At 32.7% G+C, this 57671-nt stretch carries 37 protein-coding genes and 2 pseudogenes (1 of these 39 running past the window's edge); 9 read left to right on the top strand and 30 right to left on the bottom strand.

Going from position 1 to position 57671, the window contains the following annotated elements; translation table 11 throughout:
* The 3 genes from ACFVRR_RS17540 to ACFVRR_RS17530 all read right to left on the bottom strand — a co-directional run.
* Nucleotides 1-301, bottom strand: the beginning of a protein-coding gene (locus ACFVRR_RS17540; protein WP_387331200.1) for a helix-turn-helix domain-containing protein. It extends 899 nt beyond the left edge of the window; only the first 301 of its 1200 coding nucleotides appear in the window; it begins with the start codon at nucleotides 299-301; the stop codon falls past the left edge of the window.
* A 208-nt stretch (nucleotides 302-509) separates the two neighbouring features.
* On the bottom strand, nucleotides 510-965 hold the full coding sequence (locus tag ACFVRR_RS17535; RefSeq protein ID WP_387331198.1) for an NUDIX hydrolase: 456 nt from the start codon (nucleotides 963-965) through the stop codon (nucleotides 510-512).
* Between the two features lie 322 nt (nucleotides 966-1287).
* Entirely contained in the window at nucleotides 1288-2328 is a 1041-nt protein-coding gene (locus ACFVRR_RS17530) for a helix-turn-helix domain-containing protein (protein WP_387331196.1), read from the bottom strand.
* A gap of 398 nt (nucleotides 2329-2726) precedes the next feature.
* On the opposite strand from ACFVRR_RS17530, the gene ACFVRR_RS17525 reads away from it, so the two are divergent.
* Nucleotides 2727-3893, top strand: coding sequence for a tyrosine-type recombinase/integrase (locus tag ACFVRR_RS17525; RefSeq protein WP_387331194.1), 1167 nt, complete (start codon nucleotides 2727-2729; stop codon nucleotides 3891-3893).
* Nucleotides 3894-4250: 357 nt separating this feature from the next.
* Here ACFVRR_RS17525 and ACFVRR_RS17520 read toward each other — a convergent pair whose 3' ends face one another.
* The 6 genes and pseudogenes from ACFVRR_RS17520 to ACFVRR_RS17495 form a co-directional block, all read right to left on the bottom strand.
* Nucleotides 4251-4562, bottom strand: coding sequence for a dockerin type I domain-containing protein (locus tag ACFVRR_RS17520; RefSeq protein WP_387331192.1), 312 nt, complete (start codon nucleotides 4560-4562; stop codon nucleotides 4251-4253).
* A 159-nt stretch (nucleotides 4563-4721) separates the two neighbouring features.
* Complete coding sequence (locus tag ACFVRR_RS17515; RefSeq protein ID WP_387331190.1) at nucleotides 4722-6113, bottom strand: DUF1254 domain-containing protein; 1392 nt, start codon at nucleotides 6111-6113, stop codon at nucleotides 4722-4724.
* A gap of 212 nt (nucleotides 6114-6325) precedes the next feature.
* Nucleotides 6326-7138: a glucose 1-dehydrogenase gene (locus ACFVRR_RS17510; RefSeq protein WP_387331188.1), complete on the bottom strand. Its 813-nt coding sequence runs from the start codon at nucleotides 7136-7138 to the stop codon at nucleotides 6326-6328.
* Between the two features lie 29 nt (nucleotides 7139-7167).
* The gene (locus ACFVRR_RS17505; RefSeq protein ID WP_387331186.1) at nucleotides 7168-8052 is read right to left on the bottom strand and encodes an acetoacetate decarboxylase family protein; all 885 of its coding nucleotides are present in this window, start codon (nucleotides 8050-8052) and stop codon (nucleotides 7168-7170) included.
* A gap of 100 nt (nucleotides 8053-8152) precedes the next feature.
* Nucleotides 8153-9553, bottom strand: coding sequence for an aldehyde dehydrogenase (locus ACFVRR_RS17500; RefSeq protein WP_387331184.1), 1401 nt, complete (start codon nucleotides 9551-9553; stop codon nucleotides 8153-8155).
* Nucleotides 9538-10312, bottom strand: a pseudogene (locus tag ACFVRR_RS17495) (SDR family oxidoreductase). Before ACFVRR_RS17495 ends, ACFVRR_RS17500 begins: the two are co-directional and overlap by 16 nt.
* Nucleotides 10313-10654: 342 nt before the next feature.
* Here ACFVRR_RS17495 and ACFVRR_RS17490 point away from each other — a divergent pair.
* Nucleotides 10655-11566 carry a LysR family transcriptional regulator gene (locus ACFVRR_RS17490; protein ID WP_387331182.1) on the top strand — a complete coding sequence of 304 codons (912 nt, stop codon included), beginning with the start codon at nucleotides 10655-10657 and terminating at the stop codon, nucleotides 11564-11566.
* Between the two features lie 211 nt (nucleotides 11567-11777).
* Here the strand turns inward: ACFVRR_RS17490 and ACFVRR_RS17485 are convergent, their stop codons facing one another.
* The 6 genes from ACFVRR_RS17485 to ACFVRR_RS17460 all read right to left on the bottom strand — a co-directional run bounded on the left by ACFVRR_RS17485 (nucleotide 11778) and on the right by ACFVRR_RS17460 (nucleotide 25750).
* Complete coding sequence (locus ACFVRR_RS17485) at nucleotides 11778-13226, bottom strand: spore germination protein (protein ID WP_387331180.1); 1449 nt, start codon at nucleotides 13224-13226, stop codon at nucleotides 11778-11780.
* A 245-nt stretch (nucleotides 13227-13471) separates the two neighbouring features.
* Nucleotides 13472-13747: a nucleotidyltransferase domain-containing protein gene (locus tag ACFVRR_RS17480; RefSeq protein WP_387331284.1), complete on the bottom strand. Its 276-nt coding sequence runs from the start codon at nucleotides 13745-13747 to the stop codon at nucleotides 13472-13474.
* Between the two features lie 468 nt (nucleotides 13748-14215).
* The gene (locus ACFVRR_RS17475) at nucleotides 14216-15112 is read right to left on the bottom strand and encodes a LysR family transcriptional regulator (protein ID WP_387331178.1); all 897 of its coding nucleotides are present in this window, start codon (nucleotides 15110-15112) and stop codon (nucleotides 14216-14218) included.
* 271 nt (nucleotides 15113-15383) lie between these two features.
* Nucleotides 15384-19547 carry a S8 family serine peptidase gene (locus ACFVRR_RS17470; RefSeq protein ID WP_387331176.1) on the bottom strand — a complete coding sequence of 1388 codons (4164 nt, stop codon included), beginning with the start codon at nucleotides 19545-19547 and terminating at the stop codon, nucleotides 15384-15386.
* Between the two features lie 465 nt (nucleotides 19548-20012).
* A complete protein-coding gene (locus tag ACFVRR_RS17465) occupies nucleotides 20013-21269 on the bottom strand; it encodes a helix-turn-helix domain-containing protein (protein ID WP_387331174.1) in 1257 nt (418 codons plus the stop codon).
* A gap of 248 nt (nucleotides 21270-21517) precedes the next feature.
* Nucleotides 21518-25750 (bottom strand): S8 family serine peptidase, encoded by a 4233-nt coding sequence (locus ACFVRR_RS17460; protein WP_387331172.1) that lies wholly within the window; start codon nucleotides 25748-25750, stop codon nucleotides 21518-21520.
* A 718-nt stretch (nucleotides 25751-26468) separates the two neighbouring features.
* Here ACFVRR_RS17460 and ACFVRR_RS17455 point away from each other — a divergent pair.
* Nucleotides 26469-28340 carry a hypothetical protein gene (locus ACFVRR_RS17455; protein ID WP_387331170.1) on the top strand — a complete coding sequence of 624 codons (1872 nt, stop codon included), beginning with the start codon at nucleotides 26469-26471 and terminating at the stop codon, nucleotides 28338-28340.
* 176 nt (nucleotides 28341-28516) lie between these two features.
* On the opposite strand, the gene ACFVRR_RS17450 is transcribed toward ACFVRR_RS17455, so the two are convergent.
* The 5 genes from ACFVRR_RS17450 to ACFVRR_RS17430 form a co-directional block, all read right to left on the bottom strand.
* Nucleotides 28517-29314 (bottom strand): alpha/beta hydrolase family protein, encoded by a 798-nt coding sequence (locus ACFVRR_RS17450; protein WP_387331168.1) that lies wholly within the window; start codon nucleotides 29312-29314, stop codon nucleotides 28517-28519.
* Between the two features lie 239 nt (nucleotides 29315-29553).
* Nucleotides 29554-33681, bottom strand: a complete 4128-nt coding sequence (locus ACFVRR_RS17445) for a S8 family serine peptidase (protein ID WP_387331166.1) — start codon at nucleotides 33679-33681, stop codon at nucleotides 29554-29556.
* A gap of 876 nt (nucleotides 33682-34557) precedes the next feature.
* Nucleotides 34558-34866, bottom strand: coding sequence for a hypothetical protein (locus tag ACFVRR_RS17440; RefSeq protein ID WP_387331164.1), 309 nt, complete (start codon nucleotides 34864-34866; stop codon nucleotides 34558-34560).
* Nucleotides 34867-35282: 416 nt separating this feature from the next.
* Entirely contained in the window at nucleotides 35283-35546 is a 264-nt protein-coding gene (locus ACFVRR_RS17435) for a DUF4190 domain-containing protein (RefSeq protein ID WP_387331162.1), read from the bottom strand.
* A gap of 179 nt (nucleotides 35547-35725) precedes the next feature.
* Nucleotides 35726-36001 carry a hypothetical protein gene (locus tag ACFVRR_RS17430; protein WP_387331160.1) on the bottom strand — a complete coding sequence of 92 codons (276 nt, stop codon included), beginning with the start codon at nucleotides 35999-36001 and terminating at the stop codon, nucleotides 35726-35728.
* 417 nt (nucleotides 36002-36418) lie between these two features.
* On the opposite strand from ACFVRR_RS17430, the gene ACFVRR_RS17425 reads away from it, so the two are divergent.
* Nucleotides 36419-36694, top strand: coding sequence for a YolD-like family protein (locus ACFVRR_RS17425; protein ID WP_483867347.1), 276 nt, complete (start codon nucleotides 36419-36421; stop codon nucleotides 36692-36694).
* 997 nt (nucleotides 36695-37691) lie between these two features.
* Here ACFVRR_RS17425 and ACFVRR_RS17420 read toward each other — a convergent pair.
* The 3 genes and pseudogenes from ACFVRR_RS17420 to ACFVRR_RS17410 all read right to left on the bottom strand — a co-directional run bounded on the left by ACFVRR_RS17420 (nucleotide 37692) and on the right by ACFVRR_RS17410 (nucleotide 40911).
* On the bottom strand, nucleotides 37692-38189 hold the full coding sequence (locus ACFVRR_RS17420) for a hypothetical protein (RefSeq protein WP_387331154.1): 498 nt from the start codon (nucleotides 38187-38189) through the stop codon (nucleotides 37692-37694).
* Between the two features lie 109 nt (nucleotides 38190-38298).
* Nucleotides 38299-38571: pseudogene (locus ACFVRR_RS17415) on the bottom strand (FtsK/SpoIIIE domain-containing protein); the annotation flags it as partial.
* A 141-nt stretch (nucleotides 38572-38712) separates the two neighbouring features.
* The gene (locus ACFVRR_RS17410; protein WP_387331151.1) at nucleotides 38713-40911 is read right to left on the bottom strand and encodes an MMPL family transporter; all 2199 of its coding nucleotides are present in this window, start codon (nucleotides 40909-40911) and stop codon (nucleotides 38713-38715) included.
* 1709 nt (nucleotides 40912-42620) lie between these two features.
* On the opposite strand from ACFVRR_RS17410, the gene ACFVRR_RS17405 reads away from it, so the two are divergent.
* From ACFVRR_RS17405 to ACFVRR_RS17390, 4 genes are all read left to right on the top strand, one after another.
* Nucleotides 42621-43415: a ParA family protein gene (locus ACFVRR_RS17405; protein WP_387331148.1), complete on the top strand. Its 795-nt coding sequence runs from the start codon at nucleotides 42621-42623 to the stop codon at nucleotides 43413-43415.
* Nucleotides 43387-43845: a ribbon-helix-helix domain-containing protein gene (locus tag ACFVRR_RS17400; protein ID WP_387331145.1), complete on the top strand. Its 459-nt coding sequence runs from the start codon at nucleotides 43387-43389 to the stop codon at nucleotides 43843-43845. Before ACFVRR_RS17405 ends, ACFVRR_RS17400 begins: the two co-directional genes overlap by 29 nt.
* Nucleotides 43846-44157: 312 nt before the next feature.
* A complete protein-coding gene (locus tag ACFVRR_RS17395) occupies nucleotides 44158-45300 on the top strand; it encodes a ParM/StbA family protein (protein WP_387331142.1) in 1143 nt (380 codons plus the stop codon).
* 3 nt (nucleotides 45301-45303) lie between these two features.
* A complete protein-coding gene (locus ACFVRR_RS17390) occupies nucleotides 45304-45699 on the top strand; it encodes a hypothetical protein (protein WP_387331139.1) in 396 nt (131 codons plus the stop codon).
* A gap of 583 nt (nucleotides 45700-46282) precedes the next feature.
* Here ACFVRR_RS17390 and xerS read toward each other — a convergent pair.
* The 6 genes from xerS to ACFVRR_RS17360 all read right to left on the bottom strand — a co-directional run bounded on the left by xerS (nucleotide 46283) and on the right by ACFVRR_RS17360 (nucleotide 54455).
* Nucleotides 46283-47419, bottom strand: a complete 1137-nt coding sequence (gene xerS / locus ACFVRR_RS17385) for a tyrosine recombinase XerS (RefSeq protein ID WP_387331136.1) — start codon at nucleotides 47417-47419, stop codon at nucleotides 46283-46285.
* Between the two features lie 81 nt (nucleotides 47420-47500).
* A complete protein-coding gene (gene hepT, locus ACFVRR_RS17380) occupies nucleotides 47501-47917 on the bottom strand; it encodes a type VII toxin-antitoxin system HepT family RNase toxin (protein WP_387331133.1) in 417 nt (138 codons plus the stop codon).
* Nucleotides 47910-48314: a type VII toxin-antitoxin system MntA family adenylyltransferase antitoxin gene (gene mntA, locus ACFVRR_RS17375; RefSeq protein ID WP_387331130.1), complete on the bottom strand. Its 405-nt coding sequence runs from the start codon at nucleotides 48312-48314 to the stop codon at nucleotides 47910-47912. Before mntA ends, hepT begins: the two co-directional genes overlap by 8 nt.
* A 335-nt stretch (nucleotides 48315-48649) precedes the next feature.
* Nucleotides 48650-49546: a LysR family transcriptional regulator gene (locus ACFVRR_RS17370; RefSeq protein WP_387331127.1), complete on the bottom strand. Its 897-nt coding sequence runs from the start codon at nucleotides 49544-49546 to the stop codon at nucleotides 48650-48652.
* Between the two features lie 289 nt (nucleotides 49547-49835).
* Nucleotides 49836-53996 carry a S8 family serine peptidase gene (locus tag ACFVRR_RS17365; protein ID WP_387331124.1) on the bottom strand — a complete coding sequence of 1387 codons (4161 nt, stop codon included), beginning with the start codon at nucleotides 53994-53996 and terminating at the stop codon, nucleotides 49836-49838.
* 75 nt (nucleotides 53997-54071) lie between these two features.
* Nucleotides 54072-54455 (bottom strand): S8 family serine peptidase, encoded by a 384-nt coding sequence (locus ACFVRR_RS17360; RefSeq protein WP_387331282.1) that lies wholly within the window; start codon nucleotides 54453-54455, stop codon nucleotides 54072-54074.
* Nucleotides 54456-56190: 1735 nt separating this feature from the next.
* On the opposite strand from ACFVRR_RS17360, the gene ACFVRR_RS17355 reads away from it, so the two are divergent.
* Nucleotides 56191-56700, top strand: coding sequence for a DUF3189 family protein (locus ACFVRR_RS17355; protein WP_387331121.1), 510 nt, complete (start codon nucleotides 56191-56193; stop codon nucleotides 56698-56700).
* Between the two features lie 253 nt (nucleotides 56701-56953).
* On the opposite strand, the gene ACFVRR_RS17350 is transcribed toward ACFVRR_RS17355, so the two are convergent.
* Nucleotides 56954-57671, bottom strand: a 718-nt coding sequence (locus ACFVRR_RS17350; protein WP_387331118.1) for a hypothetical protein, incomplete at its 5' end; no start/stop codon positions are given.

The raw sequence follows: 57671 nt of genomic DNA, 5'->3' as shown, positions 1-57671 counted from the left end.
CGAGATTTTTTAAACTATTATTCAATTTGTTGCCATCAATATGGTTGATTACTTTCCCAACAGGATTCAGTCCTCCAGCAATGGCAACCAATTGGTGCTTAAACACTGATATTACCTCTCCATTATCTAATGATAAACGAGTTCGTTCATATCCCTTAGGTGTGACAGTAAATTTTCTAATACGACCTGATTTCTTATGTGATACTTCACCTGTCTCCGTATTGACATGATATTTTTCAAGTAACTTAAGGATTTTTTGATAGCGTTCTTTCGTCAAATATCTGCTAGGTTTTGAATCCATTAAAGCTCCCCCCTTATCAACTAGAAACGCTTTTCCTTTAGTATATCAAAGCTGTTTAACCTATTAAGAAATAATATAAGTGTCCTAAGTAAACTATTAAACACGCGAGACATTGGTAATTGCAAAAAAGTTCTTAAACAAACCTGCCATTTAGTGACATAAAAAAACCGACTATACAGCCGATCTTGTTGTTCAACTAAAGCATCAGTTAGTTGAATAAGGAATCCTTAAATGATTTTATGATTGGAAGTTCAGGTGGACTAATTTCAGATGGTAATTCATTAAAACTAAAAAAGCGTAAATCTTGCACTTCGCTTTCTTCTTTTTCTAATACACCTGAGTATTCAGTACATATATAAGTAGCAATTACATTATATACTTCGTCTCCGTGAGGATATTTATAATAAAATTCTTTTCCAGAAAAAATGTTAAAAAACTCAAGCTTTAATGCTGTTAAACCAGTCTCTTCCTTCAATTCTCTTTTAGCTGTTTCTTCTAAATTTTCTCCTAGCTCTAATGAACCAGCAGGTAATCCCCAAGTATTATTATCTTTTCTTAATTGTAATAAAACTCGCTTTTGTGAATCTAGCAGTATAACATTTGCGCCAACCATTAATAGTGGACGACTACCTACAACTTTTCTTAAATCCATAATATATCCCATTGTTTTTCTCCCCATAAACGATGTTAATGTCTAATATAACTGTAACAAATGATTCCATCTTATTCCACTAAACTGCCATTTAGTTGAACAAGATTATGTTCATAATTCTTAAGTTAAGCTCCTATATCCAAAAGAAAATTGGAGCTTAAAAAGCTCCAATTATTAACATATGATACTATTCTATATAGAGTAGACAGAGTAAAACTACTATCAGATTTACGTTTTACTTGCCATTCAATCAGTGGATTTTTCCCAACTTCAAAATCAAACAAGGTTAATTTGATCAACTCCTTCCATTCATTTTTACATCACTTTCTTCCTATTATATATGTACGTCATTTTGTTCCATTTCTTTTAGTTGATTCAGCAATTTTTCTTTAATGTAATCTTCGATAGATAAATCCAATCCATTGGCCAGATCACGTATTTGTTCTTTGATACTTTTTGGAACATTAATCGTAATGCTCTCATTATCCGTTCCAATATGCAAACCATTATACCTAAGTTGAACAATACCTTCTTTTAATATTCTTTCTAAAATTAAAATTGTTTCATAATATGTATCTATCAATTCTTTATCCATTTGAACAAATATCGGTTTAATTTTGAGGATTATTTTATATGAATCTCTTTCAACGTTGAAGTTTTCCGCCCCTATATAATTATAGATAAAATCAAAAACGCGATATTCTTTACTATTTATACTGTTAGGAATTAATAATTCAAATTTAGCAAAGTCCTTTTTAGTAATTCTTTTGAAAGTATTAACCTTGTAAATGGGTTCATATCCGCTATCTTTAATGGCTGCTCCTATTATTTCTTTCCCATGAGCCGTTAATAATGTAGGGATATTATTTTCTACTTTTATTATTCGACCATAATCATTCGTGGTTTCATTTCTAAATGATTGGTACAAATAAAATTCTTTATCTCTTGTAAAAAAAGATTTTCGTTTCGATTTGCTTCTATTAACGTAATCAGATTCTTGTAAACTAGTTAATGCTTCTTTAGGGACAAAATATGTAGGTTTACCTTTAAAGTCAAATTTCGATGCGTCTAATGAGCCATCTTTGATATATTTTTGTAATGTGGTTACATGCAAACCGACGATTTTAGAAACCTCAGAAAGTGTATACCCTTCAGGTCGTTTAAATTCTTTTGCAAATTCTTCAATTACCACTCGATCAAACAGCAATGTTCCGTCTATACGCCAGTTATCTTCATACTTTGCTTTTAATTTCCCCTCCCTAACATAATAGTAAATCATGCTATGTGAAGGTTCATCTCCCCACACGTCAGTAAGGTATTTAATCACTTGTTTTGTAGTTAACACTACTTCATTTTCAAGTTGTTGTTCTATCAAGTTTTCTCCCTCTTTCGAAATTTAATATAATATTTAGTTTTGTCTATTTAATTGATAATTTTATTTACATTAACCAACTATATTCCTCTATTGAACATGGAAAAAATTAGAATTATCTATATTATACTCAAGATTCGTTTTTATGTATATCGGTAGTTAATCTTTAAAGATTAAGTTAAAATACAAAACCTTTAATGCGTATATAATGTAAAAGAATGGACTATTTTATTACGTTTTTATAAATATGCATATATATTAATCAACTTAACTTTAAGCTTCAACTCATGATACATTTCTTCAAAGTTTAAATATAGAAAATAATATTTAAATAGTTTAAAATAGTAACATATAATTTGATTTCTATTATTTGGTAAAGTATTGAAAGGAAGTGCCGGTCATTGGAATTTCAAAGTTTATTTCCAATTAATAAAAATTACGATGTAATAGAAAAAATAAATGAATATCCACTTTCACTAACAAATGAGCAAATTCAAATGTTAGATCGTACACAAGAATTCATAGAAAAGTATAAGGTTGAAATCCATGAGGCATTTTCTGATATTGATATGATTTACCGTTTTGCATACCAGAAGAAGGAAATTGGAGATTTATATGAAAATGATAATGCTAGCGGTAGTAAAAACCATCAAACTCGAAAAACATACATAAGAGAACTCTTATCGTTTTATAACCATTTGGTTGAAAACAAGGGAATATTATTAGAAGATACATTTCGAACCGAGAGTCCAAGCATCTTGAGAATTATTGAGCCAAGACATCTATTAAATTACCAAAAATGGTTAATATCTGCTCCATTGGGTCGAAATGGACAACCTTACAAAAAAACAACGATTGCAAAAAAGTCAGTGGTTCTTAAAGGATTTTTGAAGTATTTATATGAACAAAAATATATAGAACACCCTCTTCACTACTCACTCGTTTCGGCTAATGTAACTCTAAATGATTTACCGAATCGAGATATAACATATGAGGAAGTAAAGCAAATTTTAGACTTTTACAAGACTGCTCCTTTGCATTACACGATTTTAATAACCCTAGCTACAAGTGGATTACGTGCTGCAGAGCTTGCGACTGCAAAATGGAAGGATCTTTCAAAGGATCATAGTGGATACTGGTTAAAAATCATGGGAAAAGGTCGAAAAGAACGTGAGGTATATATACTGGAGTATGTATTTGATGCAATTGTACAATTAAGAAAAAGAAAAGGATTAGAAACGGAGTTAAATACGTTGGATGATTCGTATTTAATATTAACTAGTAAAATGAAGCCGTATAGTCCAAATCATCTATCTAAGTTTGTATCGGAAATGATCAGTCGAACAAAGCTGCCATTTTTACATCATCACACACGTAATGGTAAGATAAGTGCACATTTTTTTCGTCATTGGTATGCGATTCATTCTCGGGAAAATGGAGCTGATATCTATTCAATTTCAACAAGCTTAGGACATGAAAGTATCAAAACAACTCAAATTTACCTGGCTAAACACGAAAAACGGGATACAAATGTAGGATTGTTATGGAAGAATAAATCCACATTCTAGGTTTGATAATAACTTTTATATATAATAGAAGAAACTAAAAAGTCATAGAGTTATTTATAGTCTATGGAAATAGTGAAGAAAGATTATCGGACAAGATAATCCCCCTTCACTTTGCTAATTAAATGTATCAGCAAGAATGTCATTTAAAGATAATTGACTTGTACTAGAGTTGCTATTTAACTCTCAATCACTTTAGACCAAAAGCCTTAATAACCTCTTGAAAGACATTTTCTTAAGGCTACTATTTGTGGTATTTCTGAATTCCTAACATACTATTACTATCTGAAAATGTTTTACCTTTATCTCACTTAACTGATTTTGGTGCATAACAGATACTCTTCACTTAAATGTATATCTTTATTTTAATCCTAATTGACTTAATACATCCTCTAACGTAACACCTTTATAAGTTGTTTTTGGTTTGGGTGCATCTGAGACTGTTGGATTTTGTAATCTAAAGTTTTTGACAATATAATCCATGTCCTTCTTATCAACTACTTTATCGAAGTTGAAATCTGCTGATGCTTTATTTGTACCCCAGAAAGTTTGTACCTGAAGTGCATCCATAACATCGATTACATTATCTTTGTTCGCATCTCCAGCAGTTATTCTTGGTGTAACATAACGTAAAAATCTACCTACTGTTTCTCCTCTAACTTGATCTGACAATGTGAATTGTATATTTTTTGTAAACTTCAGCTTTCATCATTCTTGCCAATAATTCTACGTCATCAGTTGTGTATTTCACTCTTGGTATATCTATCACCTATTATTACATTTTATGCTTCAAGGGATTGTTTAATTTTTCCGCTTCATCTTAATAATAAATCATTTTACTTTTTGTACGCTTGGCATCTTATACGATTGATCTAATACATTTTGCTTAGGTATATACATTCTTAACATAAGAATAAAGTTATTTGTTGGTGCAGGAAGCCAATTGGATTCATGCCCTTGCGGTGCAGTATTTTGGATATAAATATCCAGTGAACCATCTGGATTGTATTTTAGACCTTCTGTACGGTCTCCAATTGAAAAACGATTAATAGGGTTAGCTACAAAGAATGTATCAGCTCCATACATACTTAACGACCAAAAAGCATTAACTGGCGGCAATTGGTCTTTATTGAAATGAATAACATATTGGTGCCCTCCACTCAGTGGATTGCCGTCACTATCGACTGTAGTACGTGGATATAAGGCTTCTGCAGGAATATTTGCTCCTAATGCAAATTTAGCAACATCAGCTCTGGTTAAGTAGTCAGTACCGTATGTCCCAATATTATAATACACTGCCCAAAAATTGTTATTAGTTCCTATACTAGGGATAGTTTTTACTATGATTTCTTGTGCGTCTTTTACTGCTCGTGTCAGTCCCGCCATAATCTCAGGATTTTTACTTCCTTGGAATCCTTTGTTTGGATCTATGCCAATTAACTTAAATTGGGATAACATAGCAGCATCTGCTTTCGGCCCTGGAAATAACTTCATTGTTTGAGTCATGATTTCAAAGAAACGTGCTGGATCATTGAAATCATTTTCTGTAAAAGTAGGTAAATTTATCGATGGTTTCGCTTGTTTTTCATGATAAGGTGTCAGTGTATATTTATCTTGAATAGCATGTACATTTTCTAAATCCTTTTCTCCATCAACTAAAGTACGGCCAATTAGCCAAACCATATTTGTAGGTGATTGGATTACTTTCGAACCTTTAGCTAATTTTCCTTTCCAATTTGGTCCTACAATGACATATCTCCCCGCTTTTGTACCTGTTCTACGAGTTCCAACGTAATCAAACGAATTTGTATACGCATCTAAAAACTGGAAGGAATAGTATCTGTGCTCTATCTTTGGAACACTTAAAACTAACGGCCCTTTTGATAGATCAAGCCATGCTTGGGAATACAATGTATCGTTATTCGGTGTAACTACATCTCTAAAGCTAGCGTCTAATAAATTTCTTTTATGAAGAAAGGTGTTTAATGGAGCTTGTTTTGTTAGTATTTGCATAGTTTTGACCATATCCACAAGAGGATACCCGTATAAATACGCCTGGATTCCAATACTGTATGCTAAATTCTCAAGATATTGGTTTTGTTGTTCCACTATAGGAGGATTAGTTTGGGCTGGTGTTGTTTCGGCTAATACACTCCCCGTAAATAAAGCCATGGAGGCAAATAACCCTGCTACAGGGAGTAATAATTTTTTTCCTTTTTTCATAAAAATAGAACCCCTTTATGTAAATGTTTATTTTTTTAAAGTAACTACTATGCTATTCAATAGAAGGAACTATTCCTTTATTTTTGAAAGACTGACAAATAGATGAAGTAAACCAGGAACAACAATAAAATAACTCAGGCTATACATTAATATTTTATACCTGTCTTAGTTCTACAAATTCATAAAAATCGTCAGCCCAAATTAAAGAACTACTATTGTGCAGTTAATCCCCCATCAATTTTTAATTCTGAACCAGTTACCCATTTAGATGCATCTGATGCAAGGTACAAAATTGCGTTTGCAATATCATTAGGAGATCCTTCACCTGCTGGATGTAATGCATTGAAAACAGCTAGAGCTTCTTCCATATTTGAGAAAATTCCAGCTTCAATATGTTCATTAAGTAAATTGACGCCCATCTCGGTACGAATTACCCCTGGGTGAACTGAATTTACGCGGATGTTGTATTGCATTTTTGCACATTCTAATGCTACTGCTTTTGTCATTGATCGAACAGCCCCCTTTGAAGAGCAGTATGCGCTTAAAGCTGGAAACCCGATAAAACCTGCAACAGAGGACAGATTGATAATCGAACCACCGCGTCCCGAAATCCCTCCTGGTTTCATAACAGAAATAGCACTTTTGATTCCTAAAAAAGTTCCATCTACATTAATTGCATGAGTTTTTCGAAAATCCTCAAGGCTCATTTGTTCAACAAAGCTTAAAATTTCAATTCCTGCATTATTAACAAGAACATCTAGTCCACCAAAATGATCTACAGTTTTTTGCACAGCCTCTTTCCACTGATTCTCATTTGTTACATCTAGATAGAAAAAGCTTGCATCTCCACCAGCTGCTTTAATGTCTGAAACTAGCTTATCTCCTTTTTCTGTTTGGATGTCAGTTATCATTACTTTAGCTCCTGCTTTTGTCAATGCTCTTGTTGTAGCTTCCCCTAAACCTTGTGCAGCGCCCGTTACAAGTGCAACCTTTCCATTGAGATTGAATAAGTTTGAATTTGTCATTTTATTATTTCCTCCACAATCCAATTCTTTTAACGTGAAACAGCCGTTTCTGCTGAAGTTTTTATATCTTCAAGTAAAGAAGCTGCATTTCCTGAAAGAGACATATCCCCACGATAAAGAACAGCATCTAGAATCATATTTACAGGTAGTTTAGCTATTGGATCTTTCTCTGATGGATAGAAATCTAATGCAGCTTCACCAACTGTCATTTCTCCTTTATCTAGTGACCAATTTGTACCAACTAATTGAACAGTAGCCCATTGATCATTACATCCATGGAAGTTCGGAATATGACGTAATGTCATGATTGGTAATACAATCGGTTGAGGTGTGCCATTTGCTGGTGGTAGTGGCCAATTCATATTATAGGGTGGTGGAAGTTCTATTGACTCATTAGCAGGAAGTGGTACAGAAACTAGTTTTCCACCTTCTTTAAATGAACAAGAAATTAATTTATGTCCTTGTCGGCTCACTTCGATTTTGAAGTCTCCACCATTATTTTCAAACGTTACATCAGCAATTTTTTTCGGGAATCCCCAAATTTCACGCCCAGCAGCCATTGCTGAATCAGTCGTTACATAAATATTGGCAACGTACATGAATAGCTGTTCGTTATGGATACAAGGAATTCCTTGTACAATCTCGTAATATGGTTCAAGCGAACCACCACGGTAGTTTGCTAAAATTAATTTGGATGCAGCTTGTCCAAGTGCATTAGGAATTGGCACTAAACTACATTGTTCTGGAAGGATTTCTGTAGCTACTTTCTCATCTGTCAAATAGTCAACAATGACCACATCAATATTTGTCCAATCCCACTTCTCATCTGCAGAAATACTAGGGTACAATGGAGCGTGTGAAGGCATTGAAGCTCCTAAAGAAGATTTTGTAAGTTTTCCTTTTGTTAATGTCATAGTTACTTTCCTCCTAATAAATTAAGTTTTTTTATTTATCAACCAGTTAATAACTGGCTGTGACTCACAATTGATTTACTATCAATATAGGATAAGGAAGCTATTTAAATAGTTTTCTAATAATACTTTGAGCTCCTTTTGTTGTATGATATCGAACACTAAGGTCAAATTTAGTCGTTTGTGAAAGGACACTTTTTTCATGGGTGAAACATTTATAGGAATGAATCCCATGATAAGACCCATGTCCACTTGAACCGACACCACCGAATGGTAAATGTGGGGTTGTTAAATGGAACAGAGTATCATTGATACTCCCTCCACCAAATGAAATCTCTTCTACTATTCTCTTTTTTATCGAATCATTTTCAGTAAACAAATAAAGAGCTAACGGCTTTGGTCGATTATTAATTTCCATTACTACTTCATCTAATGAATTAAAAGGAATAATTGGGAGAATTGGACCGAAGATTTCTTCATTCATGACTGGATGCTTCCATGAAACATTCGTTAAAATTGTCGGTTCAATTACAAGGGTTGTTTCATCGACCTTTCCTCCATAATAAATCGACGGTCCATCCATTAAGTTTTGTAAACGTTTAAAATGTCGATCATTTACAATGTGTGTGTATTCTTTATAAGATAATGGGTCCTCGGAATACAAACGTTTAATTTCTTCTTTTAGTAGAGAAAGAAACTCTTTTTGTATATGACTTGAAACATATATGTAATCAGGTGCAATACATGTTTGACCGGAGTTAAAGAATTTACCCCATGCAATTCTACGAGCAGCTAACTTTAAATTCGCACTTTTATCAACGATTGTTGGACTTTTCCCTCCTAGCTCAAGGGTTACAGGTGTAAGATGCTCACTTGCAGCTCGCATCACGACACTGCCAACTTCTACACTTCCAGTAAAGAAAATGTGATCAAACTTTTCTTTTAATAACGCTGTACTTACTTCAACTCCACCTTCAACACAAGATATGTACTCAATTGGAAAAGTATCAGTTATAATCTTTGTGATAAGCGCAGATGAATTTGGTGTAAGTTCTGACGGTTTTACAATAGCTGTATTCCCTCCTGCAATTGCTCCAATTAGTGGAATAAAGGTCAATTGAAACGGATAATTCCAAGGTGATACAACCAAGTTCACTCCATAAGGTTCGCGATAAATCTTACAACGGCTTCCGAAGTGTGTAAGAGGAGTTTTAATATTAGTTGGTTTCATCCATTTATGTAGGTGCTTTTTCACATATGAAATTTCATGTAAGATAAGAGCAACATCCGCAAAGAATCCTTCAAATTCACTTTTATGAAGATCTTTATTGACTGCCTCTAAAATCAGCCTTTCATTGTCTGAAATGGCTTTATATAGTTTTTCCAGTTGCGTTTTACGAAAAATATATGTACGAGTTGCTCCGGTTTGAAAAAATTCTCTTTGTTCAGCTAGTAATGAACTATACTCTGGTGCCTCTGTTGAAGAACTTAGTAATTGCTCCACTCACAGTCAATCCTTTCAGCATGTTTTAATATTAATTGCAGAGCCACTATTAAACTCGCTATGAATTTCGAGTAAGATACATATCCTCCATCGATTACAAGTTCAGTTCCAGTCGCAAATTTCGATTCATCTGAAGCCAAATACAATACTCCGAAAGCTATATCCATTGGGTTACCTAAATGGCCAACAGGATGAAGAGATGTTAAGTATTGATGTAACTCTGGAGAAAATTGGCGTGCGCTCGTAATCATCGGAGTTTCGATAAATCCAGGGGAAATACTATTGACACGAATACCGTACCCAGCTTTTGCACAATATAGAGCAGCCGATTTTGTTAATAAAGTGACTCCTCCTTTACTTGCATTGTACGCAGGAAGATTCGGGTCTCCCACTTTTCCTACAATCGAGGACATATTAATAATTGAACCTGTACCATTCTCTTTCATCGCTAATACGGCATATTTTGTCCCTAAAAAGACCCTATCTAAATTTAACGTCATAACTGAGCGCCACTGTTCAAACGTGCATTCCTCGAAAAAATCCAATACCTGCATTGTTAACGAGTACATCCACCTTACCGAATTGCGACTTAGTTGTCTTAATCACATGTTTCCAATCTTCTTCTTTAGTCACATCTTGTTTAATGAATAACACTTGCCCACCTTCTCAAATAAGTTCTTCAGCAGCTAAACGTCCCTTTTCTTCATTCAAGTCAGTAATAACTACTTTAGATCCCTCTTTTGAAAAAAGTTTTGCAATGGCTAATCCAATACCAGATGCTCCACCAGTGATTACAGAAACTTTATTTGTCTAATCTTTCCATATGAACTCCTCCTCTTTTTTTTCGAACTAGTATTTACTTAGTTGAATAGAAATTTTAAAATATTCGTAAGCATTTACAAAGTGATGAAATTCCCTAGCTGATTTTTATTTTAAAGATGTAAAAATTAAAAATCCCTCCATAATTTCTATGTTTATAAGCATTTTTATTATAAGTATTTTAAATATTTAAAATTATAAATTAATTATATAGTGCTTTTGAATTTATATATAGTTAACATATTTTAAGGGGAGTTAAGAAACGATTAAGGTGGTTTTCATATGAATATTGAACAACTTACATATATTGCTGAAGTAGCAAAAACAGGCTCTCTATCAATTGCAGCACAAAATCTCCATGTAACTTTATCAGGGATTAGTCAAGCCATTTCAAATCTTGAAGACGAATTAGAAATACAAATATTTAGAAGAACAAGACAAGGTACGACCCCTACTGAAGAAGGAACGGAGGTTATTAAAAAAGCAATCGAAGCTCTAAATCAAATAACTTCTTTAAAGGAAATAGCTCAAGGACATTCGAAACGGATTAGCGGTGAATTAAAAATAGCAACTGTTCCTGGGCAAATGGCACTTATTATTAACACTTTAGCTACATTTAAGAAAGATTTTCCGAACATAAAAATCAAAATAGATGAAAAAGGATCTCAAGAAATTATTGAGGACGTGAAAAATGATAAAACGGATATTGGAATAGTCATATTTCACGATGAAATTGTAAAAAGAGGAGAAGGATTAGTTTTTGAGGTTTTACAGGAAGTGACGATGAAGGCCTGTGTAAGTAAAGACAACTTATTGACGAAGTATGAAACGATAGTATTAGCAGATTTACAAAATCAATCTTTCGTTCTATATGATGATGACTATGTTAAATGGTATTTTGAAAATTTTATTAATAAACAAAGCTCAATTGACCTGTTATTCACAACAAATAACGTTGATTCTCTTAGAAGTGCGATAGACTCCAATACAGCTATAACCATATGTCTTGATTATACTGCTAAATCTGAACCTTATATATTGAGCGGTCAAGCAGTTGCAATTGATATTATTAATCCGGATCAAGCATCTGTAGACTTAGTATGGGTACGAGCAAAAGATAGACATTTTTCAGCGGTAGCTAAGAACTTTATCAAGCGACTTCAAGCTGAACTTTACAGAAATTCATGTAATTAAAAATCAGATATTCGATTGGATCAAGTAACATCTTAGATTACTTAGATCGTTATTCTAGTTATTGTTTATTCAACTATCCTGCCATTTACTTGAATGAGAAAAAAGAAAGATAAATTTTAAATTAATAAACTAGCTTGACTTGAAAAATAAATGTGGATGAACATGTTTCATGATCATCCATTTTTTCTTCTCTTTTCATTCTTGATTAAATTTATATTCTATTTTTATGCGGATATGAATGTTTACTATTTATTAACTTTCGTAAATCTCCACGTATAAACGCATCTTTCATCTCCTTTGGGCGAAATGGAATGAATGGTGCTAAATATGGTACCCCTAATGATTTTAAAGACGCCATATAAATTAAAAGGATCACCAATCCAATGATAATACCTTTTAAACCAAAAAAGAATCCCAAAAATAGAAAGATAATCCTCATTGTTAAAACTGATCCGTATAAACCACCAGCAGCTATTGCGATACTAGATAAGAAATTAATTCCTACAATGATTAAAGTGATTGAATGAATAATTTTTGCAGTGACCGCAGTCTGTCCAATTACAATTGCACCAATAAGTGAAACAATAATGACTGTGGATTTCGGTATACGTAAGGAAGCTTCTGTAAGTAATTGAAATATAATCATTACGAAAAAAATTTCCCAAATAATAGGAAGAAGTGTATCCGATTTTTTGAAAAAAATTTTTGCGAAGTGGGTTGGAACCCAATCATGATGAAAACGTACTATCGTTACATATAGACCTAATAATATAATTGAAAAAAACCAGCTAAAAAAACGCAAAAAGCGGTTTCCATACCTTCCAGATTTCGAATTATATTCATCTGGTTGATGAAAATAGTGGAGAAAAAGAGTAGGTACAATAAGCGAATACGGAATTCCATTAACTAGAACAGCAACTCTGCCTTCATACAATGCCGAAACAGTGACATCCGGTCGCTCACATGTGAAAACAAGTGGAAAAAGCGTTTTTTTCCCTTCTAAAGCATCCTCTATAACTCGAGCTTCCAATAAATAAGTAACATCAATCTCTTTAATTCTTTTTCTAGTTTCTTCTAAAACGCTTTTATCAACGTAACCGTCCATATATATAATGGCTACATCCGTCTTTGTCTCATTTCCAACCTGTAAATTTTCAATACTAAGCTTATGTGACTGTATTATGTTTCTTAACAAATTAACGTTTACCTTTAATTGCTCATTATATCCTACTAATGAACCTTTTATCGACCTTTGTGTATCAGGTTCATTGATTGATCTCATTTGCCAATCAGAAGTATCCGCCAAGATCCCCTCAGTATAACCATCAATTAATACTAAGGTCTTCCCTTTGGTTAGTCCTGATAATATTTCATCTAAGGTTGTTATTTTAATAACATCGACAATTGATAGATGACGAGAAATAACAGCATCTACACTTTCAAATTTCATGATTTTAATCAAAGGTGTTAGGATATTATCTTGAATGTTTTGTGTATTTGTTATTCCATCTAAATATAGAATAGCAACTTCTCGTTTAATTTCTTCATTAATTGTAATTAGTCTAATTTTCAAATCAGTGGAATGATTGAACTTCTCTTTTAAATAGTTTATATTCTTATTTAATTTAGTTGATAATGTAGATTGTTCTATGCTATTCACTTAAAAGCCCCTTAGAGATTTTTCAATTAGTATGCACTTTGATTTTCAGATTATGTAGGAAAAATATATATCTAACAGATTCTATCTTTCTTATTTATCAATCATAAATTCATATATAAAAAGAAAAAGCACACTAATTTGTACTTTTTCTCCTTGAATACATGTATTTATTTAGAAAGGCATTGTTAATCGCAGTTATATTTGGTCATTATGAATATCTCACTTCTTATTTTTGGAATTAAAGCCTAACAGATTGGAGCAAGCTCAAAAGGTAGATGGGCTGGTAGAATATCCATGAGAAATTCATTCGCATAATTTAATCGTATACATCGATTTTTTCTTTCAACCATGTCTTGGTAAATTTTATTTTCTTTGAGACGCTTTTCAATGGAGTCTAATAATTTCAGGGAATCTTTTCCTTGCCAAGATTGGTTAATTTGGCAAACTAAGTCTAGATCAAACTCTTGTTTAGCAAGTGGTTTTACAGTAGTGCTGATACTTAATGAGCCTTGAGGATATATTTCGATTTAAAAGACTAGCGAATCTTTAGCTAGTCTTTTTGATTACGACGTGATTCAAATACAAATAAAAAAAGTAATTATTCAGACTGTTCTGCAATAATAGACATCCCAATTAATTCCCTTATCAATTATTACAGTCTTTGTGCAATGAATAATATTCACTACAAAAAATGGAAATAACTGAAAATATAAAAAAACAAATCCTTGATATACTTAGGTTTAGGCCTTCTCTTTAGTATGATCCCAAAAGGACTTGAACCAGCGAGCCCTCCCCTGTCAATTACAGCATACAGGCATTATTCAGAATTATTAAACACATTAGATTAAGTTAGTCCATTAAATCAAGGGGTAGGTGAAATTTTATGCATTGTTAGTCTGTTTTTTCTATTGATTCTAGTTAATCTGTGCAATTTTTGTGCAATAAAAATGATATAGTTCTATTAGCTTTAAAAAAAATTAAGTTTCAATTCACAAAAATTCTTTTTTTAGGATTCTTAAATAATCTTTAATCATTTTCGAATCTTGATTTTTTCTAGAAATAATCCAAACATATTGAAGATCCACTTCATCATAATCAACAATATCTAGTAGGGTAACTTCATCTTCATTAAAATTATAGTTTGCACCTTTAAAATCTGGCACAAATGATACACCTAAGTTTTCAAAGACAGCATTCTTTATCATATCAATATTGGTAGTAGAATATAATTCCTTCATGGCACCAAACTGATTAAAGAAATTATTTTTAAACCATTGAATGAATACTCCATTATAAACAATAAGTGTTTCCTTCAAAATATGCTGAGGAGTAACGAAAGATTTTTTAGCTAAATGAGACTTACTACTGACCATTAATTTCACTTTGGCTTCAGTCAGATTACGATAAATAATACGGTTATTTTTTTCAAGTAAAACATTAACTAGTCCTAACACACCTATATCACTTCGGCCTTCTATTATATCTTCAATAATATCATGACCAGGTTTTTGAGAGATGTCGATATTGATATTTGGATATTCATCTTTAATCACTGAAAATGGTCCCAAAAGTGATTTATTAAATCCAGGGACAGCTGATATTTTCAAGTTCCCCGTCATATTATTGTTAAATAATTTCGCATTATCGATTAGTTCCTGATACGTTAAAAATATCTCCTTCGCAAATTTAATTATCTTTTCTCCTTCAACTGTTGGAATAACGGTATTTCCTCTTGATCGTTCAAAGATTTTAACATTAAGTTTCTTTTCAATACTTTTTATTGATTGACTAATAGCGGGCTGACTTACAAAAAGATTTTGTGAAGCAATCGAAAATGATCCCGTTTTTGCAACTTCAATCAAATATTCAAATTTCTCTATATTCATATCCATCTCCTCATTCGGATTGAAACTGATGTACTCTAGTTGTTTGAAATGAATTAAACTATAATGTCCGCTCTTATACTGTTTTGAATACAGATAAACTTTGTATTAAGTTTATTAAACTTATCTTATCACTAATTTCAATTTATTTTATCATAATTCCTATATAAAATTATTTTATTTTAAACAATATATTGTTTAATTTTTAGTTCCCCTGATAAAAATACCATTTTTAAAATAAGCCTGTTCTCAAACTATGAGAACAGGCTTATTTTTATTGTAATCCTAATTGACTTAATACATCATCTAACGTAACACCTTTATAAGTTGTTTTTGCTTTTGGAGCATTTGAAACAGTTGGATTTTTAATTCCAAAGTTTTTAACAATGTAGTCCATATCCTTTTTATCCACTACTTTATCAAAATTAAAATCTGCAGTTGCTTTGTTTGTACCCCAATATGTTTGTACCGCTAATGCATCTAGAATATCGATCACATTATCTTTGTTTACATCTCCAGCTGCGGCAAGTGGTAAATTCCAGTTTAACCATCTTCCAACTACTTCACCACGCACTTTATTAGATAAAACAATTTGTTTGTTCATAGTGAAATGACCAGGTACATCAACTGATACCGTATAAGGATTTGCCTCAGCTTTTAGACCTTCAATGATATACTGACCATTCTTATTTAAACTCGGCGCATTAACACTTGTTTTTCCATCATAAGAAGTAACCGTTACATTTGCTCCAACTTTACTTAAATCTATTGAATAAATAGGAAGACCTGAAGAATCTGTTGCACCTTCAACTTGTACTGTTCCATTTAATCTTGAATATGTTGGTTTATATTTAATACTTTCCATGTAAGAGTAAACATTATTCGTCTCTACATTTGATTGATCAATCGTAGAAGCTGTCATTGTATACCAATTGAAAGCAGATCCTCCATAAAATCCATCTGTAAACTTTTTAGCAGTTTTAAGGTCGAAATTAAATAACTGTAAGTCTTCTGGTAATACCTTATCCCCTATATAAGTGAATGTAATTGTATAGTTTAACATACCGCCTGATGGAGCAGTTGTTACTGACACTTGTGCATCACCATATTGCTTTACTGCATCATTTACAACTACATTTTCAATTGAAGCAATGTTAGAATCAACTGGTATTGTAATTTTAGTTGTTTTTAAATTTTTAACATTATTTGATCGAACACTATAATTTACTGTGTCTCCTGTTGTTACGATTTGTTTATTTGCCTTTAAATAGTAATAAGGTAAATTGTGATCCACAAAAACAACTCTTAACATATTAAAAGCATTTCCATTAAAGTTACTTGCATAATCCATTCCATAAAACTGTACTTGTAAAGGTTCAGCTTGTTTTCTAACGACAAGTTTATCAGTGTAATTTCCATTTTTATCTGTATAAATTGGTGCTTTTGGCCATGAACTATTATTAAACATAACAACTGAATTGTCTGATTGATCAACTGGAAGACCTAGTTTACTTGCTTCTTCTGTTTCAGGATCATTTAAGTTAATGTTAAAGTCGTATAAGAATTGTCCATTTGAATCAAATTGGCTATCATTAGTTTCAATTACTTTTTGGTCTAATGAATCAAAGCTAGAAGTCATAGTTGGTGCCCCTAGATCGTAAATAAAATCAGATGACTTTGTGAATGATTTACCTTGTTCATTTGTTCCAACCAGCTTTATTTTATAGTGTCCTGGTTGTGCAATTTCTGATTGACTGCTAATTGGATTCTTTGAGTCGCCAGTAAATGGATAATATGTTCCAGTGAATCCTCTTGTAACATAATAAGTTTGGTTTTCATTCAATAAAATCGGATTAAACGAACCTACTAATCCTAGGTCTTCACCCGTAACAGGATCTTGTAAAATGATATCTAATGTTTTCATATGTGATTTTAATGCGAATGAAAATGATTCGAAAGGCCAAGCATTTTCTGGCCATGCTGTATCAGTTGAAAACATTGGTAAAGCGTCAACTGAATCAATTCCTTCATTTACTACTCGGCCACCAAATGGAATTTGATATGTTTCAGTTGGATCTTGCGTATTTGTGAAAGTGATATAACCTTCATATGTCCCTTTTTCTGCTGTTTTTGGAATATTTAGGTTAAACTTAATCGATTTATGACTAGTTCCGTTTAATTTTACAGATGTAGGTCCTGTTAATGTTACATTGTTTTTAGCTGCATCTAAAGAACCTCTTAATCCAGTTTGGAATTTCACATCTACATTAAATGTTTTCGCTTTCTCACTACGGTTCTTTAATGTAACAGTACGTGAATCAGCGATATCTTGATCATCAAATCCAAATGAACCAAAGCTCATTCCACCTGTTAATTCTTGAATTGATTGTTGTTTTCCATCAATGATTGTTGGCGTTTTATCAACTACTTCTAATTCAACATTTGAGTGGATTGCTTCATAAGCATCTACTCGGCCACTTCCTTCTTCAAATACGCTATACGCTTTTGAAAGTGGATCAGCAGTATTCATTAAAATTGATTTAATATCTTCAGGTTTTAAATCTTTATTTGATTGAAGTAATAGAGCTGATACACCTGCTACATAAGGTGTAGCCATTGAAGTACCTGATAAGCGCTCATACGCATACTTGTAATCTTCTGGTTTTGATCCATCGACTGTTTTATCGTTTACATAGAATGGTACTGTTGAAAGAATTGATACACCAGGTGCTGTTACTTCTGGTTTAATATCATAGTTCACTCGAGATGGACCTCTAGAACTGAATTGCGCTAATTCATCAGCAGCAGATTTTAATTTTGTGAAATCTCCGAATGTGAAGTCTGTTTTACCAGCTTTAATCGCAGCTGCGATTGTATTACCATCATCATTTGATACTGAGAATGCTGGAATCGCATCGACTGATTCCCCCAGGAACGCTTGAATTGGACCTTCTGCTTTATTTGTTTCATCGTTATACATTAATACGCCAACTGCACCTTTTGCTTTTGCATTTTTGATTTTATCAATTAATGCAATTGATCCACGTTTAATAAACGCAATTTTACCGTTTAAATCTTTTCCATTAAAGTCCGCTGGATTAGCTAGTCCAACATCAACAAGTTGATATGTTTTTCCTTTTAATGTTGTTAAATCATCTTTATAATTTCTTGCTAATTGTCTTAATGTATAGTTTTTACTATCTTGTACACCTGCATATTGATAAATATCAAGTGCGATGGATGATGCACCAACTGTTAAAGCTAATGCAGCTGCACCTGGAGAACCAAGTGTATACATTTGATCGCCACTATTTCCCGCAGCTATAACCGTCGTAACGCCACTTAATACTGCATTGTTTACGGCAATTGAAGTCGCGAAAAGTGGATCATTCAATGTAGCCCCAAGTGACATATTAATAACATTCATACCATCTTTAACTGCACGGTCGATTCCGGCAATAATCGCATCAGATGTACCACCACCACCTGGTCCAAGTACTCGGTAAGCATATAAGTCTGCTTCAGGTGCTGCACCAACTGTTTTAAACTCACTGTTTGCTACACCACGTCCACCGATAATACCGGCAACATGTGTACCATGTTCAGTATAATAGTCTGCTCCATTTTGATATCCAGGTTTTCCTGCCTTTACCCAATCTGCATACGTAGTTTCCATTGGATCATTGTCATTGTCGACGAAATCATATCCACCTTTAAATGCATCTTTCAAATCTGGGTGGTTGTAATCAATACCTGTATCTAAAATCCCTACTTTAATTCCTTTTCCAGTAAATCCTTCCGCATGTAAACGATCTAGTCCGTCATACGGTGTATAGTTTGAAACATTTGCTTCATCCGCTTTTAATTGATCGTTTTCCTTTGGAGGATCAATTGTAAATGTTTTGTTACTCCAAACAGCCTTAACAGCTTTTGATTTTAATAGATTCTTAATTTGGTTTGCCGGTAGACTCATTGAAACACCATTGAAAGCATTTTTATATGAACGATTAATCGTATAATCTACTTTTTTAGTTTTGCCACTTTCTAATACTTGACCAACATCTTCAGCAAATGTCTCATGATCTTGATCGACTAATTTTGCTGCTTCTAAAGCAGTTAATGATTTCCCTTCAACACTCGCTTCAATTTGAGCAACTTTTGCAGGTTTATTTGCAAACTCAACAATGACACTTGTTTGTTCTGTTGAGTTTAAATTAATATCTGAGGAAATTTGAAGACCCGATTCTTCATTAGTCGAAAGCTGTTCAAGTGCTGCTCTTTGCTCCGAAGTTAAATTCGCTAAAATGTCTTCAACATTCCTTGGACTTGCTGCTTTTGTGCTAGTCGATACTTCTCCAAGTGAACCCAAAATAAAACTCGATGTTAAAGCTAAAACGGTAAAGCTTTTTAAAAACTTTTTCTCTGTCTTTTTCCCCACTTCTCTTCCTCCTAGGCAATTTACGACAAGGTAGATTTCTACATTGAAGTACAAAATGTGATTGTTTTGACATATCCCTTTCTTATTTCCGCAAAAATAAAGGAACAAATTGTAAAAGAATGTCCCATTATTTAATTTAATTATTAAGAATTTTCACATTTTAATCAATCGGGTTATATTTTCCCTATTATATCTACATCTTTATATCATTCAGACATATTCCGACATAATTCTTTTCGAATGTTGAGGAACATTTCATCTTAATGTTAAAATATTTATTACAATTAGCCTTTACATAAAGAAAACTCGTCGATCGGCGAGCTTTTTAATCGAAGACAGAGACGTAGTTGCAGTTATACTTAATCCCTAAAATTGGCTAGCACTCGAATAAGCTTTCTAGCTGCAAATTTATACTTTTAAGTTATAAGAAAGTCATTAGAGAACAAGTCTTTAACTAATGATTTTTTAATTAAATACTTGATCCATCATTCTAAACTCTAATTCTATCTTAATAGCGTTTTCATATTCTTTTTGTCTTATATAGTATTGATATAGAATTTTTCCATACTGCTCAAAAAAAGAAGCATTATTCGTTGAGATAAGCAGCGGAATTACTACTTCAGCTAGAAAGTCATAATATTGGCTTAGTTTCTTTTTACATTTCAAAGCTAATAGTTCATATAAATTGAAATAGATTGGACATGTTTTTCTAGCTAGCCTCTTACCTATTTCTATTTTTTCTAAAAGTTCCTCTTCCCTTAATAAATTTCCTTCTAAACATGCTTCAATAAAATGAAATAATCGTCGAACGTATTTTATTGAAGATTTATCTTTCATTTGAAATGCTTGTTCAAAGTAATTAGCAGCTTGTTCAAAACTACCTCTTTTAAAGAACTCTTCTCCTAACTTAAAGAAAATATTTAGTTTATTTTCATAAACACCTAAAATCTCACAATTATGAAGTAAGTCCTTGTAATTTTCAATCAACTCTAAAAAATCAATATGCCTTTCACTATCTAAACTCATTAGCATTAATACTTGAGCATTAATAGCGTTTACATGATTGTATGTCTTATTAAAAAATTGAAGTGCTTTTTCAGCATATGAAAATGCGAGTACTTTTGCCTTAGCATGATGATAAGCAAGCGCTAAGTGATAGTAATACTCTTCATTTCTATAGTCATCAATATTAATTTGTTTCAATAGATTCACTGCAGTTTGACATGTCTCATTTTTAACTGTCCTAAATGTGCTGATACAATACATTCCTTTAATATGTAAAAGAAGATTTTGTTCATAATTAGATAATGATTGAAACTCTTTTTCTATGTATTCGATTGTATTTTTTGTCTCTTGAACCATATTTTTAAGATGATAGTACCTTGCTGTTAGGAGCAGATAGTACGCCGCATGTCTAGATGGCATTATAAATGGATTTTGTTCTAATTCTATTTTTATTCTTTCGATTTGCGTATTTTTTCGCATGATGATTGCGTGATTCCAATCATTTAAGTGCTTTTCAATAAGTTGTAACGATTCAATTTCTTTGTTAATATCAATTTCTAACCGATCTGTTAATTTGGTAATTATTTCAGGGGAGCATATAACTTTCCCACTTTCAATTCTACTAATATACGTTTTCCCACAAATTCCTTCACCTAATTTTGATTGACTAATTCCTTTTTTCTCTCGATAATATTTGATGAATTCCCCAACAAACATATTTAGCCTCCTCTAATAAGTTTAAATCTAAATATAGAAGCTTTAGAAAATGCAACTGAGCATACTATTGAAAATGTAAAAAAATAAAGTAGATATCAGATCGGTATCAATTGGTTTTATAAAGGAATTTTAAAAACTAGAAGAGCTCTTCCCCTATTTCAATGTGATAAGTATTCACTAACTTTTCAATTTGATATTCTATTATTAATAAGCCTGTACTCAAAAAATGAGAACAGGCTTATTTCTTTTTATTGTAAACCTAATTGACTCTTAACAGATTCTAAGGTCGCACCTTTATACTTTTTAATTGGATTAGGTGGCGCTGCAACCCAAGGATTTTGCATTAAGTAATTCTGTTCAACAAATGCAAGGTCTTTTGCATCAACCGTTCCGTCGAAGTTAATGTCTGCACTGCGCTTATTTGTGCCCCAATATGTTTGAATCGCTAATGCGTCCATCAAATCGATCACATCGTCTTTGTTTACGTCTCCAGCAGTTGCGATTGGTGTCGTTTCTCTGCCTACACGATACTGCGTTCCGTAAACATTACCATCTAACTCAAAATAAGTATTAAACTTTTTATACGTAGTAAAATGACCTGGAATATCTTGAATAAATGTATAGTCATCCTTTGATGGATTAAGTCCTTGAATATCAAACGAACCATTTTTAGCTAAAACATTTGATTTTACTTCTTTTCCTTTACTATCTACAATCGTTAATGTTGGAGAAATCTTTGAGTAATCTCTTGCATAATCAAAGTTACCTTTTGCGTCTAATAATGCTTGTACACTCACATTTCCTTTAATTTCTGTTTGGTCATTTAAAATACTTATTGGTGCTATGTTTGTAAATGGATTAGATGAAACATTATCTACATTTGTAAAAGTTGATTTTACCCCATCCCAATCAAAAGTTTGAGTCATAGTTGGAGCTAATGATTTTGGAATTTGAATTGTTAAGTCAACCATAGGGATATCACCGTTAACTCCAGTAGTTCCATTAAATTTTACAGTCACATCTGATGAAATTGTGCTTTCTGAAGTTGTTTGTTTAACGTCTAATGTTCCACCAAGCTTTTGTGCTTCTGGATTTAAAGATATATTAGTAATTTTTGTACCATTCGCATCTGAGAACTTATAGTTCGCCTTCATTAGTTTACTTACGTTGTTTGCTGTCAATGTCATTGTAAATGTTTTGCCTGTTTCGATCATCACATTATTATGTTTCGTCGGATAATTTGGTTGCCCATATACATATGGTGTGTGTTCATTTACAAAATAATATTGTTTTGATACATAACCATTAGTTGCCTCATCAATTCCTTCGAATTTAACGCTTAAAACATCTTTGTCATGCAACATCGCGATTTCATCAGTTGAATTGCCGTCTTTATCGAGTGTCATATTCCCGGTTGGTAGCGGATAGTCGTAAGAATAGTAAATTTGATTTTGTGTTTGATCTGCAGTCATACCAGTTGCCTTTTTTACATCAACATTATCATCTGATATATGAGCTGTTACACCAAGAGTATCTTGACCATCTTTATATTCGACAATTTGTTTTCCAGGTACTTCACCTTCCACATGCATATCCCATTTAGGTGCTGTACCATCAACAAAGAAGTCCTGAGTTACTGTATAAGTTTTTCCATTATCATCCGTTCCAATTAGTTTAAATTGGTATTGTCCAGCTTTAGGTGCTACCAATTGATCCTCTCTTGTTCCAATTGGATTATCCGGGTCATTCGTAAATGGATAGTAATATCCCATGTAGAAATTAGGAATCGAATAATCCACCCCTTCGTCCATCAATGTACCATCAAATGAACCAACGTAACCAAGATCTTGACCTGTTTTTGGATCGGAAATAATGACATCAATTGTTTTCATATGCGATTTTAAGCTTACATGAAGATCATTGCCTCGAGCCCATTTTTGACTTGATTGAGTAAGAGATTCTGGCACTGAGCGTTTAAAGATTGTAAAGTAATCAAAACCTTGCTCAACATAGTGAACACCAAAAGGTACTTTATACGTTTCTTGTGGGTTATCTTTGTTTGTATAGACTACATAACCTTCGTAAATACCTTTTTCAGCTTTACTTGGAATTGTTAATGTTACATTTGTTTTCTTTTGCGAAATTCCTTTTAAAGTTATCGTTGAATCTGTCTTTAATGTCACACCGTTTGCTTCTGCATCCTTTGAACCACGTAAATTCGTATTGAATTTTACACTCACATTAAATGTTTTTGCTTTTTCACCTTTATTAAATAAAGTAACATCGCGAGTATCTACTATGTCATTTCCTTTATAAGTTTCATTGCCAAAGCTTAATGCACCTGTATTTTCTTTTACTAATTTCTCTTTATTGTTAATAATCGAAGGGAATTTTTCTTCTACCTTGATTTCAAAATCCGAGTGAATTGCATTGTACGGATCAACACGTCCAGCTCCAATTTCAAATACGCTATATGGCTTGCTAAGTGGATCAGCTGTATTCATTAAAATTGCCTTTACATCTTCTGGTTGTAAATTTGGTTTTGCTTGTAATAGCAGTGCCGAAATACCTGCAACATTTGGTGTTGCCATTGATGTTCCAGACATTCTTTCATAAGCATATTTATAATCTGATGGATTGTCATGATTATGAACAAATCCTGGTACTGTTGATAATACGCTTACTCCAGGAGCTGTAATTTCTGGTTTAATATCATATGTTACACGTGATGGTCCACGAGAACTGAAATCCGCTAAATTATCGCCTGATAATCTGATATTTCCAAGATCACTAAATGAAATCGTACCAGTTGAATTAACTGGAATTTTCTGAGCTAATACTACACCATCTGCATTCGTCATTGAGAATGCGGGAACAAAATCGGTACCTTCACCTAAGTTAAACGGTAAATGGCCTTCAGCTTCATTATTATTGTAAATAATCACACCGACTGCACCTCGGTTTTTGGCTTGTAAAATCTTATCATTAATTGTATTTGAACCTCTTTGAATCAATGCAACCTTTCCATCGATACGTTGATTTGCCCCCCAATAATCTGCAGAGCTTCCTAGGCCAACATTAACAACTTTTAGTGGTTGACTAGGTGACAATAGTGTATTTAAATTACTATCAAAACCTTTTGCCATTAGTCGTAAATCAGCAGTTTTATTATCTACTGTTGCTTTCATCGTAGCAATTTCGCTTGGAACATCACTTGCTCCAACCGTTAGAGCTAAAGAAGCATTTCCTGGATTACCAACTGTATACATACCACTTCCAGAATTTCCAGCTGCAACAACTGCAGTCACCCCACTTAATACGGCATTATTAATTGCAATTGACTCTGGAGTTAAAGGGTCATTATAATTTGCTCCTAAAGATAGGTTCATAACGTCCATACCGTCTGCAACCGCTTTTTCGATTCCTGCAACGATTCCATCAGTCGCTCCATTTCCTCCAGGACCAAGCACGCGGTAAACATATAAATCAGCATCGGGCGCAATTCCAATGGTAGAGTAATCACTATCATTTTTACCTTGTCCAACAATTGTTCCGGATACATGTGTACCGTGTTCTGTATAATAGTCTGAACCGTTGTTTGTTGGATTTGGTTTTCCAGCTTTTACCCAATCCGCATATGTGGTTTCCATTGGGTCAGCATCATTATCAACAAAATCCCAACCCTTCACTGAATTCGGATTAATTGTTTTTGGATCAACACCAGGTTGAGCACGATATCCTTTATATGCAGGAGATATATCAGGGTGATTATAATCAACCCCAGTATCAAGTACCGCAACTTTTATTCCTTTTCCTGTATAGCCTTCTGCATGTAATTTATTAACATTTAAAAAGTTATTCTCAGCGGCCATCCCATGAGACGCTGCTTCAGTCGAAGGCGTCGCTTCGCTAGATGGTTTCTCAACTTGAACAGTAGCATTGCTATAAATTGATTTTACTGCTTTCGATTTTAAAAGTGATTTTACTTTATTAGCTGGTAATTTTAAAGAGACGCCATTAAATGCATTTTTATATTCTCTATTAATTTTATAGTTCTTTCCATCTTCACTTGATAGCGCCTGTAAATCTTTATCAAATGTAGCATGATCAGCATCTACTAAGCTTTTAGCCTCACTATCTGACAAGCTATTACCCTTTAATGCTGCTTCAAGTACTGCCACTTTATGTGGTTTTTGATTAAATTGAACAATAACCGAAACATTCGCAGTGCTTTCTAAATTGACATTAGGACTTAAAAATAAACCAGTTTGATCATTTGTAGAAAGCTGTTTAAGAGCCTGTCTTTGAGCTGGTGTTAAATTCGCTAATATCGACTCTGCTTTTGTATTTATTGAAGCCGCCTTTGCCTTTGAAGATGTATGAAAATATGAACCTTGAAAACTACTAGAAATTAAACCTACACCTAATGTGATCGTTGCAGCATTTTTAACAAATTTCTTCTTACTAAACTTTTCCCGCATTTCTCTAGACCCCCAGCATTTGTTATGTTAGTGCTTGTCCCAGAACTATTGTAAGCTTTTCTCTGAATAATCCAATGAACAGGCTACAAATGTCATTATATAAAATCAAAATTTTCAAATAAAATTAGAAATGATAATACCTTATAAGAAAATCTTATATAATGAAACCCACTTTCCATGTTAGAAAGAGGCCTTTTTTTGAAAATATGGATGTTTACTTTTTAAATAATTTATAATAAATCGCTTTCTCATATTTCAGTGGAACCTGTGTAGTATTTGGTGCGTTTTATCTATTTCAGTGGAATCTATATAGCATTTGGTCGTTTTATCTTTTCAGCGGAACCTGTGTAGCATTTGGTGCGTTTTACCTATTTCAGCGAAAACTGTGTAGTATTTGGTGCGTTTTATCTATTTCAGCGGAATCTGTGTAGTATTTGGTGCGTTTTATCTATTTCAGTGGAATCTATATAACATTTGGTGCGTTTTACCTATTTCAGCGGAATCTGTGTAGTATTTGGTGCGTTTTACCTATTCAGTAGATTCTGTGTAGTATTTGGTGCATTTTATCTATTTCAGCGGAACCTGTGTGGTATTTGGTGCATTTTGTAACAAATCATTGATATTATAACAATTTCGTGGTGCATTTTATGATAAAATGAGTAAAGAGATATGTTATTTTGCACTTTATTTGGTGCAAATTGAGAGGATGTTCTTGTCAGTGAAATATGAAAATATACTAGATCATCAGATTTTAAACTACGAGATATTAAAAATTTGTATATATGAAGAAACGAAACGATTATTTCTTGATCGCCAGTATATCCTTGAGAAATGGAAAACGGAAGCCTATAGTATGACAGAAGATGAGGTTAGGTACCAATCCCCCTGCAATGCAATGGGCCCAAGCTTTAGAGCATTATTTTTCTTATTTACTCAAACTTTATATTTTGAAAAATATATAACAAAACAAATGATTAATGAAGCAGTTGAAAAATATGCTGACACCATCAAAGTGATATTGGCGGGCCACTTTGTACACGAGTTTCCCAATGATGAAGTAAAACGAAGCGTAAACGAAGAAAAAATCAATGATGTGTTAAAACGTGATTATATTTACTCCAGTATGGATATGGAATACCATCTTATGAGGGATATCGTGACAAAGAAAAAGGAATTTAAAGAAGGAGAAGAAGGCTACTTGGCAACTGAGATTATAGACAATCGTGGAAAAGTAAGAGGATTGGCCGAGCTTAGACCCTTTGAATCACAAAATATTGATTTAACCTCCGATCAACAAGAAATGTGGCTAGAGTTGATTGAATCTACCATCCATTCATTGGATGAAATGACCGCGGACCTTTTTGATTTAATTACCTATTTATGGTTGGTATCTCCTAAAAGCAGTGACGGGTATATTGAATTTCATAGTAATGACGCACTACGACTTAGAAATTTAAAAAAACGGTCGGCTAAAGGACAAGTGCTTGATTTTCGTGAAGAGGATCGATTCAATATTATGAAACGGGTTGCTGCTCTTTCCAGTATATGGATATCACTTGGCGATCAGAAAGTAAAAGTGGTAAATACACAAGAAATTCAGGACAATGAGCTCTATAAGTTCAAAGATTTTCAAAGAATGTTTGAAATTGGAAAAATACGTGTGGCGTATGACAAAAAATCTGGCGAACCAAAGGGAATCTATGCAGTACAAGTAAAACCAACATCTATTTTGACTCCTTATTTAGATGGTCCTAACCGGTCACTTGGTTTGTTAGATTTAAAAGTCTTTCAGTATAGCCATTTCACACAACGTGAACACAAACGATTAACTCGTTACTTAAACCTTCAATGGAAAATCCGAACGATTAAACGTACATTACAGCAACCCTTTAAAGTGTCAACTCTGTTAAAAGTTATGGATATCTCCACGCGGTACAACGGAGTACAAAAGAGGGACAAGTTTGAAAACGTATTAGATGAATTACAAAAAGATGGTGTAATTAAAAGTTGGGGTTATACGGAATCTGTAAATGAAGACCAAGTCGGTAAAAAAGGCTGGTTTCAAAGCTATTGGTCTAAGCTCAATTTAATTATTCTACCCACTGATATTGTCGTAAAGGAAAATCAAAAAAAACTGTTGGTAAACTCGAACTATACAATTGATGAAAAAATAATTGAACGTATGCAAGAATTCAGTTATGAAAAGATAGCTACTCAAAGTCACGAAGAACTTCTCACAAAACAATCAGAAATTGCTAGAAGTCAAATAGCTGCATCAGTTGAATTTGAATTAGAAAAAAAAATACCTATTATGGAATTATCAAAAAAGATGAACTCCAAACCAACAATTGATTCTGAACAACAATCATTCGATTTTACTATTTCAACGAAGGTAACTCTTACACCAGAAAATATGAAAGAGATGATTGATTCCTTAGCTATGAGTATTCGCCAGTCTGCAGAAGAGATGGGAATCGCTCACACTACCCTTTCTCGATATATCCGAAAAGAAAATAAGCGACAAAATAAGAAAAATGATGAAAAGATGCTTAATTGGCTGAAAGAAAAAGCAAGAAAATCAAAACTCTAATCAAAGAAAATTGGTTAGAGTTTTGATTTTCTCTTTTCAATTTTCATAATAAATAAATACTTCCTCTATGCATTCGTTCCTACTCTTGTAACCATTATAAGTCCTGTATGTCAAAGACTTTTAAGTTTTGTTGAATCTAAATTATGTTAGTTTTTCATGCATTATTTTAAGACTCATCATTCATTTAACAGGTTTAATATTGATTCTATAACTACATGCCATGTATCCGATTTTGGATTAATGATTTTAAAGTGGTCCGCGTCTTGGATGGTAATCAGATGAACATTATCCCCTGCAGCTTTTGCAGCTTTTTCAAAATCCATACTAATACGAATTGGCACATGAATATCAAGTGAACCGTGAATAAGGACAAGTGGTAGACTAATGGGTAAGAGAGAAATTGGTGAGCCTTCTTTATACCTACTTTGATAGTCATTTGGAGGTCCACCCATTAGATCACGCGTTGGATTTTCTCCAACTTCTGTCTTCAATTCTTTTAGTTGATGAATTTCGTACATAAGGTCCAAATCGACTACTCCCGCAAGACTAATTGCACCTTTCAACCTCAATGGATTTTTGGTATTTTTTACAATGCTATTTTGAGGAAGTTGATGTCTCGCAGCAGTCCATAAGGCTAGATGTCCACCAGCAGAATGTCCGATCGTGAAAACTTGCTGTATATCAAGTGGATAGGAATCAGCAAGAATTCGAACAAAATCCACCGCTTGACCACAGTCGAGAAAAGTACCTGGCCAACCTCCTCCTTCTTGCCCAACACGACGATATTCAATATTCCATGTGGCAATACCTCGAGCCGTTAAATCTTCAGCAAATTTATCTAATTGATCTAGCTTAAATTGTTCTCTCCAAAATCCTCCATGAATAATAATTGCAACTGGAAAAGGGCCCTTACCTGCAGGCAACCTTAAGTCTCCAAATTGATTTCTATTTTCTCCATAAGCAATTCGATGCATAATTTTCTTTCCTTTACATTCATTTTTTTTATTTGACCATTAAATTTATCCTTTGAAAGAAAGCTGTTTATTTTTCCTTACATACGTGTAATTTACTCATACCTATTCCAGTTTTCCTTATCAACTATCGCATTGCTTTAAAAGCGATGACAAATGTTGAATTTTTTATATAGGTTTAATCTATATCACTTAAAAACGTCAGGTCTAGTGCCCCGACGTTTTCTATTTTTTATTATTTTTTATTGAATACCTAAATCCTTCAAAATGTCTTCTAAAGTTTCACCTTTAATTTTCTTTTTAGCCTTTGGAACGTCTTGGACATCAGGATTTGGTGTTAAATAATTCTTTTTAACATAATTCATATCCGTTGCATTAACGATTCCATCAAAATTGATATCGGCTGCACGCTTGTTAGTACCCCAATATGTTTTAATATAATCTGCATCTAAGACATCAATTACATTATCGTTATTGACATCTCCACCCATAACTGGTGCGTATAAAATGTAAGATAAGCGACCAACAGTGTCACCATTCGTGACATCATATAGATCATTAACGGTTACATGACGGTCGAAATGTCCCGGAATTTTGACTGTTAAATCATAATCTTCATTTGAAGCTGGAAGATTTTTAACAAAGTAGCGTGCACTGCTGTTAAATTCTCCGGTATAAGTCTTGCCACTTTTTGAAACTAAATTTAAGCTCATGCCAGCTTTAGAAAAATCCTTCTTGTAGTCTAACCAAATGCCCCAATCATCTAAAAATCCGTCAGCAAGTATTCCACCTTCAAGTTGAGAGTAGGTTGGAACTATATTGATTCCTTGACCAAATCCTTTAATTGTCGCAGGTGCTTGATTTAAAGAGAATGCTGTAGATTTTGTAATATCAATAGTTTGAATCCACTTAATATAGTTAGTAGGTTTTTCCTTCACTTTAAATGTAATATCGATTAATGGCATATTAGTTTGGATCGGCTGGATTGAATCACCTGTTAATTGTGTATTAAGTGTAATTTTACTTGCCGTTTGCTCAATGATTTTAAGATTAGCATTTAAACCATTTGACTTAGCATAAGAAACATAATCCTTATTTAAAGATACATCTGCAATGTCATATACCGTTGAAGGGAATGATAATGTAAATTCTCCACCTGTTAAATCTTTAATATTATTTGCACTAAGTGATAGAGTTACATTTTCGCCGTATTTCACATCATTTTTGTTAGCTACTAATTTAGCATATGGAAGCCCTTTTTTAACAAGCGTGTAGGAGAAATCAGGGTGATCCTGCATACCGTTTTGTGCATAGTCATGGGCGTCAAGGCTTATCTTTGTTACATCCTGACCATCTAAAAGACCAGCCTTAAATTCAAAGTCACCATTTTTTTCAACCTTTAATGGGGTTGAAGAAAATTTTGTTTTATTAACTAAGTTAATCATATTAGACGACTGATCCCATTTGAATCCGTTCTGATTCATGATATCTACTTGTTGATCAGTAATATTTCCTTTTACATTCATACCATCCTCAGTTACTTCATATACTCCACCCGGTTGTTGCATTTTTACGACTGGGTTAGTATTTTCGATGTAAAATGTATCAGACTTTTTAAATATTTTACCTTCTCTGTTAGTAGCGATTAGTTCTAATTCATATTTACCTGGAGGAGCAAGCCTTTTGGAATAAGAAATTGGATGATCCTTATGACCTGTAAATGCGCTATAAAGTCCATTAAATCCGTACTCAGTTTCAAAAGGAGTATCCTCTGTTAAAAGTCCTTGGTATGCATCAACCAGACCGAGTTCTTTCCCAGTTTTCGCATCTTTTAATACAAGATCTACCGTTTCCATCGGACTATTTAGTGAAAATTCAATACCTGTTCCTTCTGGGAAACTATTATTTAAATCACGTCGTGTTGTGAAGGCGTCCTCATATGCATTGATCGTATTAATGCCTTCTTGTAAATGCTTGAATCCAAATGGTATTTGATAAACTTCATCAGGATTACTATTGTTTGTAATATAAATATATCCTTCGTAGTTACCAAATTCAGCAGAAGCAGGAATATGAATCGTTGGTTTTATTTTTATCGTTTTGTTTGGATTAAGTGTAATCGTATTTGGAACATCTAAAGTCACATTATTAGTTGAAGCATCTTTAGCTCCTTTTACATTTTGATTAAACTTAACTTGAACAGTAAATGTTTTCTTTTGGTTACTAGTATTCGAAATAGAAACTACTCGAGAATCTGTTTTTTCTTTGTCCTCAGTAACTTGTGGTCCGAAACTTAATGCACCAGTAACATCTGGTATTGTTACATCTTTACCTTCTTTCGTGCTGATCGTTTTATCTAGTACCTTAATATGTACGTCAGAATGTACTGCTTCATATACATCAATTCTTCCTGCACCAACTTCAAATACACTGTAATCTTTTTGTAGTTTATCTGCTGTATTCATTAAAGCTGCTTTGACATCTTCTGGTTTGTATTCTGGATGTTTTTGTAAAAGAAGGGCAGCAGCTCCAGCAACGTGAGGTGTAGCCATTGATGTTCCAGATGCAATCATATATGCATTAGTATAGTCAGTTAGATGATTTGGTCCGTTTTCATAAGCTGGTACACTTGAGAATACAGAAACTCCTGGTGCAGTAACTTCTGGTTTAATATCATAAAATCTGTTTGAAGGACCGCGTGAACTAAAATCAGCTAATGTATCTCCACTAGTTTTCATTTCACCAATTGAGTTTAAAGTAAATGTCGTATTACCTTGTTTTACTCTATCAACAACTTTTAATCCATCTTCATTTGTAAGTGTAAATGAAGGTATAAAGTCAAAGCCGTTTCCTAGATAATGAGGAATTTGACCTTCTGTTGGATTATTATTATACATTAATACCGCTTTTGCACCATGTTTCTTTGCAAGCATGACTTTTTCATTTAAGCTGAGGATCCCACGTTCAATCAGTGCGATTTTACCATTTACATCTTTTCCATTGTAATCACTTTCACTATTACCTAATCCAACAAAAACTAATGGTAGAGATTGGTTTTTTAAAGTATTCAAATCATCATCAAAGCTTTTTGCAAGTAGTTTCAAATTTGTTAATGAAAGATTATCATTTGATTTAACCGTACCAGTAGCTGTAGGAATTGTCATTGAAAAATCACTTGCACCAACTGTTATAGCTAGTGGAGAAGTTCCTGGTGAACCAAGCGAATATAGGTCACTACCAGCGTTCCCAGCTGCAATTACTGCAGTTGTACCAGCCAATGAAGCATTATTAATTGCAATTGCATTTGGATCAAGTGGATCATTATAATCAGATCCTAGTGAAAGATTAATAACATCCATTCCCTCTGCTACAGCTCTGTCAATCCCTGCAATAATATTACTTGTAGAGCCTGTACCATATGGACCAAGTACTTTATATGCATAAAGTTCAACTCCAGGTGCAACTCCAGTAACTGCATAATCAGTTTTATTTTTACCTTGACCAGCAATCGTTCCTGAAACATGAGTACCGTGGGAAGTATAGTAAGTCGAGCCACCTAATGGACTAATTTCAGGTTCTCCAGATTTTTTCCAATCTTCGTAAGTTGTTTCCATTGGATCAGAATCGTTATTCACGAAATCATATCCGCCTTTATAAACATCTTTTAAATCCGGATGATTATAGTCAATCCCCGTATCAATTACTCCAACTTTGACACCTTTACCTGTAATACCTTCTTCATGAAGTTGTGTTGCACCGATATTATCAGTACTATCTACTGCAGGAGAATGACTACTTGACTCAGTTGTTTGAATATCTGTAGGAGATGGATCTATTTTGATTACTTTATCTTCAAATACTGCTTTTACTTCATCCATCGCAAGAATAGTATGTACTTCATTAGCCGGTACAGTCATCGCAACACCGTTAAATGCTTGACGATACTCTTTACGAATTTTAATACTTGAATTAGCTTGTTTTGCTTGTCCAATTTTATTTTTAAAATTTTGATGAGATTTTTCTACTTTATTTTTTGCCTCATCTAAAGAGACTTCAACTCCGTTTTCTTCGTTTTTCTTCACATCCGTTTTTGCTGGATCCTGTGCAAATTGAACGATGATATTTACTGGTTTATTACTAGTCGTATCGAGCTTGGGTGATACATATTTTTCTTGATCCGCTGTTTCAAAGTTATTATGTACTCGATTTCGATCTTCTTTTGTTAAATATTTTAAATATTGCTCAACGTTTGATACGCCACCTTTAAAAGTAGAATCAACCGAAGCAAAAGTGTGACTAGAAAATAGCAAACTAGCTGCTATAAAACTAGTAGAAACAACTTTAAGTGGCATTACAAAATTGCTCTTCAAATACAATACACCCCTTCAAATTTATTTTAAGGAATTAACCTTACAGTTTGATTATTCAGAAAATTCAATAACCAGTCAATTGGGTTATTTATTCCTTATAAAATCAACGTTTTTCTTAATCATGAATTAAAAGCTTTCTAATTTCTCAAAAAAAAATGTTTGGAAAAGTCAGAAAGCATAATAAAAAAATGAATTTTGTTGATTTTAAACGTTTCCTAAGATTTTAACGAAAGAGGTGATTTTTCTTATTAAATGTCTAATTTTATCCAATAAATGGTAATTAATTGTATGATTTTTCTATGTTTAACAAATTTATTTTTAATAAATAAATTGACAGGTGATTGATATGCGACCTATCGAACCTGTTTGCTTAATAAGCCAAGTTGCTTTAAAATTAATATCCGTAAAGAAAATAAGCGACAGAGTAAAAAAATGATGAAAAGATGTTAAATTGGCTGAAAGAAAAAGCTAGAAAATCAAAACTCTAACCAAAGAAAATTGGTTAGAGTTTTTCTGTTTCCTATTCAATTTCATAATAACAAATAAAACAATACCACATTCGTACTGATAGGAATAAAAAATCATGATAATACATTATTAAATATGGCTTTAAATACAACATATATGTCAACATATGTTTCAACTTATATATTATCGTTAGAAAATAAATATACCATACTATTAATGTGGCTATATTTAGCCATAACTTAAATAATCAGTTCCCGAACCAATTTTCACACAAATTCAATTACCTCTCAAGAAGTTAAAATCTAACTCTCATAGACCGTTGGTGCCAAAGACTACCAGCCTTGTTTCTCTCAACGATTTTAAATGTTCTTCTTAATTTAAGATATATATAGTGTAACCATATACAATTTACATTCTTACGTATTTATTTAGAAGCCCATCTTTATATTCACGTATTTCACCTTTTGCAACTAGATAACTTAAATAGACATTAGTCTCTCCTAGTGCAATCCACTTTTCTAATGCACTTGAACCTATTGGAAATAAAGTGTTTGATACTTGGTATGCACTCATCTCTCCAGTAATCTGCTCTAGTACGAAACCAGTTCGTTCTTCATAGTGATGGAGTAGTTCGTTAATTCGCTCTTGTGCATCCATAAAAATGGGACCATGTCCATCGTACCAAATTACTGAACCGAAAATTACATACTTCTCCATTTAAACCATAGCGTCCTACTTCCGACAAAAGTCCAAACACCAAAAACGATTGCCAACAAAATGGACACGACCATCCTTAGAATGTCGGAACGTTGGATACAACTAATTGTCAGCAAAATAAACATTCCTTCAAAAAAAATAAAAAATATGCACATTAATATAAATCGAAAAAACATGAACAATTTACTCTTTCCCGACAGTGAAACCAGTCCTAAACATATTAATCCAACAATAATGTTTTCAATAATGCTTGTAATTAAGTTTGAAAGGTTCATCATTACATTCCTTTACATTTTTTACTCGTGCCAAGTCAAACATGGGTACATTTCTGACCTTCCATTGGCTTGTCTCACTCCAACACAATTGGTCTTAACAAAGGCTATGACTTGTTAAAGTAATTGCACTCGTTAATGAAATTATTTAGTAAAAAAATGACCAATGATTGCTAATATCACTACAAGTAATAAAACAAGTACGTCAATACATATTGATATAATGCTAATAATCTTGGCTGAGCGAGCTAACCCTTTCCCTTTTTGATTGATTCTTTCGATCTCAATCAGACTTTCTTTAGACATATATAAACCAATAACAGCAAGGATTAAACCTATTGCTGGTATTATTAATGACAATATTGCCAATGTTAATGCTAATTTAGCCTTAGCGTTTGTTATTTCCATTAACTACAATCCTTTTTTATATTAATTTATTCATATCTTATTACAGACACTAGAAAGAGATTTTACGTTATTCTAAAAGTAAAATTCACCAAAACTTATTAAACTAAACTGCCACTAGCTGAATAAAAAAAATCTACTATTCAGCCAATCATATTGTTCAACTAAAGCACTGAGTTAGTTTAAGACCACAAATAATAATCTAATAGAAAATCACTCGATATTGCCAAAATTAATATAATAGTTGCCCTTAATAAATATTTTTTCTTACCTATTTTAATAATTTCTTTAGCTCTGCTACATATAATTGTTCCGTATGAAGTAATCATAAATCCATATATATTAAGATTTTTCTTAAAGTAGTAAGAAATACTTAATGAAAGAAGTACTCCTCCAAACAAAAAGGTTAACCCTAAAATTTGCAAGCTCTTGATGCTACTTTCTTGTTCTTTAGTCATTTTATAACCATCATTTTTTTAGAACGTCCCTCTCATATATCTATTTCTGTTAATTATACCAATGTAGTAAGTCTTTGTAATTTTGGCGAGTTTTCGAAATATAACTTCAATTAATTTTTATCGAACTAAATTACCAGAGACTGAAATAGAGGATAATCGATTAATGTTCATCCTTTATTTGTTGCTCAACTAGAGCATGCGTTAGTCGAATAATTGGTCATAAAAGTACCATAATAAAAAACTGTTACATCAAATAAAATTACTCCAAATAATAATGAGAATATTTTAAAAATAACTATATGATATCTTTTTGGAAAAAATTTTTCTGAAATGAATATAGTACAACAATTAATAATTCATAAAATGATGAACCTGAAATCCATTCAGGTAAATCGCCATCTTCCTCATATTTCTTAACTGCAACATACAAGGTTTTTCCAACAGAAAATAATAACCCTAATGAAAATAGTAAAACCAATGAAAATGGAAAAACATAAATGTTCATATTGGAATCTTGTTGAAGCTGTGGAAAGAAAAAATGATGTATCATTAGTTTATTGGGTTAAAGGTCATATTGAAACAGAAATTGGGAAAATAAAAAAAGTTGATCAGATAAACGCTACTGTTATATTAGTTGATAAATATGGCTCTACTCATACACTTTCTATGATTTCATTGGTTGATGTATTTTAGCTTCAAAAAAAGATCTACCACGGAAAATCTCTTTGCTGCTTGTTCAACTAGCGCATTGCGTTAGTTGGATAAGGTTTATAAATGCTATACTTTAACAGAACTTTTTAGAGCCACGGTGGAATTGAATCCAAAAATGCCTTTATAAAATTTTTTATCCAAACCAAAATTTTCATAATTATCAACATCCCATTTTCAAAATTGTGCAAATCATAAAGACGAAAAAAATAGAAGCTACTTGTATTAGCTATACTTATTGCTGCTATCATTATGGGAGTTTTACCTGGGGAAATGAAGTTTTAATCTATTTCCACTAGCCAGAGAATCTTAACACGATATCTTACCATGTTCTACAAGTAAAAATATCCAAAACTTATGCAACTAAACTGCCATTTTGTTAAACAAAATAGACCGCCTAAGCAGTCAATTACCCTAGGTTGTTCGCTTTTTTGGTATATTGTTTTTCCTTTTTTGCCACAAATGAAGAAGGATCTTCGCCGTGATAAAGCAGAGAAACCAGAGAAAAATCCCGATGAAGCTGATGACATGATGATTGCCGTAGTCGAAGTTCGGTGCAAACCAGTCATTGTGCAGAAGTTTGCTTAAGGCGTATAGGAAAAAATAAAAGAAGATTAAAAGAAACACATCCATCTTTGTCCATCTGCCTCTTTTGATGTTGATAAATGAAAAGAGACCCATAATCACAAAAAAATCAGCCAGTTCACCAATTCGACCACATCCTTTCTGTTTCCTCAAATTTTTTTTAGTTTCTTACAATTACTCTATTGATATACCTTCTTAAAGTAAACTGCCCTTTAGTTCATTCCCGGCGACCCAAAAAAATAGAAAAACGGAAATAACTAAACAAAAATAAGAAGTTATCTAATAAATAGAAACTCCTTTCTTATTACCCTATCTATATAGAATATCTACCTAAGCTTTGTTCGGCCATTTGAACTAAACGTTTCGTAAATTTTTAACATATTAGAATAAAATTGCCTTAATATTGATCAAAAAATAAAATGAACTCTTCTTTCTTACCAGAACTAGCTTCCATTTTACCTTCGCTAACTAATTCTCTCATGACCTGAACTAATTCTCCACCAACTTCTTTTAAGATTGAACGTAACCTAGTATCAATTGTACTCTCGATAAAATTCCATACTAGTTCCTTTTTTGTGGGTGGCGTATTTGATATTGGCAATGAGTAGTTTTGTTTTTCTTGGATGCATTTTGAAACGACAAGTTGCTCAATTATTGCATCTACTTCACTTTCTGTTGGGGCGACAAGACAGCTTTGTATATGTAAAAAGTTTTCCTTACCTTCTAATTGAGCAACACAATCACCTTTTCCCATAAGAACGAATGGTGGCTTCCCATCAAGTACGGTTTTGTAATTGTGCTTGCTAGTAATTCTAAAAACAATTCGACTTGGGAGATTTGCTTTGACTAAACACGATACCACATCAACTGATGGTCTTTGAGTGCAAATGCACAAAAAGATTCTTGCAGCTCAGTTTTTTTGTGCTAATAAACAGACGTAATTTCAACTGATTTATCAAATAGAAATAGGTCTGCATATTCATCTATTATGACAACGATGTTCTTTATAATATGCCCTTTTTCACGATAATGACTTGACTAATATTACGAACTTTTTCTTTTTTAAATAATTCGTAGCGTTTTCCCATTTCTAGTACTAATGAATTTAATAAACTGATTGCTTCAGCTGATTTTGTTATTACTTTTTCGACTAGTGGAGAATATTCAAAAGGTGAAAATTCAACTTGTTTCGAATCAATTAAATAGAGTAACAGTTCATCAAAACTCTTTGTTAGATGAAAGAAAATTAACAATGTAGTTAAAAATACACTTTTGCCACTACCAGTCGAAGTCTTAGAATCAGTCTGGTCGGATACAGCACATTTTCATTCACTATTGTGAAGCTCCGATTTTTGAGCTTCATGGATGACTAATAAGTGCGATATCCTTCCAAATTCATCAAAAACCAGATCAGAAACTTACTTTCTTATTATCCATTTAGGAGCCCACCAATTTGCAGGTCCGAGAAGCTTCATCAACGCAGGAACAACGATAATTCGAATCAGGGTTGCATCAATAAAAATAGCACAAAATAAACCGACACCCAGTGCCTTTGTAATTTCAATTTTAGTAAAAATGAATGAGCCCACGACAACAAGGAGAATTAATGCAGCACTACTTATTAGACGGCCTGTTTTCTGGAGCCCTAATGCGGTACTTTTTACGTTATCACCTGACTTCTCATATTCTTCCTTTATCCTTGAAATTAAAAATACTTCATAATCCATTGATATTCCAAACACAATACAAAAGATTGATACAGGCATAATGATACTAACATATCCAGTTGAGGTAATATTTAGAAAATGAGACAGCCATCCATACTGAAAAACCATTACCACAATGCCTAGGCTTGCTCCAAGGCTTAAGACGTTCATCATAACCGCTTTAAGCGGTATAAGAACAGACTTGAAAACAAACAGCAATATGGAATAAGTCACAGAGATAATAAACAACATCAGCAGGGGTAATCCTAAATTTATTCGATTCATCATGTCTACTCGCAAAGCCGTTTGACCAGTAACATATGTTACTAAGTCACTCATTGATTCATCTCGTAGCTGTTTAACAAGTCCAGAAGATTCTGCTGAATCCGGCTTCGACCTTGGTACTACTGTCAGCAATGTAAAATTTCCTTGTAATAAGTTTTCGTTTATCATTCGGTCATATGTACCTTTTAAATCTAATAGATGAGAGGTTTCTTCTGGTGTTCGATTTCCAAGTGAATCTATATAGCTTTGAACCTCTAACACACCAGGTATTTGCCGAATTTTATCTTCATATTTTTTAATCTTCCTAATAGATGCTACTTCTGTGACATTTTCCTTTGCCTTCACAATAATATAAATAGGGCTTGATTTCCGTACGTCATAATTTTTTTTCAGTAATTCCGCCCCTGTCCTTGATTCATAAACTGGGGGGAGTACTTCCGCAGTTGGCACCCCTAATTTCATTCCAATAATTGGTAGCATCAGTGTGATTAAAAAGGTGCTAATAAAGATGGCTAATATAGCTGGTCTTTTCATTACAGAATTTGCGATTCTCTCCCACATAATAGAATTTTCCAATTTCTTTTGAGTACCAGGAAATACTTTAAGAGAATTTATATGATGGCCAAAAATACCTAATAACGAAGGTAAAAGCGTGCATGAAAGGATCATTGCAGAAAAGACCACTAGCACACCACCCAGACATAACGAATAAATTATAGGCAGTTTTATAAACAACATGCCAAACATACCAATCAAAACAGTAAATCCTGAGAAGAAAACAGATTGTCCTGCTGTTTGTGTAGCCATGGCTACAGCATCCTCTACTGATTGTTGTCTCTTTAATTCCTCTCGAAAACGGCTGACAAGAAAAAGGGCATAGTCCACTCCAATCGCAAGACCTAGCATCATCACTATATTTGGAAGAAAATTCGAGAGCGAGTAATAACCAGTAAGATAATAGGTTATCCCCATAGTCAGAGATACACTCATCATCCCAATTAACAGAGGTAAAATAGCTGCCCATACAGTCCCAAAAATAAATAATAGAACAATTAAGGCAATCGGAAGGCCAATCTTTTCTGAATATGCCATATCATGTTTTGTCGCATGCTGTACTTCATAAATTGTAGCTAATTCTCCATCAACATATGTATCCATTCCCTTGGGCTTCTCTATTAACTTTTTCATCTCTGGAAAATCCTTGAGGGCCTTTTGATTGTTTAATTTAAGTTCAACAACAACAGACTGAATACCATTATCTTCTACTAAACGAGGTGTTTTGTTTATTTGAATATTTTTTACATATTTTTGCTTTTTTAATTTTTCTAATGATTGTAATATGTCCTTCTTTGCTTGTTCACTTGTTAGGTCTAAATCACGACTTGTATAAACAATATTTAGCATTGACGGCGGCGACCCTAATTCTTTTCTCATTAATGATACACCGATATCCGACTCACTACCCTTTGGATTTAACCCACTATCTTTTAGTCTATCAGGTAGTTGTTGGGCAAAAAATATTGAAAGAATGAATAACAATATCCAAAAAATTGCTATTGCCCAGCGTAATTTGTACATCTTTATTCCCCAATGCCAGAATAGTCCTTTTTTTTTTATTTCTCTCATCCTTTTCTTCCCCCTTTTGTGTCCAGTAAGAATAGAATTACTCATTTCTCACATTTTTATTAAAATAAAAATAAGGACCGCTATTTAAATAACAAAAAGGCAGTGGATTTACTTATTGAGATTTAAGAAAGAATTATTTGCTTTTCTAATAAGGTTCCAAAAGGAGGAAATATGAAAATGGCTCTTTAACGGAACAACTTTATCGTCTCTCAACAGTTCCTTGAATTCTTTTAATTCAGGTTTCCTACCTTTCACTATAAAAATATCTTTTTAGATAATGTTATCTAGAGGGAAAAAGCATCACGACTTTATTTAAAACATCATATCTTTTTTATAAACGTCGTGATTTTTTTCAAATGCAAAAAGCTCTTATAAACCTTAATAAATAGTAACAGTGTAAGCAGTTCTATAGTTTTAATCATACAATATCGATAATATCGTTACTAATATCATCATCATATACATATATTTATTTTTATTGTATACATTGACATATATGTCTACAATATCATTAATACCATAAATGTAGATTGTATTTTTATGTTATTTCAAATAATCAAGTATTATTTCCTAGTGCATTCATATATTTAATCCAGTAATTTATTACTTAATCCTATATAAAATAATTATCTGAACAATAGTATAAGTGATCAATTAAATGTGACACGTAAATCAGGACTTTTTTGACAAAACCTTCGTATTAATAGAATTAAAATCCCAACTAGTAGAAAAATATTAATAATGTTATTAAATAAATAATTTATAATACATATATATTGTTATCATACACGTTATATATCGTACTAATATATGTATAATTGAATGCTGAAACTAAATATATTATCATTATATACATATTATTTAACATATACACCAACATATATTATGTCATATATCATTATGTTAAGTTATACATATATCACTACATCAATATTAGTGTTATTATTGAACTATTTATATACAACATTATCATTTTTACAGTCAAAACATTTTTCACTATAATATATATGATGTCATATATCATTATGTTAAGTTGTACATATACCACTACATCAATATTGGTATTATTATTGAACTATTTTTATACAACATTATCATTTATACAGTCAAAGCATAATTCACTATAATATATATGATGTCATATATCATTATATAAAAAACTACATATACCATATAACCAATGATAATATATTATTATTGATTTATATTTTTAACTTAATTTCGATATTATTAGTGAAGTATATATACATACTATTATCTAGCTTGAAATATTTTTCAGAATTGAAAATATCATATATGTTAATTTATGGTATGTCATATGTAATGAAATTAAAAACTAAATATATTAGATTATCAATGATAAAATTATCATTATTGATTTATCATACATATTACAATTCTATTGGAAATATTTAGATACACAATTTTAATGTTTCATGATCTGTTTACACTTTTTTTAGAAATATCAAATGTCAGACAGGAATTTGTATATAAAACTAGAAATCTACTAATTATCTAAGTAAATCAAATAGATTTTCAATAATAACAACAAACGTATCATATAGGGTACTATATATAATGACATATGTTATAATGATAAATCATACACTTGCTAGATTATTGATTTAAATCTTATATTATGTAGATATATAATCATTGTTCAATTTATTTTTAAAATATTCATCTATTTTTTGAAAGAGGTGTTAATCTTGACAGCAAAAATTGTCACATTCGGTATTAGTAAGGGTGGATGCTCTAAATCAACAAGTAGCGGTATCACTTCCTATCTATTAAGCCAAGAAGAGAAAGTGTTAGCTATTGACATGGATGGTCAAGGGAACTTAACTAGTTTCTTGACCGGAGAATATGACATTTGTAGTATCTTTGAAGAGAAGAGCATTTTAGAGGCAATCTTAAACGAAGATGCACGTTCTTACATAATTAAAATTAAAGAAAATCTGGACTTAATCCCATCTAATGATTTTCTGGCAACATTACCTAGAAGGATGTACGAAAAGGGGTTAAAGTTAGACGCATTACAAAAAGCACTTGAGCCTGTTATGGAGGACTATGACTGGATTATTATCGATACACCGCCAGCTTTATCCGAACAAACTGTATTACCATTAAGTACATTCTCAGAAGCTGGTAGCTACGCTGTTGTCATGTTTGATGGTTCCATGTTTGCTTATTACGCGATTCCAAAGTTTTTGGAGATCATTGAAGGTGCAAAGGAACGATACAATCCAACTTTAGAAACATCTGGTATTTTGTTCTCCTTGATTGATGCAAGGGCGAAAGAAAATGATGTGATGGAAGAAGCGATTGAAGAAGATTATCCTGGTCTAAAATACCATTCTATTATTCGAAGAAAAGCGGCTACGAGACGTTTAGCCATCACAGGTTTTGAGGAAAACGCAGAATTAAAAGCAGCATTAGAATACTATATTCCCTTTGTGAAGGAGTTGAAGGAACGTGTCTACAAAAATCAACCTCAAAGATAAAATAAAAAAACCGAATGCTACTCAAACCTTCTTTAATTCATATGAGACTGATGCAGTTAATGAGAAGGATGACAACAAAGTGGATATCAAAAAAGATGTTGAGAACAATAACACAAATGATAATAACACTGAAAACGTTGAAATTATGAATCAAAACAATAAAATTGAAAACGAAACATATGTCATCAATGACAATGATGTTATTGTTAATGTTAAAACTGAAGATGAAGAAGATGATTATCTTCGAAATCTCGCTGCTGGAAAAAAGACTTTGAAGAGAAAAGAAAAGAAAGTCTTTACTTCTTTTTATATGGATCCTGATTTGGCCACTGAAGTGGATAAAATTGCTGCTAGAGGGCAAAAAGGGGACAAATCAAAACTTATTAATCAGGCATTGCGTAAATTATTAGAAGACTATGGTGTATTGTGATCCATTAATCAAAAAAATGAATAAACTAGAAACTAAACAATTATTCTACTAATAAATTCTAGACGATTTGTGTTTACGAATAAACTCAATAGGCAAGAAAGCTGGTCATTACAGATCAGCTTTTTTATTTTTAAAATTTATTGTTCAGAAAGCCTCTTATTAAATTACAGGATTTCTTTACTTAGTAGATTAATAAAAATTGAGTAGTATAAAAAGTATTACTAGAGTGTTACTTAACAATTGAAAAAGTGTTATAAAAGTGTTATTATTTATACTAAAGGAAAATAAATCCAACTTAGGAGATGTTTGTCAATGGAATTTAAGATTGCTTCGCTAGATGCTGGAAATGATAGTTTAAAAGGTTTTATTGGTGGTCTTTCTGAAGAAAATCGTATATACATACCGAATGTTATTAAAAGAATGGATTCACGATCTATGTTATCAGATGAGAATGAGCCAATTGAGGAACTACATGTTCATGTCACTTCTAGGGCTTTAAAAGAATCTGCAATCTATGCGGTTGGTAATTTAGCTGCGAAAGAAGTAAATAACGATGTCGTATCTTCTCGTGTTAAAAAAGGGGATTCTGAGCAAACAGTCATTCTACTTCTTACTGCACTTGCATTGGATGCAGCTAAAGATTCAGATAAAGACGTAATAAACGTAAAATACTTATTGAGTACAGGCTTACCTTTAGATGAGGTAAAAGATGATGAAAATGCACGGATTAATTTTAAGAAAAAACTGATAGAGAGTATGCATGAAGTGAAATTCGAACAAACCCCTGGAGGGTTAAAAGGAAAAACAGTTCGTATCGAGTTTGAAGACGTCATTGTAAGTATCGAGGGGTATGCAGCAATGATCAATCTAACGATGGACGATCATTTTAATAAGAAAAATCACGAACTACTATCTAAAAATCTACTAATCACGGACATTGGTGGAAATACTAGAGATAAAGCGATTATACGAAATGGAAAAATTGATAATGAAAACTCTGTAGGGGATATTGCTGGGATTGGTAATTACCTTGATTTAATAAATAAAGATTTAGACCGCGAATATAGAAAAACCATTTTCAAATCAAGACGCCAACTTGTAGAAAATATTATACGTGAGAACGATCCATTTATTATTAAGCCTGATGGAAAGCCTGTATCAATTAAATCAACTGTAGATAATCATCTACAAACTTACGCTCAATTGCAATACAACGATATCATTAGCACATGGGATAACGTTGGAGATTTAGATGAAATTTACATTGTAGGTGGTTCGGCAGCTATCATTCGCGAACAATTAGAGGGTTTAAATAAAAAAGGTAAAGGATATGAACTACATTTTTTAGAAGCAGATGAGAGTATTTGGAGTATTGCAAAGGCATATTTCAAAATCTTATATATCGTTTCTAAAAATAAAGGGATTGAACTGTCGTTACAAAAAGTAGGTGTTTAATGCGTGTCCAGTAAAAAACTATTAGAACCTGGTAAAACATTTTCCGTTAAGCTCCCTGTAGAGATAAGTGATGAAACATTAAAGTTTTTAAATGGATTAGAGAAACGTAATTCAAAAATATTAAGTCTTCTTGATGCAGCAGCAAAAAAAGCAAATGAAGAATTAAATAGTGATGAGTTACATGTACGTTTAGACTATAAACTTACAACAGAAGACAGAAAGTTATTAGATGATCCGGTTATCCAAAAATCAATATCTGCATTCATTGCAATGTTGATCGGAAGTAAAAATACCATCCAAACACAAAGACTCTATCCAACTAATCATAATGAACATACAAATGAAAAGGATACGAATGAAGATTTTTCTGATTTTGCAGGTATGCTTAATTTTGAGTAAACATTAATTAAGAATAAAGAAAATAGTTAAAAATTAGACCTTATTCAAAGATTACTTGCTTTTCTTTTCATTAATAGAAAAATAGCCGATTCCTATTTTCTTTATTATAGGAATCGGTTTTTTTATTATTGATAAGCCTAATGCAAACTAGGTTTATATATAAATACAACATTATTAACATATATTTTGAAGTATATGTCAACAATGGATTTATTGTTGTTATTGGCACTGACATTAAAAATGATAATTATCTTCGATTTTCTTCTTGGAAAAAGACTTCAAAGATAAAAGTGAAATAGGTTTTTACCTCATTCTAAATAGATCCAGACTTGTAAATCATATTTTACACAATGACTAAAATCTTGTTACCATTTCTTGATGTTTTGCACTTGCTTGGAATGCAACCTCTGAAGCATACATATTACTCTACCAAGCATAGATTCTCTCATAATAATAAGCTGATTATAAGTTCAAAATCATTTCAATAACATTAAAGATACTAGTAGTATGCTCATTAAAAAAAACAAACCACCATTTATAATAATTGGTGGTTGCTGGCATGTAAAAATATTCCTTAAAAATTTTAATCTTCAAGTTTATCCATGTTTTCCAGATTCTTATGTTGTTTATCCTTTCCAACATGAGTATAACTAGAGGTAATTTCACTTGATGTATGCCCTAATTGCGTTTGAAGCCCAATAAGATCTTTATTTGCAGTCCAATGCTTTGTTGCGAACGTATGGCGAAGCTTATGAGGTGTAAGTCGCTTGTTAACATTAAATGCTTTTGAGTATTTCTCAACTAGATCCTGGATCGAGCGAATGGAGAGAGGGGAATAGCTCCCTTTGTACCTAGTAAAGAAAACATGTTTTTCATCATTCGCACAACCATAATTTTCCGTTCGAGTATGTAAATACTCTTTTAATTCATCCATTGCTCTCGGATTAACTGTTACATAAACCTTACCTGATTGACCTTTTCTAAATACCCCTAATGAGTTTTCCTCAAAATTAATATCTTCTAATTGTAAGAAAGCAAGTTCGGACAATCTCAAGCCGCTGCCTAAAAAGAGTGATAAAATTGCTAAATCTCTATTTTTATCTCGAAGAAAAAATCTTAACTGAATAGGGGAAAGTGCCTTTTCATAGTCAGATGCAATAAAATCCAAGAAACGTATGTCTTCATTACCTCTATATATTTTTTGTTCAAAAGAATCCGCACGTTTTACAGGATCTGAACTTACTTTAGTCGTTTCGATTTTTGCAAAAACATTACGATAAAAATAAGGTTCTTTAGTTTTTGGATCTTCTGATTTTTGAGTTAAATAATTGAATAAACTCTTTAGTGCGCTAATTCTTCTATTAACTGTTCTTTGTTCATATTTACCATCTAGATAACCTTGAAATTCTTCGGCTTCTTCTAGGGGGAGTTCAGCTAGGATTGTGATTGGTATATCAACAGGTGAGATCGTATCTTTATTTATTGTTTCTAATACCCAATTGTTATCTGCTAAGAAGTTAAAGAATAACTTATAATCATTTGCATAATTAAATAGAGTAGTAGCTGAGCGCTTACGATTCTTCTGAAAATACTTAAACACATATGGTGGAAGAGAAGGGAGCAATACCTTTAGTTGTTGTAGATGTTTTTCTTGTTGTAAATTTTTAGTTTTAACTTCAAATTGCTCAATATCCCTAAATGTTTTAGGTGTATGGCTCATAATATCATTCCTTATTCCTTATTCCGTCAAAGTTCGCATATAATCCAATTTATACGCAAACTAGTTTACATAATTATACTATTAAATATTATCGTTAGATTGTAATATATATTTAGTAAATTTAGTGAAGTCTCCGAGATGGTTCACAATGATTTTTTCAACAATTTCTAGGTTAACACTTTGATAATCATGCACTGCGATATTTCGAAAACCTACCATTGCTTTTAATTTATTCGAAAGATCTTGTGTGAGTAGGGTGTTAGCTACTAAAATATCAAACGCATCACGACTAGATTGAGGAATTCCTAGTTTTTTTATCGCTACAAGGTGCATCGCTAGATCTATACAAGCTTCACAGGCTCTTTGAATATTTAATATTATTGAATCTTGTTTTGTATAATCAATAAGGTTTAATGGATTATTATCATATACTTCATTAATTCTGTTAATACAGCGTTCTATTGTTGATATTTTATTTAATATAACTTGATTATTCATAAATAGAACCTCTTTTCTTAATATTATTTAAGATTTCAATTCGTTCTTCATTTAATTTTGCATACATTTTCAAGGTTTTCATTTCAAATTTTTCTCTTCGATCATCATCTGAACAGTAAACTACTTTACCATTTTGGATAATTTCAGACTGAAATACTGTTGAAGCATCGTTTAAATCAATTAAATCTACATTTAAATTCAATATATTTGCTAATTCTTGTGACAATAAAAATCGTTCATAATTACTTAATTTGGTATCACTTAAGTATGCTAGATCCAGGTCACTATCTAGTCGCATTCGATTTTCAGCTGCTGAACCAAACAAAATTATTACATAGGGATTAATTTTTTTTATTAACACCTTTATTATTTCTTGTAGTTTTTCTTGAGGAATCATACAGATTTACCTCCTAAAATATGTAAATTATATAAATCATTATACCACATTTCAAATACTTTAAACTACTTCGCGTTTAATTTGTATTATATGCGAAGTTGTTTGGAAGAGTAGGTTAAAGTTCTGACTTATAGTGCTACTACAAAAACAATCCCAACCAATTCACCGATCTATCGAATGATTTCGTACTATTAAATACTACTTGGTTATTTTCAGGATATTTCAAGAAACAGTGTGCTATTCACAAAGCGTTCGAACTGTTAAAACAATTTAAAATTAAAAAGAGCCACCCATAAGCTAATTACTCTAACTTATGGGACAGCCCCTGTTTTAAATTAAGAATTTAATTCTTCCTTTAATTTCAATATATAATCAGTTATCATACTTGAACAATGCCTTTTACTAGACATGATCCATACATATTGAAGATTGACAGCATCGTAATCAACAATATCTAGTAATATAACATCATCACTCAAATTGTAATTAACTCCGTTGAAGGAAGGTACAAATGACACACCTAAGTTTTCTTCGACCGCTTTTTTTAATGTATCCGTATTTGTAGTGGTAAATAACTCATTCATTATGCCAAACTCCCTATAGAACAGTTTTTTAAACCAATGAATGAATTCCCCATCATAGGTAATCAGTGTTTCATTGACGATTTGTTGCGGTGTAACAAATGTTTTTTCTGCTAATGGAGAGTTTTTATTTACCATTAATTTCAGTTTTGCTTCAAATAAATTATGATAAACTAAGCGATCATTGTTTTTCAGTAAATGTTTTATAAATGGTAACACACCTATATCACTTCGTTCTTCCAAAATATCTTCAATAATATCTTGTCCTGGCTTTTGAAAAATCTCGATATTGATTTTAGGATAGTCATCTCTGATCGCTGAAATTGGGTTTAAAAGGACTGCAAAAAACCCTGGTGTGGTAGATATTTTTAACTTTCCATTCACATTATTATTAATAATTTGTACTTTTTCGATAAGTTCTTGATATTTTATAAAAATCTCTTTCACATTCGTAATAATTTCTTCTCCATCACTCGTTAGAACTGCACGATTACCTCTTTTACGCTCGAACAATTTTATATTAAATTTCTTTTCGATACTAATAATCGATTGACTAATGGCAGACTGACTCACAAAAAGATTTTGTGAAGCAATCGAAAAGGAACCTGTTTTGGCGACTTCGATAAGATATACTAATTTTTCGATATTCATCTTCTTCTCCTTCTATCAACGTTATTAGTATACTACAAACTATATTTTTCTATATTAGGTACTTTAATACTTTACAAAATGTTTGGTATAAATTTAAAAAGCCTGTTCTCGAGTATTGAGAACAGGCTTACATCGTGAAGACAAAGTTCTAAAAATATATTTTTTCAGGGTTTACTATTCTCTAGATTGTGCTGATATAATTTCACCTATACTTATTAGTTCTTAGCTCCATTCGTTAAAAAAATGAGTAACCTAAACAACTCTGAAGCTGTTTAGGTTACCAGTTAAATTAATTTAAACCTAATTCTGCGATAATGCTGTCTAACGTTTGACCTTTATAAGTTTTCTTAGCTTTTGGATTTGCATTTGGATTTGTTGGGTTACCCATTCCAAAGTAGTAGTAAACATATGCCAAGTCATTTACATCTGTTGTGCCGTCAAAGTTGATGTCTGTACTACGGTTGTTTGTTCCCCAATATTTTTGCATTTCAATTGCATCCATGATATCGATTACGTTGTCTTTGTTTACGTCGCCACCAACTGCTGTTGAAACATCAGCGCCAATGTAAAAATACTTTCCATAATCTTCACCATCTAGATTTCCGTATGCACCATGGAAATTAGTGTACGTATTAAAATGTCCAGGAACATCAAACACAATTGACATATCATCATGAGTAACAGGTAATCCAGTTACATAATATTGACCGTTCTTAGCCATTGTTCCATCGTATGTTTTGCCATCTTTATCTTGAACGTAAGCCTTAATTCCCATTGTTGTGTAATCTCTAGTAGGACTGTCATTGAATTTTCCATTAGCTGTTAATAAGCCTTGAGCATAAACATATCCACCTAAAGCAGCGAACTTCGGTAAAATAACGATTCCCGAGAAAGTTCCCCAAGGACTTGTTACTGTTCCGTTAACATTTGTAATCTTAGTAGATGCAAGATTTAAAGAAGATCCTGATACAGGTTTTTTCATATCCGGAATCTTAACTGTTACATCAACCATTTGAATGTCACCTGATACATCTTGAGAACCATCAAACGTAACTGTCGCATTTACTGTAACGACCGGACCATTTACAGTTTGTGTCGTAGTTGTTGTTGTAGATAAAGTTCCACCTAAAGCCTTAGCAGCAGGATTTAACTTAACACTTTCAATGCTTGTATCAAGTGAATTAGCAGTAAACGTGTAAAGAGCTGTTTTTACATTTTTTACATTATTAGCAGTTAACGTATTTGTTCTTGTATCTCCAACATGTGCAACCATTTGGTTATATCGAGTTGGTCCGTGTGGTTCACCGTATACATATGAGTAATCATCTTGAACAAGGTAGTACGTCTTTTGAGCATTCGCATTAGTTGCTTGGTCGCCACCAACAAAGAACACCTGCGTAATTGGTCCATTTACTGCAATTCTGTCTGAAGCATTTCCGTTTTCATCTGTTTTTAGCGTTCCAGTGATTTTATTGCTGTTCCAAGAATAAGGGATTCCGTTTGTACCTTGATTAATGTTAATACCAGCTGCTTTCATTTGATCAACCATTTGGTCATGGATAGAAGCAGTTACAGGTATTGAAGTTTCACCTTTCTTGAATTCAACGAAAGGACTTCCTTCTTTTTCCCCTTGTACTTGCACATTAAACTTATCAGGAGAAGTATTATCAATGAATAAATCTTGTGCATTAACAAATTCTTTACCAGCATCATTCACGCCAATAATTTTTAGTTTGTAATGACCTTCTCTTGGTAAAGTTGCCACTTTCTTAATAGATTGGTGAGTGCTATCTGTGTATGGATAGATGAATCCGTTGAACGGTACAAAGTTGTATGTTTTACCTTCTTCGTAATACATTCCGTCGAATGAGTTTGCCATACCTAAATCTTCACCAGTTTTTGCATCTGTAAGAACTGAGTAAACATATCTCATATGAGAATTTAACGTTAGTGTTGCACTCAAAATTGGGCTAATAATCGGACTTGTTAATGCAGTACGGTCATTCGTGATTGAGTTACGAGAAAGAGTAAAGTCTTTAATTCCTTCTTCAACATAATGAACTCCGAATGGAATGCGATATGTTTCAGATGGATCATCTTGGTTTGTATAAGTAACATATCCTTCGTAAATACCTTTTTCAGCTGTCGTTGGAATTGCAAGGTCTACTTTTCTTGTCACATTGCTATTTACAGGAACCTTAACAGTATTGTCTGTATTAACTGTTACTCCATTCTTTTCTGCATCCTTTGAGCCTCTTACGTTTGTTTGATAAGAGACTTTTACATCAAACGTTTTAGAATTAGAACCATTGTTCTCAAATGTTAAAGAACGAGATTCAACTAAATCCTTACCAGTGAAAGGTACATTACCAAAGCTTAGAGCGCTTGTAATTTCTTTGATATCATTTGTTTCTCCATTAGCAACAAATGGTGTTGTATCTTTTACCTTGATTTCAACTGAAGTGTGTAATGCTTGCATTGGATCAACTCGACCTGCACCTACTTCGTATACAGAGTAAGGCTTGCTTAATGGATCAGCTGTATTCATTAGAAGCGCTTTGATATCTTCTGGTTGTAAGTTAGGATTAGCTCCTTTTAATAACGCTGCAACACCTGCTACAAACGGAGTTGCCATTGATGTACCTGACATATGGTCATATGCATATTTATAGTCAGTTGGATCATTCGGACTATGCACAAATCCTGGAACAGTTGATAGTACGCTTACACCTGGAGCCGTAACTTCTGGTTTGATATCATACGTTACTCGAGAAGGTCCACGTGAACTGAACGCTGCTAACTCATCACCTTTTGTTGTGATTTGAGCTAAGTCGCTAAAAGTAAATTCTGTTTTACCGCTTAAGATTTTAGATTGTAATGCAAGACCATCAGCATTTGTTAAGTTAAATGCAGGGATAAAGTCTGTACCTTCTGCTAAATAGAATGGCATATAACCATTTGTGTCATTGTTGTAGATCAGGATTGCCGCTGCACCTTTTAATTTAGCTTGTAAGATTTTATCATTGATTGTAGTTGAACCACGAGCAACTAGAACTACTTTGCCAGTAACATTTAAGTTAGTATAGTTGTAAGATGCACCAAATCCAGGAATACGTACAATTTGATATGTCTTATTTGCTAATGATGCAATGTTGTCATCGAATCCTCTTGCTAATAACTGCATATCGAAATTTACAGTATCATCATGACCTTTCATTGTTGGAATCGCTGTTGGGACATCACTTGCACCTACTGTTAATGCTAAAGCTGCATTACCAGGATTTCCTACAGTGTACATTTTGTCTCCAGCGTTACCTGCAGCAACGATAGATGTTACACCACTTAATACAGCATAGTTAAGTGCCATACTTTGAGGTGTTAACGGATCATTGTAAGCTGCACCTAAAGATAGATTGATTACATCCATACCATCTTGAACAGCTTTATCAATACCAGCAATAATTGCATCGAATGTACCGCCACCACCTGGGCCAAGTACACGATAAGAATAGATATCAGCATCAGGAGCAATACCTAAAGTTGAAAGATCGCTATTTGCTTTTCCTCGACCAGCAATTGTACCTGCTACGTGAGTACCGTGTTCAGTATAGTAAGGTTCTGCTCCACCATTGATCAGTGGTTTACCAGCTTTTACCCAATCAGCATAAGTTGTTTCCATTGGATCGTTGTCATTATCAACAAAGTCATAACCGCCTTTGTAAGCATCTTTTAAATCAGGGTGGTTGTAGTCAATCCCTGTATCAAGGATACCGACTTTAACGCCTTTACCAGTAAAACCTTCTTTGTGAAGTTGGTCTATTTTAAGGTAAGAACGCTCAGCTGCCATTCCATGTGTACTTCCTTCAGTATTAAGTGGTTCTGTCTTAGGCTCATCTAACTGTACAGTTTGGTTACTATAGATTGCTTTAACAGCTCCAGATTGAACTAACGCTTGTAGTTTGTTTGCAGGAACTTGTAATGTAACACCGTTGAATGCAGTTTTAAATTCACGTTTCACTTGGTATGTTCCGTCTGATTTTGATGTAAATGCATTTTCTAAATCAGTTTTAAATGTTGCATGGTCGTTGTCTACATCGCTTTGTGCTTTTGAAGAAGATAGGGCTTGTCCATTTACAGCCGCTTCAAGCATAGCGACTTTCTTTGGTTTGTTGTTAAACTCAACGATAACTGATACAGTTTCTGAACTATCTAAGTCCACGTCATCCGTTAAATGAAGTCCTCGTGCATTGAACTTGTCAATGTTCTTAAGAGCTTGACGTTGTTCTGCAGTTAGATTCAATTTGCTTTCTACATTAGATTTAAGGTTTTCTAAAGCACTATCTAATTTAGTTGGGCCTTGTGCAAATACATTGAGCATTTGAGTTTGTGAAAATACGAAACTAGCAGTTAGTGCGCCTACTAGCAGTTTGCTTGTTTGCTTTTTCTTCATTCTCTAGTTCTCCTCATCCATTGTTGTTTTTGTATTGTTTGTTTTTACTACTCTAAGCCTCTGTTGCTGTGTCTTTTAATCAACCCACAACTTTCCGTCAAAAGCTTTATTTCCAAAGCTAATTACTCCATTATTTTCTTTTTTCTTTTTTGTTAAATAATTGTTGGGCGCATTGTATGGATCAACTCGTTCCGCACCAACTTCGAACACGCTGTAAGTTTTGCTTAAAGGATCAGCTGTATTCATTAAGATTGCTTTTACAACTTCTGGTTGTAAATCTGGTTTTGCTTGTAATAGTAATGCTGAGATAATTGCAACATTTGCTGTTCCCATTAATGTACCTGAAATTCTTTCATACACATATTTATAATCTGATGGATTATTATGGTTATGTACAAATCCTGGTACAGTCGATATTACACTTACTCCAGGTCCACGAGAACTAAAATCTGCTAAGATATCGCCTGGTAGCTTCGTATTGCCCCCTCTTTGAATTAGGACAACCTTACCGCATTTTTTACAATTTTTTTCTTTAAATACTTCTTCCCCATTTATCCAGTTATCCTGAAAACAAAATATAATATTCTGATAGAATTCGATCAGGTCCCATTACAAGATGCGCTCTAGATACGGATAATTTATCAAATTTCGACCCTATTCGAACTCCTTCCCCATTTGTTATATACAGTATACATAATCAGAATATTCTAATGAAATTCGAAATATTAATAACTAAATAAGAAATTCTTATATTATAAAAATCTCATGGAAATTCTTATATACTTTTGAATATCTTTCCATAAATAATCTTCTTAACAATCTGTATTCCAGCTGTTATCACTGGAGATTTATATATTATGAACATGTCTAATAAAGATGAACTATCCCTATTAATCAAGGGTCGCTTTCGTTTAAAAGACATGAGTATAGTGTATAGACTAAAAGTGAATCATAAGAGAATATATCTTTTGATGAAATCAAATAAAATACAAGCTAAGATAAGCAAAAAAAAATGGAACTAATTTGGACGTAAAGAAATATTTGTCTTTTCAAGTAACTATTTAAATAGAGAATTTTCAGCTAAACGTACAAATAAAAAATGGGTAACAGATATTATCTACTTACTTTTTATGGGATGAAAATCTATAGTTTATTGCTTATAAAACAAGTGAATGAAATTATCTAAAGCTTGTAGCTAATAATTTAAAAGAAGCTATAATAAATAGGGATGTAAACAGATCGTGCAAGAAATGAAGAAGTTAGGAAGAAATGTGAACGAAGATGAATTCCGGACTATGTACGAGGAACCGACAAAGAGATTAAACGTAAAGTAAAATTGACTTTTCATTTAAAAGAAATCCTCTTTAGAAATAAAGGGGATTTTTTAGGTTAAAAAAGGACATTTACGATGCTAGTGAAAATTGGTTAGAATATATTGATTTTAGGATTGAAAATAGGATTGTTAAGGAGTCGGCATTATCTCAATATCTGTTTTAAAAAAATAATCCTGATCTAAAATTTGACGAAATTATAAGAGTATTTTTTTACCCTAGCATAATAAGCTATATATAAGCCTTTCTCAAGTTTTAAAATGAAGCCCCTAGTCTTCCGTTGTTTTGGAAACTTAGGGCTTATTCCATTATAACTTGGAATAATTTTACTATTTTTTAACATACTAATTTTCTTAGACCTTACCAATGAGGTCTATACGGGCCTATACACAGCAATTGCCATTGAAGCTCCTATAGCTTTATGCGAATCACAATAGTTTTTAATAATAGTTTAAATATTGTATAATTACGTTAATACTAAAATTTATCTTTGCTAAAAAGCTCACCCTGTGCCCTGGAACCAATTAGATTCCAGGGTAATTTTATTTTGGTATTACTGAACACTTTGTTCCAATTGTGACATTTTTAACGATGATTTCAGGAATTGAATCTATTTGATCACTTAGAAAATTAATATGGGTTAAATTTGTTTTTAACAATAAACGTTTATACCAAAAATATTCAGAAAACGGGCCGCATTAGAAGTAAATAATATCCAATTGACAGATTCAGCTGTCATTTTATACACTAAATAGCCTAATAATTGAAACTAACAACTTCAAATTAATTATAATATTTTCGACTGTGGAAATAATATCCATAATTAAATATATAGAATAATAATGTTAAAGGATGAACTTCTTATGATTTATATTTATAATGATTATGGTGGAACACATACTACTTCATTGGCTGCCGCATACCAAAAACAATTACCTCAATCTGAAAGAACATTAACTACAGACGAAATATTAAATGTAAAATATTTTAATCAACTAACGAACAAGGATTTTGGAAAACTCATTTTTCATGGAAACGATGAAGATGGTAACTCAGTTTATACCATTGGTAGGAAAAGAAATAAACTTCTTGTTCCTGCATTAAAGGAAATGACCTTACTTTTACAAAGTAAGGTTCATTTTGATGAAAAAATAGTTTTCTCTAATACCTCTCCAACTGTCCCACTTGTTATGTCATTTGGAGGTTTTTTCTCGAGGGGATTAAAAATTGATTTTATAGGTGTACCTTTATTAGTAAAAGGTGCTAAACAATGCTGTGATAATATTTACAGATTAGTTGAACACACGAAACATATAGGTCATACCTCTTTTAATGAAAACGTGATTATTCTAGATAATGAAATATTTAAGTAAATACTTAATAACAATCTGAGTTATTAAAAATGGAAGGCTATTTGGCATGCCTATTTTTAGTATAACATGTATTTTACAAGATTTTTAATGATAAATATTGACAACTATTAGCTGGTTTAGTTGAACAAGAAAGACTTCATTTCTCTATGAATATTGCTCAAATTTAGTTTACATAAAAACGTTTAAAAGACTTGAAAAATGGACCTTCATATTTGAAGATCCATCTCTCTACCTATAGAATTACTGGAATGTTCTATAAGCTAACTTGTGTAATCTGACATATTGAGATAGCTAATCTAGCTGTTGTAGTTGGGTCAATAGCTAAAGTACCAATGACAATACCTAACCCTGTCCCTTCCACAAAAAAACCTGTAGCAATTGAACCATTGTCAACTCTAATGTTCACTGAAGATCCAATTAGTGTATCCAGCAATTCTCTTAATGGTCTTTCAACGCAATCACATTCACAGCCAGAATCGACAGGAGGGAGTAAATTAATAGTCGGTCCAGGTGGTAAAAACCCAACCCCAATAATTTTCGGTATACCGACAAAGAAAGTTGTGACTCCATCTGTCACTGTAACTATTGAATCATTCACTGAAGTGATTGTTACGAATATTAGAAGAGGTTGTTGATTTGGTTCATCTGCTATAGTTTCTAAAAGCACTGATGTACCAATAAGTTGTTGTAAAACGTTTTGCATAGTCGAAACACAGCAATCACATAAACACCCCTCAACTATACCAGTTGCTCCTGTTGCTCCCGCTGGGCCTGTCGCTCCGTCTGCTCCTGTTGCTCCTGCTGGGCCTGTTGCTCCTGCTGCTCCGTCTGCTCCTGTTGCTCCTGCTGGGCCTGTTGCTCCTGCTGCTCCGTCTGCTCCGTCTGCTCCTGTTGCTCCCGCTGGACCTGTCGCTCCTGCTGGGCCTGTTGCTCCAACTGGGCCTGTTGCTCCTGCTGGGCCTGTCGCTCCG

It is taken from the genome of Gottfriedia sp. NPDC057948, from assembly GCF_042887255.1.
Classification (GTDB): Bacteria; Bacillota; Bacilli; order Bacillales; family Bacillaceae_G; genus Gottfriedia.
Note: the sequence above shows the minus strand (reverse complement) of the source record. Positions and strands in the feature narration are given on the sequence as shown.

Coding starts and splice junctions, on each gene's coding strand:
- xerS (WP_387331136.1), bottom strand. CDS start 47,419: ATGAGCCATACACCTAAAACATTTAGGGATATTGAGCAATTTGAAGTT.
- ACFVRR_RS17440 (WP_387331164.1), bottom strand. CDS start 34,866: ATGGAGAAGTATGTAATTTTCGGTTCAGTAATTTGGTACGATGGACAT.
- ACFVRR_RS17490 (WP_387331182.1), top strand. CDS start 10,655: ATGAATATTGAACAACTTACATATATTGCTGAAGTAGCAAAAACAGGC.
- ACFVRR_RS17430 (WP_387331160.1), bottom strand. CDS start 36,001: ATGACTAAAGAACAAGAAAGTAGCATCAAGAGCTTGCAAATTTTAGGG.
- ACFVRR_RS17510 (WP_387331188.1), bottom strand. CDS start 7,138: ATGACAAATTCAAACTTATTCAATCTCAATGGAAAGGTTGCACTTGTA.
- ACFVRR_RS17515 (WP_387331190.1), bottom strand. CDS start 6,113: ATGAAAAAAGGAAAAAAATTATTACTCCCTGTAGCAGGGTTATTTGCC.
- ACFVRR_RS17355 (WP_387331121.1), top strand. CDS start 56,191: ATGATTTATATTTATAATGATTATGGTGGAACACATACTACTTCATTG.
- ACFVRR_RS17465 (WP_387331174.1), bottom strand. CDS start 21,269: ATGTTTGTTGGGGAATTCATCAAATATTATCGAGAGAAAAAAGGAATT.
- ACFVRR_RS17370 (WP_387331127.1), bottom strand. CDS start 49,546: ATGAATATCGAAAAATTAGTATATCTTATCGAAGTCGCCAAAACAGGT.
- ACFVRR_RS17460 (WP_387331172.1), bottom strand. CDS start 25,750: ATGCGGGAAAAGTTTAGTAAGAAGAAATTTGTTAAAAATGCTGCAACG.
- ACFVRR_RS17395 (WP_387331142.1), top strand. CDS start 44,158: ATGGAATTTAAGATTGCTTCGCTAGATGCTGGAAATGATAGTTTAAAA.
- mntA (WP_387331130.1), bottom strand. CDS start 48,314: ATGATTCCTCAAGAAAAACTACAAGAAATAATAAAGGTGTTAATAAAA.
- ACFVRR_RS17535 (WP_387331198.1), bottom strand. CDS start 965: ATGGGATATATTATGGATTTAAGAAAAGTTGTAGGTAGTCGTCCACTA.
- ACFVRR_RS17450 (WP_387331168.1), bottom strand. CDS start 29,314: ATGCATCGAATTGCTTATGGAGAAAATAGAAATCAATTTGGAGACTTA.
- ACFVRR_RS17505 (WP_387331186.1), bottom strand. CDS start 8,052: ATGACATTAACAAAAGGAAAACTTACAAAATCTTCTTTAGGAGCTTCA.
- hepT (WP_387331133.1), bottom strand. CDS start 47,917: ATGAATAATCAAGTTATATTAAATAAAATATCAACAATAGAACGCTGT.
- ACFVRR_RS17475 (WP_387331178.1), bottom strand. CDS start 15,112: ATGAATATAGAGAAATTTGAATATTTGATTGAAGTTGCAAAAACGGGA.
- ACFVRR_RS17410 (WP_387331151.1), bottom strand. CDS start 40,911: ATGAGAGAAATAAAAAAAAAAGGACTATTCTGGCATTGGGGAATAAAG.
- ACFVRR_RS17365 (WP_387331124.1), bottom strand. CDS start 53,996: ATGAAGAAAAAGCAAACAAGCAAACTGCTAGTAGGCGCACTAACTGCT.
- ACFVRR_RS17435 (WP_387331162.1), bottom strand. CDS start 35,546: ATGGAAATAACAAACGCTAAGGCTAAATTAGCATTAACATTGGCAATA.